Annotated in this window: 51 protein-coding genes, 2 pseudogenes and 1 riboswitch (2 of these 54 cut by a window edge); of the genes and pseudogenes, 30 read left to right on the top strand and 23 right to left on the bottom strand. The window is 72.2% G+C overall.

Annotation, left to right across the window (positions count from 1 at the left end; translation table 11 throughout):
* The 14 genes from ACFYQA_RS07065 to ACFYQA_RS07000 form a co-directional block, all read left to right on the top strand.
* A protein-coding gene (locus ACFYQA_RS07065; RefSeq protein ID WP_388912668.1) for a TIGR03086 family metal-binding protein crosses the window boundary here: on the top strand, window positions 1–102 show its final stretch. The gene continues 498 nt to the left of window position 1, outside the view; the window shows 102 of its 600 coding nt (coding positions 499–600); its start codon lies off the left edge, out of view; its stop codon occupies window positions 100–102.
* 261 nt (window positions 103–363) lie between these two features.
* Window positions 364–1104 carry a GntR family transcriptional regulator gene (locus ACFYQA_RS07060; protein ID WP_388912665.1) on the top strand — a complete coding sequence of 247 codons (741 nt, stop codon included), beginning with the start codon at window positions 364–366 and terminating at the stop codon, window positions 1102–1104.
* Complete coding sequence (locus ACFYQA_RS07055) at window positions 1101–2009, top strand: dihydrodipicolinate synthase family protein (RefSeq protein ID WP_388912662.1); 909 nt, start codon at window positions 1101–1103, stop codon at window positions 2007–2009. The genes ACFYQA_RS07060 and ACFYQA_RS07055 overlap by 4 nt, the downstream gene beginning before the upstream one ends.
* Entirely contained in the window at window positions 2006–3739 is a 1734-nt protein-coding gene (gene araD / locus ACFYQA_RS07050; RefSeq protein WP_388912659.1) for an L-arabinonate dehydratase, read from the top strand. Before ACFYQA_RS07055 ends, araD begins: the two co-directional genes overlap by 4 nt.
* 126 nt (window positions 3740–3865) lie before the next feature.
* Window positions 3866–4801: a carbohydrate ABC transporter permease gene (locus tag ACFYQA_RS07045; protein WP_386406564.1), complete on the top strand. Its 936-nt coding sequence runs from the start codon at window positions 3866–3868 to the stop codon at window positions 4799–4801.
* Window positions 4798–5700 (top strand): carbohydrate ABC transporter permease, encoded by a 903-nt coding sequence (locus tag ACFYQA_RS07040; RefSeq protein WP_388912654.1) that lies wholly within the window; start codon window positions 4798–4800, stop codon window positions 5698–5700. The genes ACFYQA_RS07045 and ACFYQA_RS07040 overlap by 4 nt, the downstream gene beginning before the upstream one ends.
* Window positions 5697–7013 carry a Gfo/Idh/MocA family protein gene (locus ACFYQA_RS07035; protein WP_388912651.1) on the top strand — a complete coding sequence of 439 codons (1317 nt, stop codon included), beginning with the start codon at window positions 5697–5699 and terminating at the stop codon, window positions 7011–7013. The genes ACFYQA_RS07040 and ACFYQA_RS07035 overlap by 4 nt, the downstream gene beginning before the upstream one ends.
* Window positions 7010–7855 carry a PmoA family protein gene (locus ACFYQA_RS07030; protein WP_388912648.1) on the top strand — a complete coding sequence of 282 codons (846 nt, stop codon included), beginning with the start codon at window positions 7010–7012 and terminating at the stop codon, window positions 7853–7855. The genes ACFYQA_RS07035 and ACFYQA_RS07030 overlap by 4 nt, the downstream gene beginning before the upstream one ends.
* Window positions 7852–9417 (top strand): family 43 glycosylhydrolase, encoded by a 1566-nt coding sequence (locus ACFYQA_RS07025; protein ID WP_388912645.1) that lies wholly within the window; start codon window positions 7852–7854, stop codon window positions 9415–9417. Before ACFYQA_RS07030 ends, ACFYQA_RS07025 begins: the two co-directional genes overlap by 4 nt.
* 244 nt (window positions 9418–9661) lie before the next feature.
* Window positions 9662–11026 (top strand): ABC transporter substrate-binding protein, encoded by a 1365-nt coding sequence (locus ACFYQA_RS07020; RefSeq protein ID WP_388912642.1) that lies wholly within the window; start codon window positions 9662–9664, stop codon window positions 11024–11026.
* Between the two features lie 197 nt (window positions 11027–11223).
* Entirely contained in the window at window positions 11224–12030 is an 807-nt protein-coding gene (locus tag ACFYQA_RS07015; RefSeq protein WP_388912639.1) for a rhamnogalacturonan acetylesterase, read from the top strand.
* A gap of 143 nt (window positions 12031–12173) precedes the next feature.
* A complete protein-coding gene (locus tag ACFYQA_RS07010) occupies window positions 12174–13535 on the top strand; it encodes a polysaccharide lyase family 1 protein (protein ID WP_388912636.1) in 1362 nt (453 codons plus the stop codon).
* Window positions 13536–13706: 171 nt separating this feature from the next.
* Window positions 13707–14876, top strand: a complete 1170-nt coding sequence (locus ACFYQA_RS07005) for a pectinesterase family protein (protein ID WP_388912633.1) — start codon at window positions 13707–13709, stop codon at window positions 14874–14876.
* A complete protein-coding gene (locus ACFYQA_RS07000) occupies window positions 14873–15967 on the top strand; it encodes a dienelactone hydrolase family protein (protein WP_388912630.1) in 1095 nt (364 codons plus the stop codon). The genes ACFYQA_RS07005 and ACFYQA_RS07000 overlap by 4 nt, the downstream gene beginning before the upstream one ends.
* A gap of 55 nt (window positions 15968–16022) precedes the next feature.
* Here ACFYQA_RS07000 and ACFYQA_RS06995 read toward each other — a convergent pair.
* The 3 genes and pseudogenes from ACFYQA_RS06995 to ACFYQA_RS06985 all read right to left on the bottom strand — a co-directional run.
* A pseudogene (locus ACFYQA_RS06995) lies at window positions 16023–16178 on the bottom strand (TetR-like C-terminal domain-containing protein); the annotation flags it as partial.
* Window positions 16179–16272: 94 nt separating this feature from the next.
* Entirely contained in the window at window positions 16273–17055 is a 783-nt protein-coding gene (locus tag ACFYQA_RS06990) for a hypothetical protein (protein ID WP_388913014.1), read from the bottom strand.
* Window positions 17056–17057: 2 nt separating this feature from the next.
* Window positions 17058–17633 (bottom strand): SigE family RNA polymerase sigma factor, encoded by a 576-nt coding sequence (locus ACFYQA_RS06985; RefSeq protein ID WP_388912627.1) that lies wholly within the window; start codon window positions 17631–17633, stop codon window positions 17058–17060.
* Between the two features lie 292 nt (window positions 17634–17925).
* On the opposite strand from ACFYQA_RS06985, the gene ACFYQA_RS06980 reads away from it, so the two are divergent.
* Window positions 17926–19377, top strand: a complete 1452-nt coding sequence (locus ACFYQA_RS06980; RefSeq protein WP_388912623.1) for an NCS2 family permease — start codon at window positions 17926–17928, stop codon at window positions 19375–19377.
* A gap of 218 nt (window positions 19378–19595) precedes the next feature.
* On the opposite strand, the gene ACFYQA_RS06975 is transcribed toward ACFYQA_RS06980, so the two are convergent.
* The 5 genes from ACFYQA_RS06975 to ACFYQA_RS06955 form a co-directional block, all read right to left on the bottom strand.
* Window positions 19596–20258, bottom strand: coding sequence for a response regulator (locus tag ACFYQA_RS06975; RefSeq protein ID WP_388912620.1), 663 nt, complete (start codon window positions 20256–20258; stop codon window positions 19596–19598).
* Between the two features lie 73 nt (window positions 20259–20331).
* Window positions 20332–21603 carry a sensor histidine kinase gene (locus ACFYQA_RS06970; RefSeq protein WP_388912618.1) on the bottom strand — a complete coding sequence of 424 codons (1272 nt, stop codon included), beginning with the start codon at window positions 21601–21603 and terminating at the stop codon, window positions 20332–20334.
* Window positions 21600–22628 carry a hypothetical protein gene (locus ACFYQA_RS06965; RefSeq protein ID WP_388912615.1) on the bottom strand — a complete coding sequence of 343 codons (1029 nt, stop codon included), beginning with the start codon at window positions 22626–22628 and terminating at the stop codon, window positions 21600–21602. The genes ACFYQA_RS06970 and ACFYQA_RS06965 overlap by 4 nt, the downstream gene beginning before the upstream one ends.
* Window positions 22629–22711: 83 nt before the next feature.
* Window positions 22712–23194: a GNAT family N-acetyltransferase gene (locus ACFYQA_RS06960; protein ID WP_388912612.1), complete on the bottom strand. Its 483-nt coding sequence runs from the start codon at window positions 23192–23194 to the stop codon at window positions 22712–22714.
* 2 nt (window positions 23195–23196) lie between these two features.
* Window positions 23197–23970, bottom strand: a complete 774-nt coding sequence (locus ACFYQA_RS06955; protein WP_388912609.1) for an IclR family transcriptional regulator — start codon at window positions 23968–23970, stop codon at window positions 23197–23199.
* Window positions 23971–24120: 150 nt separating this feature from the next.
* Between ACFYQA_RS06955 and ACFYQA_RS06950 the strand changes: the two genes are divergently transcribed.
* The 4 genes from ACFYQA_RS06950 (at window position 24121) to ACFYQA_RS06935 (ending at window position 28533) form a co-directional block, all read left to right on the top strand.
* A complete protein-coding gene (locus ACFYQA_RS06950) occupies window positions 24121–25650 on the top strand; it encodes an aldehyde dehydrogenase (NADP(+)) (RefSeq protein WP_388912607.1) in 1530 nt (509 codons plus the stop codon).
* A gap of 100 nt (window positions 25651–25750) precedes the next feature.
* Window positions 25751–26359: a DUF1349 domain-containing protein gene (locus tag ACFYQA_RS06945; protein WP_386401004.1), complete on the top strand. Its 609-nt coding sequence runs from the start codon at window positions 25751–25753 to the stop codon at window positions 26357–26359.
* A 262-nt stretch (window positions 26360–26621) separates the two neighbouring features.
* A complete protein-coding gene (locus ACFYQA_RS06940) occupies window positions 26622–27332 on the top strand; it encodes a DsbA family oxidoreductase (protein WP_388913011.1) in 711 nt (236 codons plus the stop codon).
* 139 nt (window positions 27333–27471) lie between these two features.
* Window positions 27472–28533, top strand: coding sequence for an aminotransferase class V-fold PLP-dependent enzyme (locus ACFYQA_RS06935; protein WP_388912603.1), 1062 nt, complete (start codon window positions 27472–27474; stop codon window positions 28531–28533).
* Window positions 28534–28667: 134 nt separating this feature from the next.
* Here ACFYQA_RS06935 and thpD read toward each other — a convergent pair whose 3' ends face one another.
* From thpD to ACFYQA_RS06910, 5 genes are all read right to left on the bottom strand, one after another.
* On the bottom strand, window positions 28668–29582 hold the full coding sequence (thpD, locus tag ACFYQA_RS06930; protein ID WP_388912600.1) for an ectoine hydroxylase: 915 nt from the start codon (window positions 29580–29582) through the stop codon (window positions 28668–28670).
* A gap of 6 nt (window positions 29583–29588) precedes the next feature.
* Window positions 29589–29987: an ectoine synthase gene (locus ACFYQA_RS06925; protein ID WP_332426500.1), complete on the bottom strand. Its 399-nt coding sequence runs from the start codon at window positions 29985–29987 to the stop codon at window positions 29589–29591.
* Between the two features lie 156 nt (window positions 29988–30143).
* A complete protein-coding gene (gene ectB / locus ACFYQA_RS06920) occupies window positions 30144–31415 on the bottom strand; it encodes a diaminobutyrate--2-oxoglutarate transaminase (RefSeq protein WP_388912597.1) in 1272 nt (423 codons plus the stop codon).
* Window positions 31416–31503: 88 nt separating this feature from the next.
* Entirely contained in the window at window positions 31504–32010 is a 507-nt protein-coding gene (ectA, locus tag ACFYQA_RS06915; RefSeq protein WP_388912594.1) for a diaminobutyrate acetyltransferase, read from the bottom strand.
* 652 nt (window positions 32011–32662) lie between these two features.
* Window positions 32663–33766 (bottom strand): pyridoxal-phosphate-dependent aminotransferase family protein, encoded by a 1104-nt coding sequence (locus ACFYQA_RS06910; protein WP_388912591.1) that lies wholly within the window; start codon window positions 33764–33766, stop codon window positions 32663–32665.
* A gap of 325 nt (window positions 33767–34091) precedes the next feature.
* On the opposite strand from ACFYQA_RS06910, the gene ACFYQA_RS06905 reads away from it, so the two are divergent.
* The 5 genes from ACFYQA_RS06905 to ACFYQA_RS06885 all read left to right on the top strand — a co-directional run bounded on the left by ACFYQA_RS06905 (window position 34092) and on the right by ACFYQA_RS06885 (window position 39060).
* Window positions 34092–34946 (top strand): ABC transporter substrate-binding protein, encoded by an 855-nt coding sequence (locus ACFYQA_RS06905; RefSeq protein WP_388912588.1) that lies wholly within the window; start codon window positions 34092–34094, stop codon window positions 34944–34946.
* Between the two features lie 4 nt (window positions 34947–34950).
* The gene (locus ACFYQA_RS06900; protein WP_388912585.1) at window positions 34951–35784 is read left to right on the top strand and encodes an amino acid ABC transporter permease; all 834 of its coding nucleotides are present in this window, start codon (window positions 34951–34953) and stop codon (window positions 35782–35784) included.
* Between the two features lie 5 nt (window positions 35785–35789).
* Window positions 35790–36629, top strand: coding sequence for an amino acid ABC transporter ATP-binding protein (locus ACFYQA_RS06895; RefSeq protein ID WP_388913008.1), 840 nt, complete (start codon window positions 35790–35792; stop codon window positions 36627–36629).
* A 21-nt stretch (window positions 36630–36650) separates the two neighbouring features.
* Entirely contained in the window at window positions 36651–37742 is a 1092-nt protein-coding gene (locus ACFYQA_RS06890) for an amidohydrolase family protein (RefSeq protein WP_388912582.1), read from the top strand.
* A 307-nt stretch (window positions 37743–38049) separates the two neighbouring features.
* The gene (locus tag ACFYQA_RS06885; protein WP_388912579.1) at window positions 38050–39060 is read left to right on the top strand and encodes an SCO1860 family LAETG-anchored protein; all 1011 of its coding nucleotides are present in this window, start codon (window positions 38050–38052) and stop codon (window positions 39058–39060) included.
* 207 nt (window positions 39061–39267) lie between these two features.
* Here the strand turns inward: ACFYQA_RS06885 and cobC are convergent, their stop codons facing one another.
* The 9 genes and pseudogenes from cobC to ACFYQA_RS06840 all read right to left on the bottom strand — a co-directional run bounded on the left by cobC (window position 39268) and on the right by ACFYQA_RS06840 (window position 50033).
* Window positions 39268–40335, bottom strand: coding sequence for an Rv2231c family pyridoxal phosphate-dependent protein CobC (gene cobC / locus ACFYQA_RS06880; protein ID WP_388912576.1), 1068 nt, complete (start codon window positions 40333–40335; stop codon window positions 39268–39270).
* Between the two features lie 103 nt (window positions 40336–40438).
* Window positions 40439–41137 (bottom strand): annotated as a pseudogene (locus ACFYQA_RS06875) (cobalamin biosynthesis protein); the annotation flags it as partial.
* The gene (locus ACFYQA_RS06870; RefSeq protein WP_388912573.1) at window positions 41134–42543 is read right to left on the bottom strand and encodes a cobyrinate a,c-diamide synthase; all 1410 of its coding nucleotides are present in this window, start codon (window positions 42541–42543) and stop codon (window positions 41134–41136) included. The pseudogene ACFYQA_RS06875 and the gene ACFYQA_RS06870, both read right to left, overlap by 4 nt.
* The gene (gene cobO / locus ACFYQA_RS06865) at window positions 42537–43136 is read right to left on the bottom strand and encodes a cob(I)yrinic acid a,c-diamide adenosyltransferase (protein ID WP_386401030.1); all 600 of its coding nucleotides are present in this window, start codon (window positions 43134–43136) and stop codon (window positions 42537–42539) included. The genes ACFYQA_RS06870 and cobO overlap by 7 nt, the downstream gene beginning before the upstream one ends.
* Window positions 43136–45139 carry a putative cobaltochelatase gene (locus ACFYQA_RS06860; RefSeq protein WP_388912569.1) on the bottom strand — a complete coding sequence of 668 codons (2004 nt, stop codon included), beginning with the start codon at window positions 45137–45139 and terminating at the stop codon, window positions 43136–43138. The genes cobO and ACFYQA_RS06860 overlap by 1 nt, the downstream gene beginning before the upstream one ends.
* A 220-nt stretch (window positions 45140–45359) precedes the next feature.
* On the bottom strand, window positions 45360–46895 hold the full coding sequence (locus tag ACFYQA_RS06855) for a cobyric acid synthase (RefSeq protein WP_388913005.1): 1536 nt from the start codon (window positions 46893–46895) through the stop codon (window positions 45360–45362).
* A 32-nt stretch (window positions 46896–46927) separates the two neighbouring features.
* Window positions 46928–47914, bottom strand: coding sequence for a cobalamin biosynthesis protein (locus tag ACFYQA_RS06850; protein WP_388912566.1), 987 nt, complete (start codon window positions 47912–47914; stop codon window positions 46928–46930).
* Between the two features lie 124 nt (window positions 47915–48038).
* A riboswitch (cobalamin riboswitch) is annotated at window positions 48039–48170 on the bottom strand.
* 301 nt (window positions 48171–48471) lie between these two features.
* Window positions 48472–48693, bottom strand: a complete 222-nt coding sequence (locus tag ACFYQA_RS06845) for a hypothetical protein (protein WP_386401038.1) — start codon at window positions 48691–48693, stop codon at window positions 48472–48474.
* 80 nt (window positions 48694–48773) lie between these two features.
* Window positions 48774–50033: an anion permease gene (locus ACFYQA_RS06840; protein ID WP_388912562.1), complete on the bottom strand. Its 1260-nt coding sequence runs from the start codon at window positions 50031–50033 to the stop codon at window positions 48774–48776.
* A 208-nt stretch (window positions 50034–50241) separates the two neighbouring features.
* Between ACFYQA_RS06840 and ACFYQA_RS06835 the strand changes: the two genes are divergently transcribed.
* The 3 genes from ACFYQA_RS06835 (at window position 50242) to ACFYQA_RS06825 (ending at window position 54189) form a co-directional block, all read left to right on the top strand.
* Entirely contained in the window at window positions 50242–50991 is a 750-nt protein-coding gene (locus ACFYQA_RS06835) for a class II aldolase/adducin family protein (protein ID WP_388912559.1), read from the top strand.
* Window positions 50992–51269: 278 nt separating this feature from the next.
* Window positions 51270–52409, top strand: coding sequence for an alpha/beta hydrolase family protein (locus tag ACFYQA_RS06830; RefSeq protein WP_388912556.1), 1140 nt, complete (start codon window positions 51270–51272; stop codon window positions 52407–52409).
* A 322-nt stretch (window positions 52410–52731) separates the two neighbouring features.
* Window positions 52732–54189: a hypothetical protein gene (locus tag ACFYQA_RS06825; protein WP_388912554.1), complete on the top strand. Its 1458-nt coding sequence runs from the start codon at window positions 52732–52734 to the stop codon at window positions 54187–54189.
* A 210-nt stretch (window positions 54190–54399) separates the two neighbouring features.
* On the opposite strand, the gene ACFYQA_RS06820 is transcribed toward ACFYQA_RS06825, so the two are convergent.
* Window positions 54400–54813 carry a VOC family protein gene (locus tag ACFYQA_RS06820; RefSeq protein WP_388912551.1) on the bottom strand — a complete coding sequence of 138 codons (414 nt, stop codon included), beginning with the start codon at window positions 54811–54813 and terminating at the stop codon, window positions 54400–54402.
* A gap of 253 nt (window positions 54814–55066) precedes the next feature.
* Between ACFYQA_RS06820 and abc-f the strand changes: the two genes are divergently transcribed.
* The 3 genes from abc-f to ACFYQA_RS06805 all read left to right on the top strand — a co-directional run.
* Window positions 55067–56665 carry a ribosomal protection-like ABC-F family protein gene (gene abc-f, locus ACFYQA_RS06815; RefSeq protein ID WP_388912548.1) on the top strand — a complete coding sequence of 533 codons (1599 nt, stop codon included), beginning with the start codon at window positions 55067–55069 and terminating at the stop codon, window positions 56663–56665.
* A 372-nt stretch (window positions 56666–57037) separates the two neighbouring features.
* A complete protein-coding gene (locus ACFYQA_RS06810; RefSeq protein ID WP_018567695.1) occupies window positions 57038–57259 on the top strand; it encodes a helix-turn-helix domain-containing protein in 222 nt (73 codons plus the stop codon).
* Window positions 57260–57406: 147 nt separating this feature from the next.
* Window positions 57407–57671, top strand: the beginning of a protein-coding gene (locus ACFYQA_RS06805; RefSeq protein ID WP_388912545.1) for an enoyl-CoA hydratase/isomerase family protein. The gene runs 539 nt beyond the window's last position; 265 of the gene's 804 nt are visible here — the first part of the coding sequence; its start codon is at window positions 57407–57409; its stop codon lies beyond the right edge, outside the window.

The raw sequence follows: 57671 nt of genomic DNA, 5'->3' as shown, positions 1-57671 counted from the left end.
GGCATCTTCGGCCCCGTCGTACCGGTGCCGTCCGACGCCCCGCTGCTGGACCGGACGGTGGGGCTCAGCGGCCGCGATCCGGGGTGGACATCCAAGGTCTGACCTGGAGATCTTCCGAGCGGCCGGGCACCCGGGCAGGACGGGTGCCCGGCCGCCGCGCGTTCACGGGCCCCGCGCGAGCACGCCCGTCCGGCCGGGCGTCCCGCCGTCGACGCGGCGGCCGGCCGCCGCGGAGGCCGGGAACGGCAACCCGAACTTCCTTTGTCAGAAGCATTGACGAAACCCCGGGTCGCTCCTAGTTTCATCGCGTCATACTTCGTACGTCATATATGAGACGCGATACGCGAGATCCGAGAGGCGCGCATGACCTCTGTGCCCATCCCGATCCCCTCCCGCACGCAGTACGTGCTGGAAGAGATCAAACGCCGCATTCTCACCGGCCGGCTGACGCCGGGCCAGGCCCTGGTCGAGACCGACCTCGCCGCGCAGTTCGGGGTGTCCAAGACTCCGGTGCGGGAGGCGCTCAAGACCCTGGCCGGCACCGGTCTGGTCGTGATGAGCCAGTACAAGGGCGTCACGGTGCGCATGGTCGACGCGGACATGGCACGCGAGGTCTACGACGTGCGTCTGCTCCTCGAACCCGAGGCGCTGCGGCGCGCCGTCCGGCGCGGCGCATCCCTGGATGCCGCGCGGGACGCGCTGACGAGGGCCGACGAGGCCACCGACACCGCCGAACGCTCCCTGACCAACAGAGAGTTCCACCGCGCTCTGTACCTGCCGTGCGGCAACCCGCTGCTCGGCCGGATGCTCGACGAGGTCCGCGACCAGGCCGCGCTCGTCTCCGCCGTCGCCTGGGCCGCCGACCCCTCCTGGGAGCGGGAGGCGAGCGAGCACCGCGAGATCCTGCGCCTCGCCCTCGCCGGCGACGCGGAGGGCGCGGCGCGCGCCCTCCACGCGCACATCGCCTCCTTCGTACGGCGGGCCTTCCCCGGCGCGGAACTCGGCGTGGAGGAAGACTCCGAAGCCCAGGACATCACCGAAGCCCAGGAGATCACCGAAGCCCCGGCAACCCGGGCAGTCCAGAAAGAGGACGGTCAGGCATGACGACGACGTTCGAGACCCAGCGGGCGGCCCTGGCCGACGTGGTGGCCATCCCGGTGACCCCGTTCGCCGAGGACGGCTCCGTCGACCCGGCCGGATACCGGGCCCTGCTGCGCCGCCTCCTCGACGCCGGCATCACCACCCTGACCCCCAACGGCAACACCGGAGAGTTCTACGCCCTGACCCCCGAGGAGCGGCGCACGGTCACCGAGCTGACCCTCGAGGAGACCGGCGACGGCTCGTCCGTCCTGGTCGGGGTGGGACACGACGTGCCGACCGCCGTCGCCTCCGCACGGCACGCCCGTGACCTCGGCGCGCGGATGGTGATGGTGCACCAGCCCGTCCACCCCTACGTCTCCCAGAGCGGCTGGGTCGACTACCACCGTGCCATCGCCGAGGCCGTGCCCGACCTGGGCGTCGTCCCCTACATCCGCAACGCGCAGCTCACCGGCGCCCGCCTCGCCGAACTCGCCGACTCCTGCCCCAACGTCATCGGCGTGAAGTACGCCGTGCCGGACGCGGCGAAGTTCGCCGCCTTCGCGCGGGACGCCGGCCTCGAGCGGTTCGTGTGGGTCGCCGGGCTCGCCGAGCCGTACGCCCCCTCCTACTTCTCGGCGGGTGCCACCGGCTTCACCTCCGGCCTGGTCAATGTCGCCCCGTCGGTCTCCCTCGACATGATCGGGGCGCTCAGGTCGGGCGACTACACGACCGCCATGAAGGTCTGGGAGCAGATCCGCCGCTTCGAGGAACTGCGCGGCGCCAACGGCTCCGCCAACAACGTCACCGTCGTCAAGGAGGCTCTCGCCTCCCTCGGCCTGTGCCGCCGCGAGGTCCGCCCGCCGAGCAGGCTGCTGCCCGAGGAAGAGCGGGCCGAGGTCGCCGCGATAGCCGCGGGGTGGTCCGTGTGAACACGCCGAAGAAGCGGCCCGAGGAACTGCGCAGTCACCAGTGGTACGGCACGGACGGGCTGCGCTCCTTCAGCCACCGCGCCCGCACCCGCCAGCTCGGCTACCTGCCCGAGGAGCACCTGGGCAAGCCCGTCGTCGCGATCCTCAACACCTGGTCCGACATCAACCCCTGCCACGTCCATCTGCGCGACCGCGCGCAGGCCGTGAAGCGCGGGGTGTGGCAGGCGGGCGGCTTCCCGCTCGAATTCCCGGTCTCCACGCTCAGCGAGACCTTCCAGAAGCCGACCCCGATGCTCTACCGCAACCTCCTCGCCATGGAGACCGAGGAGCTCCTGCGGTCCTACCCGGTCGACGGGGCCGTGCTGATGGGCGGCTGCGACAAGTCCACGCCCGCCCTGCTCATGGGCGCCGCCAGCGTCGATCTGCCCACCGTCTTCGTCCCGGCCGGCCCCATGCTCCCCGGCCACTGGCGGGGGGAGACCCTCGGCTCCGGCACCGACATGTGGAAGTACTGGGACGACAAGCGGGCCGGTGTCATCGGCGACTGCGAGATGCAGGAACTGGAGAGCGGCCTGGCCCGTTCGCCCGGCCACTGCATGACCATGGGCACGGCGTCCACGCTGACCGCCGCCGCCGAGGCCCTCGGCGTCACCGTGCCGGGCGCCTCCAGCATCCCGGCCGTCGACTCCGGGCACGACCGGATGGCCGCCGCGGCCGGCCTGCGCATCGTCGAACTGGTCCACCGCGACCGGAAGCTGAGTGACATCCTCACCGCGGACGCCTTCGAGGACGCGGTGACGACGGTCCTGGGCCTGGGCGGCTCCACCAACGCCGTGATCCACCTGATCGCCATGGCCGGCCGCGCGGGCGTCGCCCTCACCCTCGACGACTTCGACCGCATCGCCCGCACCGTCCCGGTGCTCGCCAACGTACGGCCCGGCGGACAGACGTACCTGATGGAGGACTTCCACTTCGCGGGCGGGCTGCCCGGGTTCCTCTCCCGGATCGAGGACCTGCTCCACCTGGAGAGGCCCACCGTCTCCCACGACACCCTGCGCGAACAGCTCGCCGGCGCGCGGGTGCACCACGACGACGTCATCCGGCCCCGGGACAAGCCCGTCGCCGACGAGGGCGGGCTCGCCGTCCTGCGCGGCAACCTCTGCCCCGACGGCGCCGTCATCAAGCACATCGCCGCCGAACCGCACCTGCTCAGGCACACCGGCCCCGCGGTCGTCTTCGACGACTACCGGACCATGCAGCGCACCATCAACGACCCGGACCTGGGCATCACCGCCGACCACGTACTGGTGCTGCGCAACTCCGGCCCCAAGGGCGGGCCCGGCATGCCCGAGTACGGCATGCTGCCCCTCCCCGACCACCTGCTCAAGCAGGGGGTACGGGACATGGTGCGGATCTCCGACGCCCGGATGAGCGGCACGAGCTACGGCACCTGCGTGCTGCACATCGCCCCCGAGTCGTACGTCGGCGGACCGCTGGCCCTCGTACGCACCGGGGACCTGATCACCCTCGACGTCGAACGCCGGCTCCTCCGGCTCGAGGTCGACGACGAGGAACTGGAGCGGCGCAGGGCGCAGTGGACGCCACCGCCCGCCCGGTACGAGCGCGGATACGGCGCGCTCTACAACGAGCAGATCACCCAGGCCGACACCGGATGCGACTTCGAGTTCCTCGCCCGGCCGGGCACGGTGCAGGACCCCTACGCGGGCTGACCGCGAGCACTCCCGAGCGGTCCGGCCACCGGATTGCGCGGGATCCCCGCACACCTGAGAAGAAAGCGCTTCACCTCCGCATCGCCCCCGCACAGCACGACGTACACCGAGAAACGGAGAACAGTCATGGCCCAAGCCGCAGCCGTGGCGAAACCGCCCACGCCACCGAGGCGGCGCCGTGCCTCCGCCACGCCGCGCAGACTGCCCTACCTGCTGATCGCTCCGGCCGGTCTGCTCATGCTGGGCTTCATCGCCTACCCGGTCATCAGCGTCTTCTACTACAGCCTGCAGAACTACAACCCCACCAAGCCGTGGCGCAACGGCTACGCGGGCCTCGACAACTTCGTCCACCTCTTCACCGAGGACCCGCTGTTCTGGGACACCCTGGTCTTCAGCGCCAAGTGGGTCGTCGTCGAGGTCGGCCTCCAGCTGATGTTCGGGCTCGCGCTGGCGCTCATCGTCAACCAGACCTTCGTCGGCCGGAGCATCGGCCGCGCCCTGGTCTTCTCCCCGTGGGCCGTCTCCGGCGTGCTGACCTCGGCGATCTGGGTGCTCCTCTACAACTCCCAGACCGGCATCACCCGTTACCTCGCCGACATGGGTATCGGCGACTACGGCACCAGCTGGCTCTCGGACACCTCCACCGTCTTCTCGGCGGTGGTCGTCGCCGACCTCTGGCGCGGCGTCCCCTTCTTCGCCATCCTCATCCTCGCCGACCTCCAGTCCGTCTCCAAGGACCTGTACGAGGCCGCCGAGGTCGACGGGGCCAGCCGCTTCCAGCAGTTCAGGTTCATCACACTGCCCCACCTCAAGGACGCCATCATCCTGTCCACGCTGCTGCGCGCGGTGTGGGAGTTCAACAACGTCGACCTGCTCTACACCCTCACCGGCGGCGGACCGGCCGGCGTGACCACGACGCTTCCGCTCTACATCGCCAACACCAGCGTCGACGCCCACAACTTCGGCTACGCGTCGGCCCTCACCACGGTCGCGTTCGTGATTCTGCTCTTCTGCTCGATCGTCTACCTGCGGCTGAGCAAGTTCGGAGGCGAAAACAAGTGATCACCAAAGAGGCCTCCCCGGCCGCCCCCGCCCCCGCGCGCTCCGCCGCCGAGCCGCCGAGCCGCCCCGCGCGGAAGAAACACCGCGCCTGGGACGAGGTGCCCCGCTGGCACATCTACCTCCCGCTGGGCATCTACCTCCTGTTCACCCTCATCCCCTTCTACTGGATCCTGCTCTTCGCCCTGCGCCCGGCCGGCTCGACCTCGCTGGTGCCCTGGCCGATGACGACCGTCCACTTCGAGAAGGTGTGGACGGACCGGGCCTTCGGCACCTTCTTCCAGAACAGCGTGCTCGTCGGTGTCGCCACCCTGATCACGACGACGCTGGTGGCCCTGGCCGGCGGCTACGCGCTCGCCCGGTTCGATTTCCGCATCAAGCGGGTCTTCATGCTCGCCCTGCTCTGCTCCCAGTTCGTGCCCGGCGCACTGCTCCTGGTCCCGCTGTTCGAGATCTTCGCCGGACTGCAGATGATCAACTCGCTCGGCAGCGTCATCATCGCCGAGACGGTCTTCCAGCTGCCGCTGTCGATGATCCTGATCAGCAACTTCATCAAGAACGTGCCGTACACCCTGGAGGAGGCCGCCTGGGTCGACGGGTGCAGCAGGATGCGGGCGTTCCGGGTGGTCGTCCTGCCGCTGCTGCGGCCCGGACTGATCGCCGTCGGCTCCTTCGCCTTCGTCCACTCCTGGAACCACTTCCTGTTCGCCCTGATGTTCCTCAACAACCAGGAGAAGCAGACCATCCCGGTCGGTCTGAACACCCTGATGAGCGCGGACAGCGTCGACCTCGGCGCCCTCGCCGCGGGCGGCATCATCGCGGCCGTGCCCGTCGTGATCGTGTTCGCCTTCATCCAGAAGTGGCTGATCACCGGCTTCAGCGCGGGGGCGGTGAAGGGATGACCGCGTCCGAGGCCGCACCCGGGGCCGCACCTCGGGTCGCCCCCGAGGCCGCGTCCGGCGCCACGCCCCGGCCCGAGCCGCTGCCCGTGGTGCTCGCCGGCGCCCGCGGCCACGGCCGCTGGCACCTCGCGAACATTCGCAGGCTCCAGGAGGACGGGCTCGTCCGGCTGGCCGGCATCTGTGAACTCACCCCGCTCACCGAGGACGAGTACGGAGGCGAACCGCCCGAGCAGTCCGCCGACTTCGGCGCCCTGCTGGAGTCCACCGGAGCCCGGATCGCGGTCGTCTGCACCCCGATCCACACGCACACCGGCCTCGCCCTCGCCGCCGCCGAACGGGGCGTGCACCTCCTGCTGGAGAAGCCGCCGGCACCGTCCTACGCCGAGTTCCGCCGGATGGCCGACGGGGTCGCCGCGGCCGGGATCTCCTGTCAGATGGGTTTCCAGTCGCTGGGCTCGCACGCGGTGCCCGCCATCCGCGCACTGGTCGCCGACGGTGCCATCGGCCGGCCGACCGGGATCGGCGGCGCCGGGGCCTGGGTGCGCCCGGAGGACTACTTCCGGCGGGCGCCCTGGGCGGGCCGGCGCCGGCTGAACGGCGTCGACGTGATCGACGGAGCATTGACCAACCCGCTCGCCCACGCCGTCGCCACCGCCCTGGCGCTGGCTGGCAGCACCCGCGCCGAGGACGTCACCGGCATCGAGACCGAACTGCTGCGCGCCAACGACATCGAGTCCGACGACACGTCCTGCGTCCGCGTCACCACCGCACAGGGCCGGCCGGTCACCGTCGCCGCGACCCTGTGCGCCGAGCGGGCCGACGATCCGTACGTCCTCGTGCACGGCACCAGCGGCCGGATCACCTTCTGGTACAAGCAGGACCGCGTCCTGGTCCAGCGCGCGGGCCACGGCCCCGAGGAGCTCCACTTCGGCCGGACCGACCTGCTGGAGAACCTCGTCGACCACCTCGTCACCGGCGCCCCCCTGCTGGTCACCCCGGACGCGACCGGCGCCTTCATGAAGGTCGTCGAGGCGATCCGGCGGGCCCCCGACCCCGCCCCCCTGCCCGCCGGCGCCTGGCACCGCGTCCCCGGCGAGAACCGCCGCGTCGTCCCCGGCGTCGACGGACTCGTCGCGGCCGCCGCCGACACCCTGTCCCTCTACTCCGAACTCGGCGCCTCCTGGGCCCTGCCCGCACGGCAGGGCGTACCCGAGTCCGTGCGGCAGTCCAAAGAACCGTTCGCACCGCAGTCCGCACCGCACTCCGCCCAGCAGTCCGCACCGCACCCACCGAAAGAGGTGAGCACCCGATGACCCATGACGACTTCGCGGTCCTGCGCGTTGCGGGCCGGCCGGTCGGCCGGTACGTCACCCGGCCCGAGCTGCCCCACAGGCTCTCCCCGCGCCCGTATCTGCACCCCGTCACCACCCTGGCCGGCACGGCGGTCACCGAACTGTCGCCCGTGGACCACACCCACCACCTCGGCGTCGGTGTCGCCGTTCCCGACGTCGAGGGGCACAACTTCTGGGGCGGACGCACCTACGTCCGCGACCGGGGCTCCACCGAGCTGGACAACCACGGCTCCCAGCGGCACACCGGCTTCCAGCTCCGGGACCCCGACGGCTTCGTGGAGGAGCTGCGCTGGGTCGCCGCCCCCGGCGAACTGCTGCGGGAGCGCCGTACCGTCGCCGCCACCGGACTCACCGAGACCGCCTGGGCGCTCGACTTCACCTTCTCCCTCACCAACGTCACCAAGGCCCCGCTCTCCGTCGGCAGCCCGGCCACCAACGGCCGTGCCGGCGCCGCCTACGGCGGCTTCTTCTGGCGGGCCCGCAAGGAGGAGGCGGAGCCGGACGTCTTCACCGCCTCCGCCGAGGGAGAGGAAGCGGTGCACGGCCGCCCGGCCGACTGGCTGGCCCTGGCCGGCGCCGACTGGACGCTGGTGTTCGCCGGGGCCACGGAGACGACCCGCCGCGACCCCTGGTTCGTGCGCACCGCCGAGTACCCCGGCGTCGGCTCCTCCCTCGCCCACGACGCCCGGCTGCCGCTCCCGCCCGGGGAGACGGTGGTCCGCCGCGTCGTCACCGTCGTCGCCGACGGCCGCCTCGGCCGGGACGACGCCGCCGCCCTGGTCCGCAAGGCGGTGAGCCCGTGAGCGCCCCGCCGACGGACCTCACCTACCGCAACCCGGTGCTCGACGCCGACTGGTCCGACCCGGACGTGATCCGCGTCGGCGACGACTTCTACCTGACCGCCTCCAGCTTCGGCCGCGTTCCCGGACTGCCGCTGCTGCACTCCCGCGACCTGGTCAACTGGACCCTCGTCGGCCACGCGCTGCAACGCCTGGAACCCGAGAGTGAGTTCGGGGTGCCCCGGCACGACTGCGGGGTCTGGGCGCCGTCCCTGCGCCACCACGACGACCGTTTCTGGATCTTCTGGGGCGACCCCGACCAGGGCATCTTCCAGGTCAACGCCCCCGAGATCCGGGGCCCTTGGACCCGCCCCCACCTGGTGAAAGCAGGCAAGGGTCTGATCGATCCGTGCCCGCTGTGGGACGAGGAGACCGGGGAGGCGTACCTCGTGCACGCCTGGGCGCGGTCCCGCTCCGGCGTCAAGAACCGCCTCACCGGCCACCGCATGCACCCCCACGGCACCGAACTCCTCGACGAGGGCAAGGTGATCGTCGACGCCGACCGCATCCCCGGCTGGTTCACCCTGGAGGGGCCCAAGCTCTACCGGCACGACGGCTGGTTCTGGATCCTGGCGCCCGCCGGGGGAGTGGAGACCGGCTGGCAGGGCGCCTTCCGGTCGCGCGACTTCTTCGGCCCGTACGAGGAGAAGGTCGTCCTGGAACAGCGGGACACCGACGTCAACGGGCCCCACCAGGGTGGCTGGGTGCGCACCCCGTCCGGTGAGGACTGGTTCCTGCACTTCCAGCAGCGCGGGGCTTACGGCAGGGTCGTGCACCTCCAGCCGATGAGCTGGGCCCGTACGGGGGCCGCCTCCCGTACGGGAGGGGACCGGAGCGGGAGCGGTGGAGGCTGGCCGGTGATCGGGGACGACGGCGCCCCCGTCGCCGAGCACCGCCGCCCGGACCTGCCCGCCCAGCCGGCCGCCGCGCCCGCCACCGACGACGACTTCCCCGGAGGCCGCCACGGCCGTCAGTGGCAGTGGACGGCCAACCCCCGGGACGGCTGGGCCACCCAGCACTCCGCGGACGGCCTGCGGCTGAGCTGCGTCCGCACCGCCGACGCGCACGACCTGCGCAGACTGCCGAACATCCTCACCCAGCGGCTGCCCGGCACCCCCTGCACCGTCGAGGTGGAACTGCGGCTCGACAGTCCGGAGCCCGGAGCGCGGGCGGGCCTCGCCGTCCTCGGGGACGCCTATGCCTGGATCGGACTCCAGCGCGGCACCGACGGCACGGCCCACCTCGTGCACCGGTTCGCCGAGACGGTCGCCGAGAGCGAACGCGACGCCGGCCACCCCCGGCTCGTCCCCGAGGGCAGGGTCAGGCTGCGGATCGAGGCCGGTGCCGGGGCCCGCTGCCGCTTCTCCTACGACACCGGGGACGGCTTCCGTCCCTCCGGGCAGACCTTCGCCGCCACGCCGTGGCGCTGGGTCGGCGCCCTGCTCGGCCTGGCCGCCCTCGCCCCGACGGGCCAGGGGCACGCCGGGACCGCGACCTTCACGCAGTTCAGGATCAGTCCCGCCTGACCCCCCCGTACGCCTGTTGGGAGCCGCAATGACGCACCTCCTGGACAAGCTCTTGCCGATGCCGACCTCGATACCGGACACGACATCGATCCCGGCCTCGGCGCCCGCGCCGGCACCGCCCCCACGTGACTGAGCCCCGCCGGACGACCGCGAACGCCCCCCACACCTGCACGTCCCGCATTTCCCGTAAGTCCCGCACGTCCCGTCGGAACCAGAAGAACCAGAAGCAGAAGAGAGCCGACCAATGAAGATCAGCAATCGCAGAAGCAGCAGCACCGGCAGGCGCCGGACTCCGGTCGCCGTCGCCCTGGGCGCCGTGCTCGCGCTGACCGTCACCGCCTGCGGCGACGACGGCAGCGGCGCGGGCGGTGACAAGGGTGCCGAGGGCAGCGGCACGGGCAAGGTCACCTTCTGGGACAACAACGGCGGTGTCCGCACCGACATCTGGAAGGAGGTCATCGCCGACTTCGAGAAGGCCAACCCGGACATCGAGGTCGAGTACGTCGGGATCGCCTCCACCGAGTACCAGTCCAAGGTCGACACCGCCATCCAGGGCGGCGGCCTGCCGGACGTCGGAGGCATCGGCGCGGCGATGGTCGCGGGCTTCGCCGCCCAGAAGGCGCTCGCCCCGCTGGACGACCGGCTGGGCGAGTCGTCCCTCGACGGCAAGCTGAACAAGGACATGGTCGAGTCGCTGCGCGCCGCCGGCGGCGGTGACGACAAGCTGTACTCGATCCCGACCTCCGCGAACAACGGCGTCCTCTACTACCGCACCGACCTGTTCGAGAAGGCGGGCCTCGAGGAGCCGACCACCTGGGACGGCTTCTTCAAGGCAGCGGACAAGCTCAGCAACAAGGGCAAGAACGAGTTCGGCTACACCATCCGCGGTGGCGCCGGCTCCATCGCCCAGGCCCTGGACGCGATGTACGGGCAGTCCGGCATCACCACGTTCTGGGACTCCACCGGTGAGAAGACCACGGTCAACGACCCGAAGAACGTCAAGGCCCTGGAGAAGTACGCGGGCCTGTTCAAGAAGGTCACTCCCGCCGCCGACCTGAACAACGACTTCACCAAGATGGTCGCGCAGTGGGACTCGGGCACCATCGGCATGCTCAACCACAACCTCGGCTCGTACCAGGACCATGTGAAGGCGCTCGGCGCCGACAAGTTCCGGGGCATCCCGCAGCCGACCGGACCCGACGGGGCCCGGGTCCAGGTCTCCAACCCGGTCGACGGACTCGGCGTCTTCCAGAGCTCCAAGAACAAGGACGCCGCCTGGAAGTTCATCGAGTACGCCACCTCGCCCGAGGCCAACTCGAAGTTCAACGAGTCCGCCGGACAGGTGCCGGCCAACCTCGACGCCGCCAAGGACGACTGGATCCAGAAGGCGGAGCCGACGAAGCTGGCCGCGGACGCGCTGAGCGACGGGTCGACGACGATCGTCCAACTGCCGTACTACCTGCCCGACTGGAACACCGTCTCCAAGGCCGACAACGAGCCCAACTTCCAGAAGGTGCTGCTCGGGGACATGAGCGCCAAGGACTTCCTCGACACCCTGGCCGAGCAGCTGAACGAGGCCCAGGCCGAGTGGCAGGAGCAGATGGCCTGAGCGGTAGCCGGTAACCGGTGGCACCGCGTCGGCAGGTGTCACCGCGGTGCCCGGTAACACCGCGGGGGCGGCCCCCTTCCTCCGGGGCACGGGCCGCCCCCGCGACCGGCCGCGCCCGCCCGGCCGCGGCCCGCACACAGGTACAGTCCCGCGCCCCCACGGCGCTCCTCCGGACCCTTGCTGAAAGGCACAGGCTTGTGTCGCTCACTCGCAGACAGGTATCCGCCGCCGGTCTCGGCCTTCCCCTCGCCCTCACCGTGACCGGCACAGCCCAGGCCGCCTCCGGGCGCCCCCGCCCGCGCACCCTCTACATCGCCGGGGACTCCACCGCGGCCCAGAAATACGCCGACGCCGCCCCCGAGACCGGGTGGGGCACGGCGCTCCCCTTCCTGCTCCGCCCCGGCCTTGAGGTCGCCAATCACGCGGTGAACGGCCGGAGTTCGAAGAGCTTCGTCGACGAGGGGCAGCTGGACACGATTCTCGCCGCTGTCCGGCCCGGCGACCTCCTGCTGATCCAGTTCGCGCACAACGACGAGAAGGCCACCGACCCGACCCGCTACACCGAGCCCCGGACGACGTACCAGGAGTATCTGCGGCTGTACGTCGACGGGGCCAGGGCCCGTGGGGCGCGGCCGGTGCTGGCCACCGCCGTGGAGCGCCGGAGGTTCGACGCGGGGGGTACCGCCGTACCGAGCCACGGCGACTATCCGGCGGCGATGCGGGCGCTGGCGCAGCAGGAGCGGGTCGCGCTGCTCGACACCCAGGCCCTGTCGCTGGCGCTGTGGCAGGAGCTCGGGGCCGAGGAGACGAAGAAGTACTTCAACTGGACGGCGACCGAGCAGGACAACACGCACTTCAACCCGCCCGGCGCCATCGCCGTGGCGCGGCTGGTAGCCCGGGAGCTGCTGCGCACCCGGGTGCTCGCGCCGCGGGACGTGCGCCGGCTGAACGACGTGATCCCCGAGTCCTGGATCACCTGGCCGGCCGCCGGCGCCACCGCCTGACCCGCCCGGCACGCCCGACCCACCCGACACGCCTGACCCACCCGACACGCCCGGCGCGCACCGCTCGCACCGCGTGAGGCGCGTGAGGCGCGCGGCCGGCAGTCCGCGACACCGACGGAACGAGACACAGGGAGACCCGCACCATGACCCGCACCCCGAACAGACAGGCATGGCATGCGCATGCCATGCTGAAGGCCGCCGCGCTGGCCGGCTGCACCGCCCTCGTACTGGCCCTGACCGGCACCGGCGCCCAGGCGCACGGCGACCACTTCGGAGAGCACCCCGGTAAGCACCGCGACCCCGCCCGGCAGACACTCGGCGCGAACGACGGCTGGGCCTCCCACGGCCCCGGCACCACCGGAGGCGCCGGCGCCGCGCCCGAGCACGTCCACACCGTCAGCGACTGGGCCGGGTTCAAGGCGGCCCTGGCGGACGGCGGCACCGCGCCGAAGATCATCAAGGTGCGGGGGACCATCGACGCGGTCTCCGCCGGCTGCGACTCGCTCGCCGCCCCCGGCTACGACTTCGACGCCTACCTGGAGAAGTACGCACCCGAGACCTGGGGCCTGGAGCAGGACCTGAGCGACGAGCCCGACGACAGCCCCGAGGGCCTGCGCAGGGTCTCCGCGGCCCACCAGAACACCGCCATCAAGGCGAACGTCCCCGCCAACACCACGATCATCGGCATCGGGAAGAACGCCGGGTTCAAGGGCGCCAGCCTGCAGATCAAGGACGTCGACAACGTCGTCGTCCGCAACCTCACCCTCGAGAGCCCCCTCGACTGCTTCCCGCAGTGGGACCCGACCGACGGCGACAAGGGCAACTGGAACTCCGAGTACGACACCGCCGTCGTGTACAACGCCACCCACGTCTGGCTGGACCACAACACCTTCACCGACGGCGAGCACCCCGACAGCGCGGCCCCCACCCACTTCGGGATGCTGTACCAGCAGCACGACGGCGAGCTGGACATCGTCCGCGGCGCCAACTACGTCACCGCGTCCTGGAACGTCTTCACCGAGCACGACAAGACGATCCTGATCGGCAACAGCGACAGTGAGTCCACGGCCGTCGGCGACCGGGGCAAGCTGAAGGCGACCTTCCACCACAACCTGTTCTCGGAACTGGTCGAGCGCGCGCCGCGCGTCCGCTTCGGGCAGGTCGACGTCTACAACAACCACTTCGTGGCCGACGCGGGCTACGGCTACAGCTTCGGCATCGGCAAGGAGTCCCAGCTCGTCGCCGAGCACAACGCTTTCACCCTGCCGAAGAGCGTCAGTCCGGCCAAGATCCTCAAGCGGTGGAACGACTTCCCGCTCACCGCCGGGAACAACCTCGTCAACGGCAAGCGGGTCGACCTGATCGCCGTGCACAACGCGGAGATCCCCGAGGCGACCCTCCGGTCCGGCGCCGGCTGGACACCCACCCTGCGCGCCGACGTCGACCGGGCGCAGGCGGTCCCGGCGCTGGTCAAGCGCGGTGCGGGGGCGGGCCGCCTCCGCTGACCTCCGCCCCGCCCCCCTGACGCCGGGGCGGGCGCGTACCACCCCCACTGTGGCGCGCGCCCGCCCCGGTCCCCCCGCCCGCCCCGGTCCACCTCGCCGGCTTCGTCCGTCGCCCCGGCCCGCCCCGTCCGTCGCCCCGCCTGCCCGGCCCCGTACCGAAGGAGCACCCGCATGCCCCCGCCCCCCGGCCGCCCGCTGCCGTTCTCCTCGCGCACGTCCCCGACCGTCTCCCGACGGGGTCTTCTGCTCGCGGGCGCCTCGGCCGCCACCGCGACCGCCCTCGCCCCGGCCGCCGCCCCCGCCCAGGCCGCCCACGGCACGCGCCGCCCGTTCGGCCGGTACGGCTCGCCGGCCGACCGCCTGACCCCGAAGACCCTGTACGTCCACCCCGGCGGCGCGGGCGACTTCACCACCGTCCAGGCGGCCGTGACCGCCGCGACCGGCACCGGACGCGTCCTCGTCCTGGCCCCCGGCACCTACCGGGAGACGGTCCTTGTCGACGCCGACCGCACCGGCATGACCTGGATCGGCGCCTCGCGCGACGCCCGGGACACAGTGATCGTCCACGACAACGCGGCGGGCACCCCGAAGCCGGACGGCTCCGGCACCTACGGCACCTCCGGCTCCGCCACCACCACCGTGCGCCCCGACGGCTTCACCGCCCGCCGGATCACCTTCGCCAACGACTGGCTGCGCACCGACCTCCCCGGCACCAGCGGCACCCAGGCCGTCGCCCTCAAGGTGCAGGGCGACCGCAGCGCCTTCACCCACTGCCGGTTCCTCGGCCACCAGGACACCCTGTACGCCGACTCCCTGTCCCTGGACACGTTCGCCCGCCAGTACTTCGCCCACTGCTACGCCGAGGGCGACGTCGACTTCGTCTTCGGCCGGGCGACCGCCGTCTTCGAACACTGCCACTTCCGCACCCTGATCCGCCCGGACCTGACCGGCGCCCCGTACGGCTTCGTCTTCGCGCCCTCCACCGCCGGCGCCAACCCGCGCGGCTACCTCGTCACCAGGAGCACCATCAGCAGCGAGGCGCCCGACGGCCACTACAAGCTGGCCCGTCCCTGGGTGCCCAGCTCCGACCCCACCGCCCGCCCGATGCTCACCGTCCGCGACACCCGCCTCGGCCCCGGCATCGACGCCGTCGCGCCCTACACCACCATGGCAGCCGGCCATCCCTGGCAGGACCAGCGCTTCGCCGAGTACCGCAACAGCGGTCCCGGTGCCGTGGTCACCGTCCCGGAGAACCGTCCCCAGCTCACCCGGGCCCGGGCCGCCGTCCACACTCCCGAGACCCACCTCGGCGACTGGCACCCCCGGTCGGCCGCAAGGTGACCTCTCCCCCCACCCCCGTCCCCGGCCCGCCCGGACTCCACGACGTGCTCAAGGACGACCTGACGTTCCCGCTCGCCTGGGGCACCTCACCCGTCCGGGACTTCGACGCGTGGCGGCGGGCGGCCCGCGGAAAGGTCGAGGAACTGCTCGTCGTCGACGACCAGGACGGCACGCCGTACGCGCCCGAGTTCACCGCGGGCCCCGCCGTCCCCGACGACTCCGAGGGGAGCGGCTTCACCCGCGAGTCGGTGACCCTCTCGCTCACCCGGTACGGCAGGACCCGCGGCGTGCTGCTCACCCCGTACGGCACCGGGCCCTTCCCGGCCGTGCTGCTCCTGCACGACCACGGCTCCCGCTTCGACATCGGCAAGGAGAAGTGCGTCCGGCCCTGGTACGACGACACCCGGCTCGCCTCCGCCGAGGAGTGGGCCGCGCGGTACTTCGGCGGACGCTTCGTCGGCGACGAACTCGCCCGGCGCGGCCACGTCGTGCTCTGCCTGGACGCCCTCGGATGGGGGGAGCGGGGGCCGTTGGCCTACGAGCGGCAGCAGGAACTGGCGAGCAACCTCTTCCATCTCGGCTCCTCGCTCGCCGGACTCCACGCCCGCGAGGACCAGCGCGCCGCCGCCTTCCTGGCCGGCCTCGAGCGGGTGGCCGCCGGCCGGGTGGCCGCCCTGGGCTTCTCCATGGGCGGCTACCGGGCCTGGCAGGCGGCCGCGCTCAGCGACCACATCGCGGCCGCGGCGAGCGTGTGCTGGATGACCGGCCTGAAGGAGATGATGGTGCCCGGCAACAACACGCTGCGCGGGCAGTCGGCGTTCCACATGCTCCATCCCGGCCTCACCCGGCACCTGGACATCCCCGACGTGGCGAGCATCGCCGCACCCCGGCCGATGCTGTTCTTCCACGGCGGGCTCGACCCGCTGTTCCCCGCCGACGGTGTGCGGACCGCCCACGGCAAGCTGCGCACCGTGTGGCACTCACAGGGCGCCGGGCACCGGCTGCGGCTGAAGACGTGGCCGGACCGCGGCCACGTCTTCGACGGCGAGATGCAGGACGAGGTCCACGCCTGGCTCGCCGCCGTCCTGTGACGGCGGCCGGCCGGGCGGTGCACGAGCCGGCACCGATCCTGGCGGCGAACCCGACTTACGGTGCCTCCGTGACCGAGTGGTCGCTGACGAAGGCGCGGAAGGTGTCGACGGGGTCGTCGTCCAGTGCCGGCAGGTTGCCGCCGAGCTGCAGGGTGGCGAAGCCGTGGGCCAGTGACCAGGCGGCGAGCCGGGCCCGTCGGGCGTCGGGGCCCGCCGGGCGGCGGGAGCCGTGAGTTCAGGAAAAGCCGCCCACCGGTGGGGGCCGGGTCGGCAGGCCGTCACCCAGCCGGACAGGCCTGTTCCGGTTACGAATCCGAACCCCCGCCGCCGTCCGCGTCGTCGGCGTCCCCGGCCGTGAATCCGCCGTCCACGGAGAGTTGTTCGGCTCCCGCCACCGCCGTCGCCGTGTAGGTGTCCTTCCGCGCGTCACGGCCGCCGCGCGCATGGTCGTACTGGCCGGCGAACACCCACTCGCCCGGCGGGACCGTGCGGCCCTTCCTCAGTGTCCAGGTGTAGACGAGAAACCCGCCCCGCTCGCCCACCGTGAGGCCGAAATCCCCCTCGGGCAGCGACCGCCAGGCGCCCGTCGACGAGACCCCGCCGGTCTGTGCGACGCGCAGCCGCACGGTCAGCGCGGTCAGCCGTTCGCCGGTGCGCAGGGTGACATCGCTCTGCGCCCAGAACTCGTTGCTGTGCGGGTTCACCACGCCGTCCGCCCTCAGCGGGCCGTTCCCGGAGCCGACGGGCGGCCGCACCGCGTCGGGCGCGTCCGGTGCCGGCGTCGAGGGCAGTGCGGAGACCGTCGTCGGGGAGACCGCCACCTGGCGCTGCGGGGGAGTCCGGGCATCCTTCACCGCGGATGCCGCCGTGTAACCGGCCGCCGCGAGCACCCCGGCCACCGCGGCCGTCGAGCCCACCACCCGGACCCAGCCCGGCTCCCGGGGGCGCGCCGCCCGGCGGACCGGCCGGTCCGGCCCGGCCATGCCGCGTTCCACCCGGGCCAGCATGCGCTCCCGGTCGGGCCGGTGCGCCCCGGCCGCCTCCCGCAGCCGGACGCGTACCTCCTCGGGCACATCGTCCCGCCGCATCGTCACCGGTCCCCTCCCAGGACAGCCCCGCCCAGTGCGGCATGCGCCGCGTGCACCCGTCGCGGCACCTCGGGCGTCGACGTGCCCAGCAGCCGCTGCAGTTCGGCCATCCCCTTCGAGGTCTGGCTCTTCACGGTACCCACCGAGACACCCAGGGCCAGCGCGGTGTCCTTCTCCGACAGGTCGAAGGCGTGCCGCAGCACCACACACGCCCGCTTGCGGAACGGCAGCCGGCGCAACGCCTCCCGCACATCCACCACCCCCGCGACGTCCGGATTCTCGGCCCGCTCCTCGCGCTGCGACCAGAACAGGGCGATCCGGCGCCGCTCGCGCACCGCGCTGCGTATACGGGTGCGGGCCAGATTGGCGACCACGCCCCGCGCGTACGCCGCCGGATGGTCGGCGGCGCGCACCCGGTCCCAGCGGTGCCACAGCGCCAGCAGGGCGTCCGCCGCCAGGTCGTCGGCGGTGTCCGCCTCGCCCGTCAGCAGGACGGCCAGCCGCGACAGTTCGGCGTAGTGACGCTCGAAGAAGGCATGGAACTCCGCGGCGGCGCTGCCGTCCACGACGGTGCCCACGGACAACCACCTCCTCCCTCCGTGGCGGATCCCCGGACGCCCGACGGGCGTCAACTCGGGTGCTTAAAAGCTTCGTTCACTGTCCGATGCCGTGCGGATCGTGCGGATCACGCGGACCGTACGGAGGATCGAACGCCGTATGACCGGTCGGCATGCGATTCCGTAACAAGGAGAACACCTGAACGCGTTGTGGCGCGGGCACAATCCAGCCAGCATCCGCACACGGATCACTCAGGCGTCGACGAGCACCAATGATCACCAGTAACCACTCGGGTATTGAGGAGAGTTCGCCATGTCCGACTCGCAACAGGTGGCCGACAAGCCGGACTCCCGGCCCCCCGCGGGGAACAGCGTCGACCGGTTCTTCAGGATATCGGCGCGCGGTTCCACCGTCGGCCGGGAGATACGCGGCGGTTTCGCCACGTTCTTCACCATGGCCTACATCCTCGTCCTCAACCCGCTGATCCTCGGCAGCGCGAAGGACAGGTTCGGCGAACAGCTCGACCCCGTCCAGCTCACCACCGCCACCGCCCTGGTGGCCGCCGTCATGACGATCATCATGGGCGTCGGCGGAAACCTTCCTCTCGCGCTCGCCGCCGGACTCGGGCTCAACGCCGTCGTCGCCTTCCAGATCGCCCCGCTGATGGGCTGGGACGACGCGATGGGCCTGATCGTCCTGGAAGGGCTGCTCATCTGCGTGCTGGTGGTGACCGGCCTGCGCGAGGCCGTCATGCACGCCATTCCGCAGGCGCTGAAGCAGGCGATCGGCGTCGGCATCGGCCTGTTCGTCGCCTTCATCGGCTTCGTCGACGCCGGGTTCGTCACCCGTGTCCCGGACGCCGCGAACACCACCGTGCCGGTCCAGTTGGGCGGCACCGGCACCCTCGCGGGCTGGCCGATGCTCGTCTTCTGCGCGGGCGTCCTGCTGACCGTCGCGCTGCTCGCCCGCAAGGTGCGCGGCGCCATTCTCATCAGCATCATTGTCATGACCCTGGTGGCCATGGTCATCAACGCCCTCGCGGACGTGCCCACCTGGGGCCTGACCACGCCCGCGTGGCCCGACTCGGTGGTCTCCGCCCCCGACTTCGGCCTCATCGGCGACTTCAGCCTGTTCGGCGCCTTCGGGCAGGTCGGCGTCATCACCATCGTCCTGCTGGTGTTCACCCTGGTGCTGTCCGACTTCTTCGACACCATGGGCACGGTCGTCGGCGTCAGCGCCGAGGCCGGGCTGCTGGACGAGCAGGGCAAGGTGCCGAACCTCGGCCGGGTGCTGCTCATCGACGGTGCCGCGGCCGTCGCCGGCGGCGCGGCGTCCTCCTCCTCGGCGACCTCGTACGTCGAGTCGGCGGCCGGCGTCGGCGAGGGCGCCCGTACCGGGTTCGCCAACCTGGTCACCGGCGGACTGTTCGCCCTGGCGCTGTTCCTCACCCCGGTGCTGACCATCGTCCCGCTCCAGGCGGCGGCGCCCGCCCTGGTCGCCGTCGGCTTCCTGATGATGACCCAGGTCAGGCACATCCCGTGGGACCGGTACGACATCGCCGTCCCGGCCTTCCTCACCATCGCCGTGATGCCGTTCACCTACTCGATCACCAACGGCATCGGTGCCGGCTTCGTCGCCTACGTGCTGATCCAGGCGGTGCTGGGCAGGGCGAAGGAGATCCACTGGCTGCTGTGGGGGACCTCGGCGCTGTTCCTGGTGTACTTCGCGATCGATCCGATCGAGCAGGTCCTGGGCGTGGGGTAGCGGGATGACAGGGCGTCCGGTCCGGCAGCACGGCCGGGCCCGGCGCCGACGGAAGGTGACGGGCCGCCCCGGGGGGATGGGACGGCCCGTCACCTGTACAGACGGCTGTCCGGCCGGAAAGGTTCAGCGCCTTGACGAATTGATCGCCCGAAACCGTATGCCGGGCAACTGGGCCTTCCGCAACCGCCGTTCAGGATCAGCTGTTCAGGATCGGCCATTCAGGATCCGCGCAGGAAGCCCGACTCGTACGCCGCGATGACGGCCTGGGTGCGGTCCCGGGTGCCGGTCTTCGCCAGGACCTGTGCCACATGGGTCTTCACCGTGGCGGGGCCGACCTCCAACTGCCCGGCGATCTCCGCGTTGGTCAGCCCGGCCGCCATGTGCCGCAGCACCTCGCGCTCCCGTCCGGTCAGCCTGGCCACCCACGGCGGCGGCGTACGGGACGCACGCGCGTGCCCGGCGGCGAGCGCGCGCACCGCCTCCGGGAACAGCAGGCTGTCGCTGCGCGCCACCAGCCGGACCGCACCCACCAGCGCCTCGGCCTCCGCCCGCTTGAGCAGGAACCCGGCGGCCCCGACGCGCAGCGCGTCGTACACGTAGGAGTCGTTCTCGAAGGTGGTGACGACGACCACCCGGGGCGGGTCGTCGAGGCCGGCGAGGATCTGCTCGGTGGCGCGGATGCCGTCGATCTCCGGCATCCGTACGTCCATGAGGACGACGTCGGGCCGGTGCTGTCGCACCACCGAGACCGCCTGCGCGCCGGTGGCCGCCTCGCCCACCACCTCCAGATCCGGCTCGGCGGAGAGAATGGCCCGCAGGGCGGTGCGCACCATGCACTCGTCGTCGGCGAGAACGACACGGATCGGGGCGGGGCGGGTCATGGGGTGTCCTTGAGCCGGGTCGGGGGTCCGGGAGGACCGGGCGCGGTGCGGCACGCGTGGGACGGTCCGCGGGTCATGCCGTCGCCCGCAGCGGGAGTTCCACATGCAGCCGCCACGTGCCGTTCTCCGGGCCGGCGTCGGCGGAGCCGCCCAGCAGGCGGGTCCGGTCCCGGATACCGCGCAGCCCGTGGCCGCCGCCGGGGCGGGTGGCGGCGACCGGGCGGACGGCGGCCACGGAGGTGTCGAGCGGGTTCTCGACGGTGATCGTCAGACGGTCGTCGCGCACCTCGACGCACAGTGTCACGACGACCCCCTCACCGGCGTGCCTGAGGACGTTGCCCAGCCCTTCCTGCACGATGCGGTAGGCCTCCCGGGAGACCATCACCGGCAGCCTGTGGAGCGGTGTCCCGATCGTGGCCGTCACCTTCAGCCCGCTCGCCCGGGTACCGCGCAGCAGTTCGTCGAGCCCGGTGGCGAGGGTGGGCGCGGGCAGGGTGCCCTGGGCCTCGCCGTCGCGCAGCACACCCAGCACGGCGTCGAGTTCGCCCACCGTGCGGCGCGTGGTGTCCTCGATGGCGGCCAGGGCGTCACGGACGAACTCCGGGTCGGTGTCCAGGACCCGGCGTGCCGCGCTCGCCTGGAGCGTGACCGCGCTCAGTGCGTGTCCCACCGAGTCGTGCAGCTCACGGGCCAGCCGGTTGCGGACGGCGAGGCCGGCGGCGCGTGCCTCGGCGGCGGCGAGCCGGTCCTCGGGCGTGGGGCCGAGCAGCGTCGGCGCCCAGCGGGCCAGCAGCGCGCCGCAGCCGGCCACGCAGCCGGCCAGCGCCAGGAGCGATGCCACGCCGGCGACCGGCGAGAGCGCCGACGCCCAGGTGCGGTCCAGGACTTCCGGCAGGCCGAGCGGGGAGTCGCGCAGCCCCGCGAAGAGCGGCAGCACGATCAGGGCGACGGCGAACGGCGGCACTGCCAGCGACATCCCGGCGATGACCCCGCCCAGTCCCAGATGCACCGTGTACCAGACCGCCGTACGGCCCTTCGCGGCGCGGGTGCGGGCGGGCCCGTCGGCGAGCCGGTCGGCGTCCACCCCGCACAACCAACGCACGGCGGCGGTCTCCAGCGGCCGGGTCAGCGGAAACAGGGAGGTGACGGCGGCGAGCGGCAGGCCGACGGCGAACGAGGCGAGCTGGAGGGCGGGAGACGAGAAGACGTCGGTGGTGCTGGTCAGGGGACTGATGACGACCGAGCCGACGAGGACGTACGGCATCGCGAGCGCGCCGCCCAGGACCAGGTGGACCCAGCGCAGGCGCGCCCGCCGGCCGAACAGCAGGTGAAGGATGCCGTTCACGCCGCCCGCCGCCGTGCCGCCCCGGTCGACCGCTCCGCGAAGTGATGGGCGCCGACGGCGGCCACCAGGATGCCGACGATCATCTGGCCGGAGTAGGTGAGATGCATCAGCGCGGTCGGCTGGTCGGCGACGTCGTCCACGGCCCCGATGGAGGCCAGTGACATCCAGCCGCCCCAGCAGGCCACGGCGGCGGAGCCCACCCAGGCCAGACCCAGCGGCACCGCCACGGGCAGTACGCGGCCCCACCGGAAGGCGAGCAGCAGACCGCCGGCGACGGCCGCGGCGAGGAACCCGATGTAGAGGAACTCCAGGACGTAGAAGTCGCTGCCGCGCTCCGCCGTCAGGCTTTCGCTGAGCCCGGCCGTGCCGCCGCCCACCCACGACAGACGGGCGGCCAGCGGGAACAGGGCAAGCAGGGCGGCCGCCCCGGAGAGGGCCCGCTGCGCGGCTCCGACGCTCCCGGCGGGCAGTTCCCCCACCCGGCCGTGCCACAGGTGTCCCCAGCGGCCACGGGCGTAGAGGACGAACAGGGCTCCGAGGGCGAGCCCCTGCAGGATGAACCCGGTGTAGATGACGGCGAACACCCACTCGTCCAGGAAAGGCTCGCCGCTCCTCCCTGTGCCGCTGCCGCCACCCGCCAGCCGGGCCAGGAGTTGCAACGGGAACCCGGCCATGATCGGGGCGAGCAGCCCGGTGGCGGCCCACACGGGGAACGCCAGCAGCCAGGCCGGGGTCCGCAGACCCCAGGGCCGGGTCAGGACCAGGGCCAGCACGATCACCGCGCTGTCCATCAGCAAAGACAGGCCGTTGACCACGGCCGTCTGCACCCGGTCGTCCAGCAACACGCTGCCGTCCGGGATACCGACCCGACTCCCCGCGATCCAGGCGCTCTTGAGCCCGATGTACGGCACACAGGAGACGATCGCGAGCGCCCGCAGCAGTCGGCGGGGACGGCCGGTGGCGGCCGGGAAGGCGTCGGGAACGGTGGCGGCGGCGGTGGCTGAGGAGGTGCGTGTGCGTGGCATGTCCTCAGACTCCCGCGGCGCCCCGCGCGGCCACGTCCCGCGTGGTGACGATCCGCCTCCGCCGTGCGGGGGAGGGGCGGGGATCAGCCGGCCGACCTGAGGACGAGTTCGTCGGTCTCGGCGCCCCGCGCCGGCGCGTACCCCGTCTCCCGCGCGAGGACCCGGAAGCCGCACTTCTCCAGGACCCGCAGCGACCCCGCGTTGTCCGCGGCCACGCGCGCGTGCAGCGGACGCTCGGTCACCTCGGCCAGCAGGGCGCGCAGGGCGGCGGTGGCGATGCCCCTGCCCCAGTACGCGCGGTCGACCCAGTACGTCACCTCGCGCTCGCCCACCGTCCCGTACACCGCCGCGTGGCCCACCACGTCGCCGTCGCACAGCACCGTGCGCGCGACGACGTCCGGCGCGGTGCGGATCCGCGCCCAGTGGGCCTCGAAGGCATCCCGGTCGGCCGGGTCCTCGGCGGTGAAGGCCGCCATGCGCAGGGACTCCGGATCGTTCGACTGGCGGTAGAAGACCGGCAGGTCGCTGTCGTGCACCGCGCGCAGCGCGATCTCCGGGCCGGTCACGATCAGAGCCTCCGGGTGGCCAGCGTCAGCCGGTCGCGCGCGTCGAACAGGGCGTCCTTGACCATCTGCTCGTGTGCGGGGGTGAGCCGGGCGACCGGCACCGAGCAGCTGATCGCGTCCCGCGCGGGGGTGCGGTACGGGATCGCCACCCCGAAGCAGCGCAGCCCCAGCGTGTTCTCCTCGCGGTCCACCGCGAAGCCCTGCTCCCGCACCTGGTGCAGCTCCCCGATGAGCTTCTCCCGGTCGGTGATCGTGTGCTCGGTGAGGGCGGGCAGCGTCTGAGGGAGCATCTTGCGCACCTGCTCGTCCGTGTACGTGCTCAGCAGCGCCTTGCCGAGCGACGTCGAGTGCGCGGGCAGCCGGCGGCCGACCCGGGTGAACGGGCGCAGATAGTGCTGCGACTGCCGGGTGGCCAGGTACACCACGTTGGTGCCGTCGAGCCGGGCGAGGTGGATCGTCTCCGTGGTGTCGTCCGACAGCCGGTCCAGCGTGGGCCGGGCCGCCGCCACGACCTCGTCCCCGTCGATGTACGACGTGCCCACGAGCAGCGCCCGCACGCCGATGCCGTACCGCGTGCCCGTCGCGTCCGTCTCCACCCAGCCGAGGTCGACGAGGGTGCGCAGCAGCATGTAGAGACTCGACTTGGGGTAGCCGACGGCCTCCTGGACCGCCGCCAGGGAATGCATGCCGGGGCGCCCGGCGAAGTACTCGAGCAGTTCAACGGTCCGCACCGCGGACTTGACCTGCGCGCCGCCGCCCGTCTCGCCAGCCGACATGCCCTTGACCCTTCGTTCGACGAGGAGCTGAAGTTATAGTCTCCAACAGCATATTCATCATCAGAGACAACGTTCAGTATATCGAACACTCTTGGTGGATGACGTACATACTGCGGCATTGCAAGCGGCAGTCAAGCGGAGGGACTCGCGGTGGCAGCAGCACCAGTCTGGAGTGTCGACCCCCGAACCGGGAAGCAGCGGGAACAGGTCGCGGTGGAGGCCACGGCCCAGGAGGTGGACGCCGCAGTCCGGGCCGCTCACGAGGCGCGGGGCGCACTGGCCGACCGCACCGTCCGCTCGGCCTTCCTGCGCTCGGCCGCCGGCGAACTCGAGGCCGCCAAGAGCACGCTCGTCGAGGCCGCCGATGCCGAGACCGCGCTCGGACCGGTCCGTCTCACCGGCGAACTCGCCCGCACCTGCTACCAGTTGCGGGCCTTCGCCGATCTCGTCGACGAGGGCGCCTTCCTCGACGTCGTCATCAACCACCCCGACGACACCGCGACCCCGCCCGTCCCGGACCTGCGCCGCCACAAGGTCCCGCTGGGTGTCGTCGCCGTCTACTCGGCCTCCAACTTCCCCTTCGCCTTCTCCGTCCCCGGCGGCGACACCGCGAGCGCCCTCGCGGCCGGCTGCCCCGTGGTCGTCAAGGCCCACCCCGACCATCCCGGCCTGTCCGAGCTGGTCGCCAAGGTGCTGCGCCGAGCGGCAGCCCGGCACGACATCCCCGAGGGCGTGCTCGGCCTGGTGCACGGCTTCGAGGCCGGCGTCGAGCTGGTCCGGCACCCGCTGGTCACGGCGGCGGGCTTCACCGGATCGGTACGCGGCGGCCGGGCCCTCTTCGACGCGGCGGCCGCCCGCCCGGTCCCGATCCCGTTCCACGGCGAGCTGGGCTCCCTGAACCCGGTCCTCGTCACGGAGGCCGCCGCCGCCGAGCGCGCCGAGGCGATCGGCGCCGGGCTCGCCGGTTCGATGACGCTCGGCGTCGGCCAGTTCTGCGTGAAGCCGGGTCTCGTCCTCGCCCCGGCGGGCGCGGCCGGCGACCGCCTGGTCAAGTCCCTGACCGATGCCGTCAGCGACACCGACGCCGGTGTCCTGCTCGACCACCGCATGCGCGACAACTTCGTCGCCGGCGTCGCCGAGCGGGCCCGACTGCCCGACGTGGAGTCCCCGGTGACACCGGGCGCGGGCGGCGAGCACACCGTCAGCGCCGGCTTCCTCACCGTCCCGGCGAGCAGACTCGCCGCGGAAGGCGAACACGACCTCCTCCTGGAGGAGTGCTTCGGCCCGGTCACCGTCGTGGTCCGCTACGAGGACGACGCGGAGGTCCGCTCCGTCCTCTCCCGCCTCCCCGGCAACCTCACCGCCACCGTCCACCTCTCCGAGGAGGAGGGCGCGGGACAGGGCCGGGGCGCGGAGATCCTCGACGAGCTGACCCCGCTCGCCGGCCGGGTGCTCGTCAACGCCTGGCCGACCGGTGTCGCGGTCGCCCCCGCTCAGCACCACGGCGGCCCCTATCCGGCGACGACCTCCACCTCCACCTCGGTCGGCGGCACAGCCATCGAGCGCTGGCTGCGCCCCGTCGCCTACCAGAACAGCCCGGAGGCCCTCCTGCCGCAGGAACTGCGGGACGACAACCCGCTCGGGCTGCCCCGTCGGTTCAACGGCCGCCTGGAGCGCTGACCGCGCACGGCGGAGCAGGATCACCGCGTGCACAGGGGCCCGTCCGGCACGATCCGCCGGGCGGGCCCCGCACGGGCGGGGGACCTGCGAGACTCCTTGCATGGACGTCGAGCTTCCCCAACTGCCTTTTCCCCTGCGCACCTACGGTCCCGACGGGCACTGGTCCCACGAGGACGGCGTCCTCACCGGCTGGGCCGGACCGCGCCAGGACCGCTTCGTACCGCCCACCGGGGAGGCCCTGGACTCCGCCACCGACGCACCCCGCCTCCTGGGCGCCCCCGAGGGCGACTTCCAGCTGATCGCCCGGGTCACCGTCGGCTTCTCCGCCGCCTTCGACGCCGGAGTGCTCTACGTCCACACCGGCGAACGGAACTGGGCCAAGCTGTGCCTGGAGTACTCCCCGGACGTGCCCACCGTGTGCACGGTCGTCACCCGGGGCCACTCCGACGACGCCAACTCCTTCACCGTGGAAGGCAGTTCCGTATGGCTGCGGGTCAGCCGCACCGGCCGTGCCTTCGCCTTCCACGCCTCCCTCGACGGTGAGCACTGGACCTTCGTCCGCCTCTTCACCCTCGACGCGGAGAAGGAGACGGGAGCCGCCCTCGTCGGCTTCATGACCCAGTCCCCGATGGGCGAGGGCTGCGTGGTCACCTACGACCACATCGAGTTCCGGCCGAACTGGCCGCAGGACCTGCGCGACGGCGGCTGACACGCCGGGAAGCGCCGCCCCGCCCAGGAATGTCCCGCACGGATCGGAGCGCATCGGACCGGGCGCCCCCGAGGTGATCGGGACCCCCCTCGCGGCCGACGTCGCCGGGTCGGACCCCCGGCCCGGCACCTCTGCCCGCCCCCGACGGCCACCACCTGTACCTGCGCTTCACGGTGCCCGGGGAATGAACCGCACCGGTTGAAGGTTCACGCAGTCGGCGGAGGGAGTCTCCGTGCCGCACGACTGGGAGAGTGCCTCAACGATGCGTGTCGAGATCTGGTCGGACATCGCCTGCCCCTGGTGCTACGTGGGCAAGGCCCGCTTCGAGAAGGCGCTCGGCGAGTTCCCGCACCGGGACGACGTCGAGGTGGTGCACCGCTCCTTCGAGCTGGACCCGGGCCGGGCCAAGGACGACATCCAGCCCGTGCTCTCGATGCTCACCAAGAAGTACGGCATGAGCCAGGCGCAGGCCGAGGCCGGCGAGGACAACCTGGGCGCCCAGGCCGCCGCCGAGGGGCTGCCGTACCGCACCCGGGGCCGCGACCACGGCGGCACCTTCGACATGCACCGCCTGTTGCACTTCGCCCGCGAGAAGGGCCGCCAGGTGGAGCTGCTCGACCTGCTCTACAAAGCGAACTTCGCCGAGGAGCGGTCCGTCTTCGGCGACGACGAACGCCTCCTCGAGCTCGCCACCGCTGCCGGCCTCGACACCGACGCCGCCCGCGCGGTCCTCGCAGACCAGGACGCGTACGCCGCCGAGGTGCGTGAGGATCAGCGGGAGGCCGCGGAACTCGGCGCGCGGGGCGTGCCCTTCTTCGTCCTCGACCGCACGTACGGCGTCTCCGGCGCCCAGCCCGCCGAGGTGTTCACCCGGGCGCTGACCCAGGCCTGGGACGCGCGTCCGCAGTTGAAGATCGTCGAGGGCGAAGCGGAGGCCTGCGGCCCCGACGGCTGCGCGGTGCCGCAGACCTGAACCGGCCGAGCCGAAACCGCCGAGCCGAACCCACCGTGCCACGTCTTCGCGGGTCAGGGCGTATCCATAAGGGTTCCTTGGCGGTTTCACGCAGAACAAGCCGATGGACGGGGAGATGCCGGGGCCGCAGAGTGGTCCCATGAAGAGCTCAGAGACCTTCGAGCATCTCGTCCGTGCCGAGTTCATTCCGAAGAACACCTTCCTGAACACCGCCGCCAACGCCCTCCTGCCCACCCGTACGGTGACCGCTCTCGAGAACGCCGTGCGGCTGAGGGCGGAGGGCGGTCCGCTGGATCCGCTGTACGGCGACGTCGAGGCGAGCCGGGCCGCGTACGCCCGGCTGGCCGGTGTCCCCGTCCAGCGCGTGGCGGTCGGGGCCACCGTCACCCTGTACACCGCGCTGATCGCGGCCTCACTGCGACCGGGCGCCGAGGTGCTCACCGTCGAGAACGACTTCGCCTCGGTGATCAACCCGTTCCACGTCCGCGGCGACCTCAAGGTACGGGCCGTGCCGCTGGAGCGGCTCGCCGAGTCCGTCGGCCCGGACACCGCCCTCGTCGCCGTCAGCGCCGTACAGTCCGCCGACGGCCGGATCGCCGATCTGCCCGCGCTGCGCGAGGCGGCCCGGGAGCACGGCGCCCGCACCTACGTCGACCTCTCCCAGGCGATCGGCTGGCTGCCGGTCGACGCCGACGGCTTCGACTACTCCGTCGCCATCGTCTACAAGTGGCTGCTGGGCCCGCACGGTGGAGCCTTCCTGGCCGTACCGGAGGACTTCGGCGACCTGGTCCCCGTACAGGCGGCCTGGGCCGCGGCGGAGGAACCCTGGGCCAGCTGCTACGGACCGGTCGCCGAACTCGCCCACTCCGCCCGCCGGTTCGACGCGAGCCCCGCCCTCTTCACCTACGCGGGGCTGCGGGCCTCCCTCGAACTCGTCGAGGAGATCGGGGTGGACGCCGTGCACGCCCACGATGTCTCCCTCGCCGACCGCTTCCGCGCGGGGCTCGTCGGGCGGGGCCACGAGCCCGTGCCCTCGCCCGGTTCGGCCATCGTGTCCGTGCCGGGACTGGGCCGTCTCCAGCCGGAGTTGGGCAAGGCGGGCTTCGCCCTGTCCGACCGGGCCGGCCATCTGCGGGCTTCCTTCCACCTCTACAACACCCCGGCGGACGTGGACCGGTTGCTGGAGGCGCTGCCCGGCTGAGCCCGGCGCCGGCGTCGGCGTCCGCTTCCACGGACACGGCAGCGGGCCGGTGCCCCCCGTCCCATACGAGGAGGCCCGGCCCGCAGTCATGGCCCCGCCGGCGTGTTCACGCCGACGCGTTCAGGCCGACGTGCTCACTTCACCGGAGTGAAGTCCCGGGCCCCGATGTAGTCGGGCCGCCGGATCGGCGCCGCGAACGGCTCCACGGCCGTGTTGTCGACGCTGTTGAACACGATGAACACGTTGCTGCGCGGGAACGGCGTGATGTTGTCCCCGGAGCCGTGCATGCAGTTGCAGTCGAACCAGGTCGCCGAGCCGGCCTTGCCGGTGAACAGCTTGATGCCGTACTCGGACGCCAGCGAGGTCAGCCCCTCGTCGGTGGGGATGCCCGCGTTCTGCATCTGCAGCGACTTCTTGTAGTTGTCCTTCGGCGTGGCCCCCGCACACCCGAGGAACGTCTTGTGCGACCCCGGCATGATCATGAGCCCGCCGTTGGTGTCGAAGTTCTCGGTGAGAGCGATCGACACCGACACCGCCCGCATCCGCGGCAGACCGTCCTCGGCATGCCAGGTCTCGAAGTCCGAGTGCCAGTAGAAGCCACTGGCCCCGAAGCCCGGCTTGACGTTGATCCGTGACTGGTGGACGTACACGTCGGAGCCGAGGATCTGCCGGGCCCGGCCGACGACGCGTTCGTCGCGCACGAGCCGCGCGAACACCTCGCTGACCCGGTGGACCTCGAAGACCGACCGGATCTCCTTGGACTGCGGCTCGACGACCGACCGGTCGTCGGCCCGGATCGCCGGGTCGGAGACCAGCCGGTTCAGCTCGTCCCGGTAGACGGCGACCTCGTCGTCGGTGATCAGCTGATCGACGGCGAGGAAGCCGTCACGCTCGAACGATCCGAGGTCGGCAGGAGCGATCGGGCCGGGGGCGTCGGGGGCGCCCCAGACGACCGGGTCCTGCCGGGGGGTGAGCGCCTCGGTGTTGCCTCGGGTGGGATAGAGGTCGGGGACGTGAGCCTGGGTGCTGGTGGTAGCGGTGGTGGTCATGGAACCTCACACCTCCTCGGTGAGCAGCGGGTATACGCCGTTCTCGTCGTGGTCCTCCCGTCCGGTCACGGGTGGGTTGAAGACGCAGAGGCAGCGGAAGTCCTTCTTCACCCGCAGCGTGTGCTTCTCGTGCCCGTCGAGGAGGTACATCGTCCCGGGCGTGATCGTGTGCGTCAGCCCGGAGTCGTGGTCGGTGAGTTCTGCCTCTCCTTCCACGCAGACGACGGCCTCGATGTGGTTCGCGTACCACATCGTCGTCTCCGTACCGGTGTACAGGATGGTCTCGTGCAGGGAGAAGCCGACGTTCTCCTTGGCGAGGACGATGCGCTTGCTCTCCCAGGTACCGGACGCGGACTTCACGTGCCGGTCGGTACCTTCGATCTCCTTGAAGGAACGGACAATCACGGTGCTGCGATGCCTCCTCGGTGGTGGTGCTGGTACTGCCTGCGGGCCGTCCGGGTCCCGGGCCTCGGACGGTTCAGCAGACGATTCAGGTGGTCACCCTGGTTCGGGTGGCCCGGACCGGCCGGAACATTCCGGCGGTCCGGACGGTCTGGACGGTCAGGCGGTCTCGCGGACGGCGCGGGCCAGCGTGGTCAGCCCCTCGTCCAGCTCCTCCGGGGTGATGGTCAGAGCCGGGAGCAGCTTGACGACCTCGCCCTCCGGGCCGGACGTCTCGATCAGCAGCCCGAGTTCGAAGGCGCGCGCGGCGATGCGTCCGGCCCGCGCCTTGTTGTGGAACTCCATGCCCCACACGAGCCCGCGACCGCGGTACTCCTTCACGGCGGCGGGGTTCTCCTCGGAGATGGCGGCCATCGCCTGCTCGACCTGCTCGCCGCGCGCACGGGTCTGCTTCTCCATCGCCGACCCGTCGGCCCAGTAGGCCTCCAGGGCGGCGGTCGCCGTGACGAAGGCCGGGTTGTTGCCGCGGAAGGTGCCGTTGTGCTCGCCCGGCTCCCAGATGTCCAGCTCGGGCTTGAACAGGGTCAGCGCCATCGGCAGCCCGTAGCCGCTGATCGACTTGGAGACGGTGACGATGTCGGGCGTGATGCCGGCCTCCTCGAAGGAGAAGAAGGCGCCGGTACGGCCGCAGCCCATCTGGATGTCGTCGACGATGAGCAGCATGTCCTGGCGTTCGCACAGCTCGGCCAGGGCGCGCAGCCACTCGGGCCGGGCGACGTTGATGCCGCCCTCGCCCTGCACCGTCTCGACGATCACCGCGGCGGGCTTGTTGAGGCCGGATCCCTGGTCCTCCAGGAGCCGCTCGAACCACAGGAAGTCCTCGACCGCGCCGTCGAAGTAGTTGTCGAACGGCATCGGCGTGCCGTGCACCAGCGGGATGCCCGCCCCGGCGCGTTTGAAGGCGTTGCCGGTCACGGCGAGCGAGCCCAGCGACATGCCGTGGAAGGCGTTGGTGAACGACACGATCGACTCGCGCCCCTTCACCTTCCGCGCCAGCTTCAGTGCCGATTCCACGGCGTTGGTGCCGGTCGGGCCCGGGAACATGACCTTGTACGGCAGGTCGCGCGGACGCAGGATCCAGTTCTGGAAGGACTCCAGGAACGCGCGCTTGGCCGTCGTCGACATGTCGAGCCCGTGCGTGACGCCGTCCCGCTCCAGGTAGTCGATCAGTGCCCGTTTCAGTACGGGGTTGTTGTGGCCGTAGTTGAGTGAGCCGGCTCCGGCGAAGAAGTCGAGGTACTCGTGGCCGTCCTCGTCGTACATGCGGCTGCCGTGCGCGCGGTCGAACACGGTGGGCCAGCCACGGCAGTAGCTGCGCACCTCGGACTCAAGGGTCTCGAAGACGCTCAGATCGGGCTGGGTGATGGTCACGACGAATCGCTCCTCAGTGGCGTGGGAAGTCAGAGGGAGTTCGGGGCCGGCGAAGTGACGCACGGGTCCGTGTGCGTGGGGCCGGTGGTCAGTGGGAGAGGGGACCGATGCGGTACAGCACCTCGGGGGCGTGCGGTCCGTCGGGGAACTGCTCCGCCTCGAAGAGCACCTCGCGCTCCAGCCGGGCCCCGTGGCGCTCGGCGAACGCGGTGAACAGGCGCTCGGATGCGGTGTTCCCCGGTGTGATGGTGGTCTCCACGGTGGTCACTCCGTGTTCCGCGACGGTTCGTGCGACCAGACCGTCGAGCAGAGCGGCGGCCAGGCCACGGCCGCGGTGCGTCTCGTCCACCGCGACCTGCCAGACAAGCAGGGTCTGCGGGCTGTCCGGCCGTACGTAGCCGGTGACGAAGCCGATCGGCTCCCCGCCGGCGTCACGTGCGACGGCGGATGTGGCGGCGAAGTCCCGGCACCACAGGAGATAGCTGTACGACGAGTTCAGGTCGAGGGTTTTCGAGTCCCTTGCTATCCGCCACAGTGCGGCTCCGTCCGCCAGGGCGGGGCGGTCGATTTGCGGGTCTGCTTGTGCGGCAGTCATGTGAATTGAACTTACCCAGGTAAATTCGAAATTGCATCGGCTGCCGGGGTTACCTGAGTGGCTTGTCTATGTTATCGCGCGAGCGTGAAGCCGCAAGCGGAAGCTCGGTTGAATGCCCCTGTTTGGGCGGGATTTAAGCCATGAATCAGGCGCCCTATGGAGCTGGTCACAAGTCCGTAACTCCCGCGATGGTGTCCGGGATGTGCCGGTTCGGGTCTGCGAAAAATCGATGCGTTTAAGGTCGAAGAAAGGGGGCAGAAGATGATGGGAAACTGTCTTGGAAGGTAATATTGAAATAAGCGGGAGAATGGCGGGGGAGAATACCCGTGAGCTGCTTCTGATAATCCCATGAATTTGCGCTCGGCCCCCGCGTTCCATTCTGTTACGTCGGAGTCACGCTGTGATGTCGTCCCGGATGCGCTCCGGAAAAGGACCGGCACCGACCGTTACGGCCGACGTGACACCCCGGCCGGGTGAGTGCCCGGCGCAGTCCGGCCCCGGCCCGTGTCCCGGCACATGTCCGGGGGCGGCCCGTCCACGGTCCGCCCCGATGCCGTCCGGTTCACATTCCGCTCACTCCTGGCTTTCCGGCGCCGCATCGTGCTCGGCGCCGGATCGTGCCCGGCGTCTGATCGTGCCGGGCGACGGGCGGCTACCGCCAGCCGTGGTCGGCCGCTCGCAGGGCCCCCCGCAGGTCCACCGACAGGCCCTGCTCCGCCAGCGCCGTGCCCAGGGCCGTCAGGCTCGCCCGGACCGCGCCCCGGGTCGCGTCGGGGCCGTAGTGGTTGACGCGGATCATCTCCTTCGCCAGCGCCCCGCCCCCCGCCGCCAGTGGCAGCGCCGGGTCCACGGCCAGGGCGCGGGCCACCAGCTCGGAGGCCACCGCGCCCGACGGGACCCGCAGGGTCGTGGCGACCGGGGCCGCCTGAGCCGCGTCGTGGACGTACGGCTCCAGGCCGCCGCCCAGCGCGAGCGCACCCGCCCGGGTCGCCGCCGCGGCCGCCGCGTGCCGTGCCGTCACCGTCTCCAGGCCCACTGCCTCGATGCGCTCCACACACGCCTGAAGCGCCAGCATCTCCAGCTGGGCCGGAGCGTGCGGCAGTGCCGTGCGGCCCCCGTCGATCCAGCGCTGCTTCCAGTCCAGCAGGGACAGGTACGAGCGGCGCGGCGCCCGCGGGTTCGCCGCCATCCGGGCCCACGCCCGCTCGCTCACCGACACCGCCGACACGCCGGCCGGTCCGCCCATGGCCTTCTGCGCCCCGATCACGCACAGGTCCACGCCCCACGCGTCCGGCAGTACCGGCTCCGCCCCGATCGACGCCACCGCGTCCAGATAGAACAGCGCCCCGTGCGCCCGCACAGCCTCGCCGATCTCCGCGACCGGGTTGGTGTTGCCGGTGGCCGCCTCCGCGTGCACCAGGGAGACGAAGTCGATCTCCGGGTGCGCGGCGAAGGCCTCGCGGATCTGCCCGGCCGTCACCGCCGTGTGGAACGGCACCGCCAGATCGATCACCGTGGCGCCGCAGTCCCGCAGCCAGTCGCCGAAGGTCTGCCCGTACGGGCCCGTGACGACGTTCAGCGCGGTCGTGCCGGGGCCGGCGGCCGCGCGGATCGCGCCTTCCAGCGGAAGCAGCGCCTCGCCCTGCATGATCACGACGTCCTGGGTGGTGAGCAGCAGCCGCGCCACGCGGTCCTCGATCGAGGCGAAGTGTGCGGCGCTCAGCGGGGCCAGACCGAGGAAGGGGTGGGTGCTCACGACGTTGCTCTCCAGATCACGGCTCTACGGCGCCACGGGGCATGGGTCACGGGGCATGGGACCACGGGACACGGGGCACGGGGCACGGGTTCGACGGAGTCGAGCGTATCCCCGGCCCCCGGTGGACCCGGTCCGGGGCCGGGGGAGCCCGGCCCCGCGTCCGGGATGCCCGGTCGGCCCCCAGGATGCCCGGTCGGGCCGCCGGGAAGTCCGGTCCCACGCCCGGTTCTTAGGTCGGACAGCGCCACGGCCATCGGTTTGGTTTGAGGAACCCAAACTTCTCCTTATAATCAGAACCTCATTCGTTCCCTACCAGGAGGCCTCAGTGAAGACGCTCCTCGGCCGCAGGACCCGCGTCCTGGCCGCCACCACCGCGACGGCCGGGCTGGTCCTCCTGACCGCCTGCACCTCCACCGACGACGGGGACGGCGGCGCCTCCAAGACCGCGGCCGGCGGCGTCAAGCTCGCCAAGGCGGGGCAGCTCACCACGTGCACCCACCTCCCGTACCCGCCCTTCCAGTCGGAGATCGACGGCAAGGTGCAGGGCTTCGACGTGGCCCTGATCGACCTGGTCGCCGACGACCTGGGCGTGAAGCAGGAGATCCTCGACACGCCGTTCGAGAACTTCAAGACCGGTGCCTTCCTCAACTCCGACGAGTGCGACCTGGCCGCGGCCGGTATGACCATCACCGAGGAGCGGAAGAAGAACGTCGACTTCTCGGACCCGTACTTCAACGCCACCCAGGCCGTCCTTGTCGACAAGAAGGCCGGCGTCACCTCGCTCGCCGACGTGAAGTCGAAGAACGTCAAGCTCGGCGCCCAGGCGCAGACCACCGGCGAGGACTACGTCAAGAAGGAGGGCTTCGACCCGGTCTCCTTCGAGTCCTCCGACGCCGTCCTCAACGGCCTGCGCGCCGGCCAGGTCAAGGCCGTCGTCATCGACTTCCCGGTGGTCCAGGGCTGGCTCAAGGACAAGGCCACCGCCGACGCGTTCGAGGTCGTCGACAGCCTCGACACCGGCGAGCAGTACGGCTTCACCGTGAAGAAGGGCAACACCGCGCTTCAGAAGGCCATCAACAAGGCGCTCTCGGACGCCAAGGCCGACGGCACGTACAAGAAGCTGTACGAGCAGTGGATCGGCCCGTACGACGAGTCCGCCGCCGAACCGTCTGCCACCTGATCCCATGGCCGACACGAAGGTGCCTCCGGAGCTGAGGAAGAAGGGCCTGACCCGGAGCCAGAAGCGCCGTCTGTCGCGTGGCGCCCAGTACGTCGTCTTCGTCGCCGCCGTGGCCGCCTTCGCGGCCTCGGCCGACTGGGGCAGGCTGAAGAACCAGTTCGCCCAGCTCGACATCGCCGAGCGGATGTTCCCGGACATCATCACGCTGGCGCTGAAGAACACCGTGATCTACACGCTGACCGGCTTCGCCGTCGGGCTCGGCCTCGGACTGCTCCTCGCGCTGATGCGGCTGTCGTCGGTCGGCCCGTACCGCTGGCTGGCGGGCATCTACATCGAGATCTTCCGGGGCCTGCCCGCCCTGCTGATCTTCATCTTCATCGGTGTGGCCGTGCCGCTCGCCTTCCCCGGCACCGAGATCATCGGCGGCACCTACGGCAAGGTCGCCCTCGCGCTCGGCCTGGTGGCCGCCGCCTACATGGCAGAGACGATCCGCGCGGGCATCCAGGCGGTGCCCAAGGGACAGATGGAAGCGGCCCGTTCGCTGGGCTTCTCGCCCGCGCGGGCCATGGTCTCGATCATCATCCCGCAGGCATTCCGGGTCATCCTGCCGCCGCTCACCAACGAACTCGTCCTGCTCTTCAAGGACTCCTCGCTGGTGCTGTTCCTCGGCGTCACCCTGCAGGAGCGCGAACTGTCCAAGTACGGCCGGGACCTGGCCAGCCAGACCGCCAACTCCACCCCGATCCTGGTCGCCGGCCTGTGCTACCTGCTGATCACCATTCCGCTCGGCTTCGTCGTACGCCGTATGGAGGCCAAGGCCCAGGAGGCCGTCAAATGAGCCGACTGGACAAACAGCCGGACAAGCAGCCCGGCGAGCAGCCGGAGAGCCGGCCCGGGAACCCGGAGATCCGGGTCAGCGGACTGCACAAGTCGTTCGGCAGCAACGAGGTGCTGCGCGGCATCGACCTGGAGATCCGCCGGGGCGAGGTCGTCTGCGTGATCGGGCCGTCCGGCTCGGGCAAGTCGACCCTGCTCCGGTGCGTGAACCTGCTCGAGGAGCCCACCAAGGGCCAGGTGTACGTCGGCGGTACGGAACTCACCGACCCGGACGTCGACATCGACGCCGCCCGCCGCCGGATCGGCATGGTCTTCCAGCAGTTCAACCTGTTCCCGCACCTCACCGTCACGGAGAACCTCACCCTGCCGCAGCGCCGGGTACTGAAGCGGGGCAAGGCGGAGGCCGCCCGGACCGCCGCCGCGAACCTGGAGCGGGTCGGCCTCGCGGAGAAGGCGGGCGCCTACCCGTCCTCCCTCTCCGGCGGCCAGCAGCAGCGCGTCGCCATCGCCCGCGCACTGGCCATGGGCCCCGAGGTGATGCTGTTCGACGAGCCGACCTCGGCACTCGACCCCGAACTGGTCGGCGACGTGCTGGCGGTGATGCGGATGCTGGCCGACGAGGGCATGACGATGATGGTCGTCACCCACGAGATGACCTTCGCCCGCGAGGTCGCCGACCGGGTCGTCTTCATGGACGGCGGGGTGATCGTCGAGGACGGCGCTCCCGAGCAGGTCATCGGCGCCCCGCGGCACGAACGCACCCGGCACTTCCTCTCCCGGCTCCTCGACCCCGCTATGGCGGAGGTGGAGGAGGAGGCCTCCGACCGGACCGGCAAGTCCCCGTAACGGCTCACTAGAGTGCCGTGCATGAGCGAACGCGCGGTGTTGCACGTGAAGGGGCGGATCCTCGTGGGGCCCGACGAGGTCCGCGACGAGCTGTGGGTCGTCGACGGCCGGATCTCCTACGACCGCCCCGCCGGCGCCCGCGACGTGAGGACCGTCGAGGGCTGGGTGCTGCCCGGACTGGTCGACGCCCACTGCCATGTGGGCCTCGACCGGCACGGAGCGGTCCCCGACGACGTCGCCGAGAAGCAGGCGCTCACCGACCGCGACGCAGGCGCCCTGCTGCTGCGGGACGCCGGCTCGCCGTCCGACACCCGCTGGACCGACGACCGCGACGACCTCCCGAAGATCGTCCGGGCCGGCCGGCACATCGCCCGCACCCGCCGTTACATCCGCGGCTACGCCTGGGAGGTCGAACCCGACGACCTCGTCGCGTACGTCGCCCAGGAGGCCCGGCGCGGCGACGGCTGGGTGAAGCTCGTCGGCGACTGGATCGACCGTGACCTCGGCGACCTGTCGGCCTGCTGGCCGCGCGGCGCCGTCGAGGCGGCGATCGCCGAGGCGCACCGGCTGGGCGCCCGCGTCACCGCGCACTGCTTCGCCGAGGACTCCCTGCGGGACCTGGTCGAGGCCGGCATCGACTGCGTCGAGCACGCGACGGGCCTGACCGACGACACCATCCCGCTGTTCGCCGAACGCGGCGTGGCGATCGTCCCGACCCTCGTCAACATCGCCACCTTCCCGGACCTCGCCGACGGCGGCGAGTCCAGGTTCCCGCACTGGTCGGCCCATATGCGCCGGCTCCACGAGCGCCGCTACGACACCGTGCGTTCCGCCTACGACGCCGGCATCCCCGTCTTCGTCGGTACGGACGCCGGAGGCACCCTCCCGCACGGCCTCGCGGCGGCCGAGGTCGCCGAGCTCGTCACCGCCGGCATCCCTCCCGTCGACGCCCTCGCGGCCGGCACCTGGGCGGCCCGTACCTGGCTCGGACGCCCCGGCCTGGACGAGGGTGCCCCGGCCGACCTCGTCGTCTACGCCTCCGACCCGCGCGCCGACGTACGGGTGCTGGCGGACCCGCGCCGGGTGGTACTGAACGGGCGCGTGGTCGCGTAAGGCCGACACGGCCCGGAGGGCACGGCCCGGGCGCCAAGGCCCGGACGCCAAGGCACGGAGGGCACGGCCCGGGCGAAACGGCTCGGACGGCACGGTTCGGAGGACACGGTTCGATGGCCGAAACCCGCCCACCGGGTGGCACTCGGACGGCGGAGGGGAACGGCCGTACCCCTGGAACACCCCGGGAATCGAATGCATCGGCGGACTCGCCACGAAGGAGTGAAGTGTTGTCGGATTGCTGACGGCCCCCTCCGGGTGCGGTCATTCTTTCCGGGTCCCACCCACGTCTCATGGGGGTCCCACCACTTTGAACAGCACCAACTTCCTGATGCCCGCACGCCGTTGGGCCGTCGTCGCCACGGCCACCTTCCTTGCCGCAGGTCCCGCGGCGCTGGCCGGAGCGGGCACGGCGCAGGCCACCGGGGAAGAGGGCGGCGCGAGCGCGGTCGTCCTGCGCACCGGGCTCGACGTCGCTCTGCTCGACAAGACCGTGAACGTCCCGCTCACGGTCTCCCTCAACGAGGTCCACGCGCCGCAGAGCGCGCGCAGGACCGCTCTCACCGCGGACTTGGAGGGCGTCGACAAGGGCAAGCCCTTCAGCGTGCTGCGCGCGGAGGTGGCCGACGCGAAGGCGACGGTCGAGGGGGACAGGGCCGAGGCCTCCACCACCCTCGCCAAGGCCCGGATCCATCTGCCCGGACTTCCCCTGCTGTCGCTCGTCGAGCTCGAGACGGTCACCTCCAAGGCCGTCTGCGAGACCGGCCGCACCCCGCTCGCCTCGGCCACCCTGCCCAGCACGGTGACGGTGCTCGGCAAGCGCACCGAGCTGACCGCCTCCGGCCCCACCGAGGTCAAGGTGCCGGGCGTCGGTGAGGTCCGCCTGGACCTGTCGAAGACGGAGACCACCTCCCGCACGGCCGCCGCCACCGCGCTGCGGCTCAAGGTGTCCGTCAACCCGCTGAAGCTGAACGTCGCCGAGGTCAACGGCACCGTCACCCTCGCCGAGGCCACCTGCGAGGCCCCGGGCGCCGACGCGGCCCCCGCACCCGCCGCTCCCGGGGCGCAGCAGGAGCCGGAACGGCAACAGGAGCCGGAGCAGGAGGAGCGGGCCGACGCGGTCGTGCCCCCGGCGGACAGTGACACCGGCACCGACGTCAAGCCCCAGGGCGCGCGGGCCGAGCAGGCGGCACCGGCCCAGGCCGGCCTGGCCGAGACGGGCGGCGACGCGACGACTCCGTACGTCGCGGGCGGCGCCCTCGCCCTCCTCGCGGCGGGCGGCGCGGCGGTCCTGCTGTCCCGAAGGGGCCGCCGCACCTGACACCGGCGCGTCGTGGCCGCCGCACCTGACACCGGCGGCCATGAGGGCATCGGCGACCCGGGGCCGGCGCTCCCACCGCCGGGCCCGGCGTCACCGGTGGTCCGGTTCTCGCCGCGCCGCGCATCCGGACCGTCCCGAGGACCGGTGTTCTCGTGTCGACCTGCCGGCGGCAGGGCCGGCCCGGCCCGTTGCCGTGTGCGGCTCGGCTCAGTCTGCGTCCAGGGCCCGGCCCAGCGCCTCCAGGAACGCGTCCGTCGTCCCACGGTCGCGTACCGCGACGCGCAGCCAGCGCTGGTCGAGGCCGGGGAAGGTGTCCCCGCGCCGTACCGCGAAACCGAGTGTGCGCAGGCGCTCCCGTACGGCCGCCGCGTGCGGGAGCCGGAGGAGGACGAAGGGACCCTCGGCGCCTTCCACGGCCCGTACCCCGCGGCCGGCGAACTCCGCGAGGCCGGTGAGGAGACGGGAGCGGTCCGCGGCGACGCGGCGGGCCGCCCCGTCCGCCTCCGCCAGGGCCCTGGGCCCCACGCACGCTTCCGCCGCCGCCAGCGCGGGCGTGGACACCGGCCACAGGGGCTGCGCCCGCGTCAGCAGCTCGATCGTCTCCGGCCCGGCCAGGACGTACCCGATGCGCAACCCCGCCAGGCCCCACGTCTTGGTGAGACTGCGCAGGACCACCAGCCCCGGCACGTCCGTCCGTCCGGCCAGTGCCTCCCGCTCGCCCGGCACCGCGTCCAGGAACGCCTCGTCCACGACCAGGGTCCGGCCCGGCCGGGCGAGCCGGGCGATGTCGGCGGCCGGGTGCAGTACGGACGTCGGGTTCGTCGGGTTGCCGATCACCACCAGGTCCGCGGCCTCGGGAACCGCGCCGGGGTCCAGCCGGAAACCGTCCGCCTCCCGCAGCAGCACCCGGTCGACCGTGTGCCCCGCGTCCCGCAGCGCCGCCTCCGGCTCGGTGAACTGCGGATGCACCACCACCGGCCGGCGCACCTTCAGTGCCCGCGCCAGCAGCACGAACGCCTCCGCCGCCCCCGCCGTCAGCAGCACCCGCTCCACCGGCAGCCCGTGCCGCGCCGCCACCGCGGCCCGCGCCGCCCGCCCGTCCGGGTAGGCGGCGAGGCCGGCCACCGACCCGGCGATGTGCTCGCGCAGCCACGCCGGGGGAGTGCCCGAGCGGACGTTCACGGCCAGGTCGACCAGCGCGGAGCCGTCGTCCCGGACCTCGGCGTCCCCGTGGTGTCGCAGGTCGTGCATGCTGTCCTCCGGTTCAGCTCGCATGGGAGTGCGGGTGCGGGTGCGGGTGCGTGTGTTTGGGTTTGGGCTGGTCGGGTCCGTCGTCGTCCGGCCGCGAGGCGTTCGGTACGCCACTCACCGGCGTCGCCGGCCGCCGTACGACGGCGCAGGTCGCCCTCGCGGGCTGCCCGTCCGCGCGCTCCGACCTGCGCTTGGGCACGAGGAGTTCGCCCCCGCCCACCAGCGCGGCGGCCTCCGCGACCGACGGGGTGCCGACGGCGGCCAGCGCCGCGTCGGACGGGTGGGGCACCTCGACCCGCGCCAGCTCCCCGGCGCCGTGGACCACCAAGGGCACACCCAGCCGCCGGGCCGCCTCCACGATGCCGGGCTCCTCGGCCTTCGCGTCCCCGGTGGCCAGATGGGCGAGTGACGCGGCAGACAGCCCGGCGTCGCGCAGGGCCGCCCCGATCAGGGCGAGCAACTCGTCGACCGGAACACCCTTCGAGGCGCCGACCCCGACGACGAGGGACGGCGGCCTGAGGACGGCCTCCCCCGCGCGCGGCTCGACCAGGCGGTCCGTGAGGCGGATCGTGTACGCCTCCTCGCCGACGACCGGAACCGGAACCGGCAGCAGCGGCAGCGGCCGGGCCACGTCGGCACACAGCGCCACCGCCTCGCCGCCCGGCAGGGCGCGCGACACGGCGGCCACGTCGCCCTCCACCGGCAGGCCCAGCATCCGTGGACCGGCGCCCGGACCCACGGCACAGGCCGCCGAGGTCACCACCGGCACGGCGGCCGGCACCTCGGTGGCTCCCCGCGCGCGGCCACGCGTCCCGCCGCCGCTCATGAGGTCCGGCACCGCTCCACGAACCGGCGGGCCACACCGGGCTCGCCCGCCCAGTGCGTGTGCAGATAGCTGGCGTGCACACCGCGCCGCACGAAGCCTTCGACGCGCGGTGCCGGTGCCCGCACACCCCACGCGGGCGCGTCCCCCGCGCCGGGCTCGACGACGGTGCGGTGGAACTCGTGACCCCGCATCCGCGTCCCGGCCCCGGCCAGCACACTGTCCGACACGGCCACCGCGTCCCGGTAACCGAGGGTGAGCCGCTCGGTCATCCGCGCGGTGGCGTCCAGCACCCCGCACATGGGCAGACCGTCCAGTTCTTGGCACAGATACAGCAGTCCCGCACACTCGGCGGCCACCGGCGCGCCGCTCAGAGCCAGTTCGGCGACGGCCTTCCGCAGCGGCTCGTTGGCCGACAGCTCGGTCGCGTACATCTCGGGAAACCCACCCCCGACGACCACCCCCCGGGTCCCCTCGGGCAACTCCTCGTCCCGCAGGGGGTCGAAGACGACGACCTCGGCCCCGGCAGCGGCAAGCAGCTCGGCATGCTCCGCGTAGGAGAACGAGAACGCGGCCCCACCGGCGACGGCGACCACCGCCGGCCCGTCCGCGAGCGCAGCCCCCGGGGCCGGGACGGGAAGGGGCGGCGGGGGAGAGGAAACAAGAGCCGCCGCCGCGTCCCACTCCGCACACGACACGTCCCCGGCCCTGTGAGCCAGCGCGACCAACGCCTCCAGGTCACACCCGGCGGCCACCTGCGCGGCCATCGCCGCAACCGCCTCCACCGCGCTGTCCCGCCGCTCGGCGACCGGTACCAGCCCCAGATGCCGCGACGGTGTGCCGACCCGCGGAGCCCGCCGCACCACACCGAGCACCGGCACCCCCGACGACTCCAACGCCTCCCGCAGCAACGCCTCGTGACGGTCCGACGCGACCTTGTTGAGGATCACGCCCTCGATCCGCACCTCCGGGTCCCACGTCACGAACCCGTGCACCAGCGCCGCCACCGACCGGGACTGCGACGACGCGTCCACGACCAGCACCACCGGCGCCCGCAGCAGCTTCGCCACCTGGGCCGTGGACGCCAGCTCCTCCTGCCCCGCGGCCCCGTCGTACAGCCCCATCACGCCTTCGACGACCGCGATGTCGCATCCGCGCGCGCCGTGCAGGAACAGCGGACCGATCAGATCGGGCCCGCACAGGTACGCGTCCAGGTTGCGTCCCACGCGCCCGGTGGCCAGCGAGTGGTATCCGGGGTCGATGTAGTCGGGCCCGACCTTGTGCGGGGACACGGCGAGTCCCCGCGCGGCGAGCGCGGCCATCAGCCCCGTGGCGACGGTGGTCTTGCCACTGCCCGACGAGGGCGCGGCGACGACCAGCCGGGGCACGGACGACGAGGACGTCACCACTCGATGCCCCTCTGCCCCTTCTGCCCGGCGTCCATGGGGTGCTTGACCTTGGACATGTCGGTCACCAGGTCGGCGAAGTCCACCAGCTTCTCCGGCACGTTCCGCCCCGTGATCACAACGTGCTGGGTCCCGGGCCGGTCGCGCAGCACGGACACGACCTCGTCGGTGTCGACCCACCCCCAGTGCATCGGGTAGGCGAACTCGTCCAGCACGTACAGCTTGTACGTCTCGGCGGCCAGGTCGCGCTTGACCTGCTCCCAGCCCTCGCGGGCCTTCTCCTCGTTGTCCATCTGCGCGTCCCGCTGGACCCAGGACCAGCCCTCGCCCATCTTGTGCCATCTGACGCTGCCGCCCTCGCCGGAGGCGTCGAGCACCCGCAGCGCGTTCTCCTCGCCGACCTTCCACTTCGCCGACTTGACGAACTGGAACACCCCGATCGGCCACCCCTGGTTCCAGGCCCGCAGCGCCAGCCCGAACGCTGCGGTCGACTTGCCCTTGCCGACGCCCGTGTGCACGACGACCAGCGGCCGGTTGCGCCGCTGGCGCGTCGTCAGACCGTCCTGCGGTACGACACTCGGCTGTCCCTTCGGCATTACGCCGCCCTCCTTGTTCCGGCACCCTGCACATCCCTGACCAGCCCGGCGATCGAGTCCGCCCGCAACTCGTCCAGCGTCACCGCCGTACCCCCCAGCTCACCCGCGAGCTGCCCCGCCAGACCCAGGCGCACCGGCCCCGCCTCGCAGTCCACGACCACGGAGGCGGTGCCCTCGGCGGCGAACAGCCGCGCCGCCCGCCCCGCGAGGGCGACCGGCTCGGGGCCGCCGGTGGCCCGTCCGTCGGTCACCACGACCACCAGCGCCCGCCGCGAGGGGTCGCGCAACCGCTCCACACGCAGCACGTCGTGCGCCTTGAGCAGCCCTGCCGAGAGCGGCGTACGCCCGCCGGTCGGCAGCGACTCCAGCCGGGCCGCCGCCGCGTCCACGGACGAGGTCGGTGGCAGCGCCACCTCGGCGGCCGTTCCGCGGAAGGTCACCAGCCCCACCTTGTCCCGCCGCTGGTAGGCGTCGAGCAGCAGCGACAGCACGGCACCCTTCACGGCGCTCATCCGCTGCCGCGCGGCCATCGACCCGGAGGCATCGACCACGAACAGTACGAGATTGGATTCGTGGCCCTCCCGCACCGCCTGCCTGAGATCGTCCCGCCGGACCACCAGTCCCGGGCCGCTGCGCCCCCGCACCCGCTGATGCGGCGCCGCGGCCTGTACGGTCGCGGCGAGGTGCAGCTTGGTCAGCGCCCCCTGCGGGCGCCGGGCCGCGGTGGTCCGCCCGCGCTCGGTCCGCGCCCGCGACCGCCGCCCGGCGGCACCCTCACCGATGCCCGGCACACTCAGCGTCTTCGTCCGGAAGGGCTCTGCGGCCCGTACGGCGGACCGCTCCCCGGCACCGGGCCCCGCTTGCGGTTCCCCGCCCTCGCCGTCCTCGGGCCGCGCGGAGGTGTCGTCCCCCTGAGGGCCGTCCTCGGGTGCCGGCTGCCCGCCCGGACCACCGTCCGGCCCCGGGTCGGGATCGTCGTCGCCCTCGTCCTGTTCGCCGAACTCCTCCAGCGTTTCGTCGAGTTTGTCTTCGTCGAGCCCCGGCGCGTCGAACGGGTTGCGCCGCCGCCGGTGAGGGAGGGCCAGCAGCGCGGCCTGCCGTACGTCCTCGGCCAGTACGTCCGTCCGCCCGGCCCAGGCCGCCAGCGCGGTCGCGGTGCGCGCCATCACGATGTCGGCACGCATGCCGTCCACCTCGAAGGAGGCACAGGTCGCCGCGATCTGCCGCAGCGCCCCATCACCCAGTCGCACCGATGACAGCAGCTCCCGCGCCGCCATGATCCGCTGCCGTACGGCAGCCTCCTCCCCGGCCCAGCGCGCGGCGAACTCCTCCGGGGCATCGTCGTAGGCCAGCCTGCGCCGCACGACCTCCACCCGCTGGTCCGGCTCCCGCGAGGCCTTGACCTCCACGGTCAGTCCGAACCGGTCCAGCAACTGGGGTCGCAGCTCGCCCTCTTCGGGATTCATGGTCCCGACGAGCAGGAAGCGCGCCGCGTGCCGTACGGAGACACCCTCGCGCTCGACGTACGAGGCGCCCATGGCGGCGGCGTCCAGCAGCAGGTCGACGAGATGGTCGTTCAGGAGATTGACCTCGTCGACGTACAGGATCCCCCGGTGGGCGCCTGCGAGCAGGCCCGGTTCGAAGGCCTTCACCCCCTCCGCGAGCGCCCGCTCGATATCGAGGGCACCCACCAGCCGGTCCTCGGAGGCACCGACCGGAAGCTCGACGAGTGCCGTGGGGCGCCGCGCCCCGGGGCGGGACTCATGCGGTCCGTCAGGGCACGACGGGTCCGGGACCGCGGGGTCGCAGGAGAACCGGCAGCCGGGTACGACCTCGGTCTCCGGCATCAGCGCGGCCAGCGCCCTGACGGCAGTCGACTTCGCGGTCCCCTTCTCCCCCCGCACGAGAACGCCACCCACCTGTGGTGACACCGCGTTCAGCAGTAGGGCCAACCGCAGGTCGTCCTGGCCGACGACGGCGGTGAAGGGATAGGGCGTACTCACGCGGTGATCACTCCTTCGGATGGTGTCCGACTGTTCGGCCCGGTCATGGGCCGCGGGACCGCCGGGATCGAAATCTGCTCTCCGCCGGCACGGGGGCGGGCCTCCCGGCCGTCCACGACCCCGGCCGCCTGGCCGCCGTGCTCTCGTGGGCCGGCGTTCCCCGCCGCCACCACGATCCGCCGGCGCCCCGCCGAGCCGGCGGCCGACCACGACACGGCGCTCATGCGGGCGCTCCCGGCGGAACGAACGGCAGCCCCGGTGGGGCGCCGGACTCGATGAGCCGCCACAGCGCGTCCGTGTCCGCGTGCTGTTCGATCAGATCGCCGAGCCGGTCGAGCTGTTCCTCGCGCAGCGCGGCGAACGAGGTGTCGGGGGCCGGTACGAAACGGCGTCCCGCGGCGGCGGCCACCTCGCGCAGGAAGGCCCGGCGGAAGCCGTCCGACTCCAGCGAACCGTGCCAGTGCGTGCCCCAGGTCTGCCCGGCCCGACAGCCGTCCAGGCTGCGTCCACCGTCATCGGAGATGAACGCCGCCCCTCCCCGTACGTCGGCGACCCCGTGATGGATCTCGTAGCCCTCGACGGGCTCCCCGAGGGCCTTTCCAACGGGCCGCTCGAGCGTCTTCTCCCGTGCGAACCGCACCCGTACGGGCAGGATCCCGAGCCCGTCGACCCGGCCGGCACGGCTCTCCACGTCGTCCTCGATGCGCTCGCCGAGGATCTGGAAGCCCCCGCAGATCCCGAGCACGGGCCGCCCCTCGGCCGCCCGCCGCTTCAGCGCGTCCGCGAGCCCGCGCTCCCGCAGCCACTGAAGCGCCCGTACGGTGCCGCGCGTGCCCGGCACCACCACGAGGTCGGCGTCGGCCAGTTCCTCGGGCCGGTCCACGAAACGGACCACGACACCCGGTTCCGCGGCCAGCGCGTCCACGTCCGTGAAGTTGGACATCAGCGGCACTGCGCACACGGCGACCCGCAGCACGTCCTCGCCGAGCGGCGCGGCGACCGCGGACTCCCGTACGGCACCCCGCAGGGACACCGCCAGCCCGTCCTCCTCGTCGATGCCGAGCCCGTGCCGGAAGGGCAGTACGCCGTACGTGTGCCGTCCGGTCAGACCGTGCAGCATGTCCAGTCCCGGCTCCAGCAGCGACACATCGCCCCGGAACTTGTTCACCAGGAAACCGGCGACCAGCTCCTGGTCCTCGCGCGACAGCAGCGCGACCGTGCCGAAGAAGGAGGCGAAGACCCCGCCGCGGTCGATGTCGCCGACGACGAGGACGGGGAGCGAGGCGTTCCGGGCGATCCCCATGTTGACGATGTCGGTGCGCCGCAGATTGATCTCGGCCGGACTGCCGGCCCCTTCGCAGATCACCGCGTCGTACGTGGCCCGCAGCTGCGCGAGGGAGTCCAGCACCGTGCCCAGGAGCTGTTGTTGCCGCCCGCCGTGGTAGCCGCGCGCGCTCAGCTCACCGACCGGCCTGCCCAGCAGCACGACCTGGCTGCTCCGCTCCCCGCCCGGCTTGAGCAGTACCGGATTCATCAGCGCGGTCGGCTCGATGCGGCAGGCCTGGGCCTGCATGGCCTGCGCCCGCCCGATCTCGGCGCCCTCCCGCGTGACGAACGAGTTCAGCGACATGTTCTGCGCCTTGAACGGCGCGACCTTGACGCCCTGCCGCGCCAGCCACCGGCAGATCCCGGCGGTCACCACACTCTTGCCGGCGTCCGACGTCGTGCCGGCCACCAGCAGCCCGCCGCCCGTCATACGGTCCGGCATACCGCCCGTCGTACGGTCCGTCATGACGTGCACCCCTTCCCGCGCCCCTTGGGGACGGCCCGCGCAACGGCTCGTACGCCGATGCGCGCGGCGACGCCGACGCCGAGTGCCAGCCGGCCGACGCGCTCCGAGAGCCGTACCGCGCGGTCGATGTCCGCCACGGTCACGGCCCGGCCGCCGCCGTTGAGGACGGGCCGGTGCTCGACCCGCCCGGCGTAGGACAGCGATCCGCCGAGCCGCACACCGAGCGCGCCCGCGAAGGACGCCTCCACGGGCCCGGCGTTGGGACTCGGATGCTTCGCGGCATCCGCGCGCCACGCCAGGACGGCACCCCGCGGATCCGGCCCGGCGACCGCGGCGAGTACGGCGGTCAGCCGCGCCCCGGGCCACCCGGCGACGTCGTCGAGGCGCGCGGAGGCCCAGCCGTACCGCAGATGGCGGGGGGACTTGTGGCCGACCATGGCGTCCAGGGTGTTGACGGCCCGGAACCCGAGCAGCCCCGGCACACCGGCGACGGCACCCCACACCAGGGCGCCCACCACGGCGTCGGAGGTGTTCTCGGCGACGGACTCCACGACCGCGCGGGCGATCCCTTCGGCGTCCAGCGCATGCGGGTCCCGCCCGCACAGGTGCGGCAGCCGCGCCCGCGCCGCCTCGATTCCTTCGGCGGTCCCGGATTCCAGGGCGCGCCCGATGGCGCGGGCCTCCCGGGCCAGCGACGTCCCTCCGACGACGGCCCAGGTGGCCGCGCCGGTCAGGGCGACGGAGGCGGCGGGGGAGGACCGTACGAGGCGGGCGGCCAGGCTGCCCAGAGCGACGGCTCCGCCCACGCAGACGGCGGTGTGCAGCACGCCCCGGCCCCGGTCGTCCTGCCACAGAACCCGTTCCACGGCAGCCGCGGCCCGCCCGAAAGCGGCGACCGGATGCCCTCGGCGGGGATCGCCGAGAAGCAGGTCACCGAGGAGGCCGGCAGCGGCGCCGTACGCGAACTCGCGATCGGCACCCATGGGTTCAGCCGGTGAGGGATCCGGTGGGAGTGGCCGCCCCGAACCGGGGCGGAGCATCGCTGGTCGACCTCAACAGGCAGCCGGGCATGGCGGTATGTCCTCACTCAGGGTGTCCACGCCCTGGTTCGACGAGACCGGCGGTGGGAGTTCCTGGCTCCCGGGGTCGTTCACCCCGGTGACAGTGGCGGGACCGCGCCGGATTCGCACCGGCTTCCTCTCCTGCCGCCGTAATGGCTCCGGCAGTTCACCACGGTCCGGAAGAACCGTCAACTTGCCTTTGACCTGCGAGGCTGAAGTGTGCTGAGACCCACAGAGAGGTTCCGGAGGGTGATCGGAGAGTGAACCGCGGGCAAGGGGTTCCGCGGTGGGACGGGCGGCGCGGAAACGGCCCGGCGGCGGGCGGTCCGGGACCGGCGGGCGGGTGGTCCGGGAACACGAAACGGGCGGTACGGAGGCAACGTGCCCCGCACCGCCCGCCGGGCGGGCGGACGACATGACCCGGACCGGGACGCCGGCCCGGATCCTGCCCCGGAATCAGGCAGCCGTCAGGCCATGAATCAGGCCATGATCATGTAGATCCCGTACGCCACCGCCGCCACGCAGGCCGCGAAGCAGGCGTAGGCGCCGGTGACCGCCAGGGCCGCGGACTCGCCCTGGGCGGCGGCCCGTTCACGGCGGGACAGGCCGGTGATGCCCAGGGTGAACAGGGCCACCAGGGCCACGGTGACCACGAGGCTGACGCCGAAGACGGAACCGAGGGCCGCCCAGTCGATCTTCATGGTGCTCTTCTCCTACGTGTCTTCCTACGTGTCTTCCTGCGTGTCTTCCTGCGGGGTCTGCTGCGTGTCTTCCCGCGGGGTCAGACCGCGGTCCTGGCCGGAGGGACCGCCGGATCGACGGGAGCCGGGATGGTGGCCGAGAGGTCCTCGGCCACGGGGCCCGCCGGAGGGGTGGCCACGGCGGCCATGGCCGCGGTCACGACGCCGCTCTGCTCCTTGTCGGTGTCTTCGGGGCCGGCGGTGTCGTTGACGTTGGTGTGGTCGACGACCTCGCGCCGGGAGATCTTCCAGATCGCCGCGCTGGAGGCGATCAGGAAGACCGCGACGAGAGCGGTGCCCCAGCTGCCGAAGCCGCAGACCCACTCGGCGACCGCCGCGGCCAGGGCCGCCGCCGGCAGCGTCAGGCCCCAGGCGACGAACATCCGGGTGGCCGTCGACCAGCGGACCACGCCGCCCTTGCGGCCCAGGCCCGCACCCATCACGGAACCGGAGACGGAGTGCGTGGTGGACAGGGAGAAACCGAGGTGGGAGGAGGCCAGGATGACCGTCGCGGCGCTGGTCTGGGCGACGAAGCCCTGCTGCGGCTGGAGGTCGGTCAGGCCCTTGCCCATGGTGCGGATGATGCGCCAGCCGCCGAGGTAGGTGCCGAGCGCGATGGCGATGCCCGCGGAGACGATGACCCACATCGGCGGGTCGGAGTCCGGGGCGAGGGTGCCGCCGGCGACCAGGGCCAGGGTGATGATGCCCATCGTCTTCTGGGCGTCGTTGGTGCCGTGGGCGAGGGAGACCAGACCGGCGGAGGCGATCTGTCCGGCCCGGTACCCCTTCTCGGAGGCCTTGCTGCCGGCCGACCTGCGGCCCATGCGGTAGGTCAGCCGGGTCGCGAACATCGCGGCCAGGCCGGCGACCAGCGGCGCGGCGATCGCGGGGATCAGCACCTTGGTGACCAGGACGTCGCCGTGCACCGCGCCGAAGCCCGCCGAGGCGACGGTGGCGCCGATCAGGCCGCCCATCAGGGCGTGCGAGGAACTGGACGGCAGACCGACCAGCCAGGTCAGGAGGTTCCAGAGGATCGCGCCGACCAGTGCGGCGAAGATGACCTCGGGACGGATGCCGGCCTCGTCGACGAGGCCCTTGGAGATCGTGTTGGCGACCTCCACGGAGAGGAAGGCGCCCACCAGGTTGAGGACGGCGGACATCGCCACCGCAACCTTGGGCTTGAGAGCACCGGTCGAAATGGTCGTAGCCATCGCGTTCGCGGTGTCGTGGAAACCGTTCGTGAAATCAAACGCAAGTGCGGTTACCACCACAATCGCGAGGATCAGCGAGAAGCTTTCCATTTACCCAGGCAATCGTTCGAAGTCATTGGCGCGTTGAACGTAGGTAACGTGGGTGAACGGAAGATGAACTGGAACGGGCGTCGGGGTGACTGTAGGGGAAGGTGACCGTCTCTCGGCGGTCCGAGGGCGGTCGCGGGCGGGTGTGAGCGGGTGCGGGAGCCGACGGGACGCCGTTGAAGAGATTTCGGTCACCCGGCAGGATCGCGGCATGACGGAGCGACAGAGGGACCGGCGGAGCGCGGAGGGCGGAGCGCGCGCCGGGGACCGCCCGCAGCGAGTGAGGGAACGGCAGGAGCGGCAGGACAGGGCCGTGAGCGACGAGGAGACGTGTGCCTGGGCCGCCCTCGTCGGGGCGGCCCGCCGGACCGTCTCGGACGGGCTCGTCGTCGGGACCTCCGGCAACGTCTCGGTGCGGGTCGGGGAGACCGTGCTGGTCACACCGTCGGGAGTGCCCTACGACCGGCTGACGCCGGACGACGTCACCGGCGTCGACCTCACCGGCCGACAGGTCCTCGGCACCCTGGCCCCGACCAGCGAGCTGCCCATGCATCTCGCGGTGTACCGCACGACCGGCGCCCGCGCGGTGGTGCACACGCACGCCGTGCACGCGACGGCCGTCTCCACGCTCGTCGACGAACTCCCGCTGATCCACTACATGGCCGCCGCGCTCGGCGGACCCGTCCGGGTGGCTCCCTACGCGACGTACGGCACTCAAAAGTTGGCCGAGAACATGCTGCGCGCCCTCGAGGACCGCACCGGCTGCCTCCTCCAGAACCACGGCACCGTCACCCACGGCACGACCCTCGACCAGGCCTACGACCGCACCGCCCAACTGGAGTGGATGTGCAGGCTCTGGCTGACCGCCTCGTCCGTCCCCGGCCACTCCCCGAACCTCCTGTCGGTCGGCCACCTGACGGAGGTCACCGACCGCCTGCGAAGCTACGGACAGCGCGGCTGACCTGCCCGGCCGGTGGGCGGGGCGGAGCCCTCAGCCCTGAACCGACGGAGGTCACGGACCGTCCACGGGTCCCGGACGAGCGGCGCGGCGGGCCTGCCCGGCGCCGGAGGCGGGGGAGGGGCGGTGGCCTCTTCCGGAGCGGCCGGGTGACGCGGGGCGACGCCCTGGCGACCCGGTGTACCGGTGCCTCGGTGACCCGCGCCCCGGTGTCCCGGTGGTTCGGGCCCCTGACCGTCGCTGGGGTGGCCGGTCGGCCGGTCGGCCTGGACACTGGGTGGGTGCGTACTGCCAGAGCGACGGCCGCTGCCGTCACCGCCGTGATAGGGGCTTCCGTCGCCGCGGTGGCGGTCGGCCGGGTCGCCAGCGACGCCGCCCTCAAGGCGCCACCGGGCAGGCCCCTGCCCACCGAGCCCCGGCTCACCGTGCACGGCACCGCCGCCGGTCAGATCACCCTCACCCGGCACCTCGCCACGCTGCGGCCCGGCCGCTACGGCCTCGCCGGTGACGGCACCCACGCGGTCGTCGGACCCGTCCTGGACGGCGTCCCGGACTCCGCCGACACCGTCGTACGCCGCCTGGAACGCGTCGTACGGGGCACCCTGGACCCCGGCGACCGGGTTTGGCTCACCCCGAACCTCTACGTCGGCGACCCGGGGACCGCCCTGGGCCTGGACCACACCGACGTCGACGTCCCCGGCGAACTCGGCCCTCTCCCCGCCTGGTTCGTCCCGGATGTCCGGGACACCTGGGTGCTCGCGGTGCACGGCCTCGGCACCACCCGGGAACAGGCCATGAACCTCATGGAATTCCTGCACCGCCACCACTTCCCGGTGCTCGCCCTCACCTACCGGGGCGACCGGGGCGCACCGCGCTCGCCCGACGGCCTCAACCACCTGGGCGAGACCGAGTGGCGCGACCTCGACGCGGCGATCCGGTACGCGGTGGACGCCGGTGCCCGGCAGGTCGTCCTGCTCGGCTGGTCCATCGGCGCGACCATGGCGTTGCGCGCCGCCGCCCGTTCCACACTGCGCGACCACGTCGCCGGGCTGGTCCTCGACTCTCCGGTGCTCAGCTGGGAATCGACGCTGCGCGCCCTCGCCGCGGCCCGCCGCACCCCCGGAGCGCTGCTGCCGCTGGCTGTCCGCGCCGCCCAGGGCCGCACCGGCCGCCACGGCGACCACCACGGAGGCCATCGTCCCGGCACCCCGGGGCCGGAGCGCGTCGGCATTCCCACCCTGATCATCCACGGCCCCGGCGACACCGTGGCCCCCTGGCAGCTCTCGCACCGGCTGGCCGCCGCCCAGCCCAACACGGTCATCCTGCACACGGTCGCGGACGCGCCGCACGGCGCCATGTGGAACGCCGACCCGCACACCTATGAAGAGGCGCTGCGCCGCTTCCTCACCCCTTTCATGTGATCGTCCGGCCCGTACCGTCCTGTCCGGCCCGTACCGTCCTGTCCGGCCCGTACCGTCCTGTCCGGCCCGTACCGTCCTGTCCGGCCCGTACCGTCCTGTCCGGCCCGGCGCGGCCCGTCCGGCCCGCGCCCGCCGGTCCCGCGGGCCGTCGCCGGGGATTCCGCTCCACGGCGTGTTCCCGGCGTGCTTCCGGCGTGTCCCCGCCCGCCCCGGCCCGTTTCCTTCCTCCGACTGCCCCCGCGCCCCTGTGCGTTGACCGTCCCCCTCGCCGCCTGTGGCATTCCGTTTGGGTTTTCGGACCGTCAACCGCGAGACTGCACCCGTGACGTCCCGTATCCCGCGCGACTCCAGGCTTCGACTTGTCCGCCCGCGACCCCTGGCCGCCGCCCCCAGGGCGATGAACCAGCAGCGGTCGCGCCGCCCTGCGCCACGCCCACCGGAAGGCACACCGGCTCCCGCGGAGCTGGCCCGAATGGCGCGCTCCGGTCTGGCCGGCGCGGCCCGCGTCGCCCGCTGGGCCGACGCAGCCCTGGGCCCCGGCCGGGGCAGCGCCACGGCCGCCGGCCGGGCCATCCTCTCCGACACGACCGTCGGATGGGCGGCCGACGACCTGGGCCTGACGCCGGCCCAGGTCCGCGCCGACTGGGACACGGCCCGGCTCGCCGGCCTGATCGAGGTGCACGGCGACACCGCCCGCCCCGGCTGGCGGCTGCGCGCCTGGGACCGTGACGACAGTGCCGTCCTGCGTGGCTGGGTCGCCCTGTTCGACGCCTGGTCGCTCGCCCACCCGGAACCCGAGGACCACGGGCCCGCCGCCGTGGGCGAGGTCGTCTCGGCCATGCCGCAGGTCCTCTCCTTCCTCCAGCTCTCGGCCGGCCCGGTCCCCGTCCCGCAGCTCCTCGACCTTCTGCAGCAGCGGGTCACCGAACTGCGTACGGAGCGCTACGAGGTCGACTACGGGCCCCGCTCCTCCGGCACCGCGCACCCCGAGCGTTCGCCCGAGCCCGAGTTCGGACCGGCCGTGCCCGCCCTCGCCCTCGCCGGGCCGGGGGCCGACGACGTTCCGCTCGCCCCGCTTCTCGACTGGGCCCTGTGCGCCCTCGCCGCCGTGGGCGCCCTCACCTACGGCGAGGGGCAGGCCACCCTCACCCCACTCGGCAGCTGGGCGGTCTGGGTCAAGCTGGAGCAGATCTGCGTCGCCGCCCAGAGCCCCGCCGGGAACATCGAGCAGGGCGCCGAGGACATGCTCCGCGGCTGCGCCCAGCTGCGCCCCAACGCGGCCCGCGCCGAGTACCGCGCCTGGCTCGCCGCCCGTCCGGTGGGCAGTGCCGTCACCGAACTGCTCGACGCCGCCCGCGGGGAGGACGCCCTCCTGCGCGGCCTCGCCTTCGAGGCGCTGCGGGTCGTCGGTGCCCCCGCCGAACCCGAGGTCCGTGCCGTGCACGACGAGCCGACGCTGCGGCCCTACGCCCTGCTGTGGCTGGCCGAGCACGAGGGCGCCGACCCCGAGGACGCCCACGAGGTCCTCACCCGGGCGGAGGCCACCTGGCTGTGGGTGGACACCGCCGCCGCGGTCGCCGACCACGGGGAGGCCCCGCTGCTGGTGCGGCATCTGGAGTCCGCGGTCCAGCCGACCGTTCCCGCGCTGCTGAACGAGGTGTGCGCCGTCGGACACCCGCGGACCGTCCAGGTTCTGGTCGCCCTCGCTGCCGCGCATCCCGACCCGGCCTTGGCCAAAGCCGTCCGCCGGGCCGCCTTCCAGGTGCACACCGGAGGCTGACACCGGCACCGCGCACGAACCGCCCGCGCTTCGCAGGGCCGGCCCGCCCCGGCGGACCGGCCCGAGCCGAATACCCCCGCAGGACCGCCCGCGCGACCCTGCGGGCCGTCGGCCCCGCCGTTTTCGGGCCCTCGGCGCGGCCCCCTTCCGGACGCAGCCCTCCCCGCTCCTCGTTCACGCCCGGCTCCCCGTTCACGCTCCGCTCTCCGTTCAGGCCCCGGTCTCGGGCGCGTACGTGCCGAAGCTCCAGACGTTGCCCTCGATGTCGCGGGCCATGTAGTCCCGCGAGCCGTAGTCCTGGTCCGTCGGGGGCATCAGGATCTCCGCGCCCTGCTCCACCGCCCGCCGGTGATGCGCGTCGACGTCGTCCACGGCGATGTGGACACCGACCGGGCCCGAACCCTCCATCGCCTTGTCGAACGCGCTGCCGGTGCCCTTGGAACCCAGCATCACCGCGCCGTTGCCCTGCACCAGCTCGGCGTGGGCCACTCCGCCGCCCCCGTCCTCGTACACCGACAGCTCGGTGAACCCGAAGGCCTCGGTGAGCTGCCGGATCGCCGCCTTCGCATCCGCGTACAGCAAGGTCGGAAAGATGCTCGGACGCCCGCCGCCCGTGCCTGCCATGGTCATCACTCCTCGTGTCCCACAACCGGACAATCGCCGGAAGATCGCCAGAAATTCGACCTGTCGCTCAGTCTGGCATCCACCACCGACAACGCGGCCCGGTCCGACCGGGCGCCCGGCACCGCACATCCGCATGCCGGGAAAGAGGTTGCGCGGCCCCGTTAGAATGGCTTCCATGGCCATTCTCCTCGCGCATTAGACGGCGGGAACGCCCTCAGCCACCCACCGCCACCCAACGCCCTGGAGCCTGTCCGTGATCTCCGCCTCCGGCATCGAGCTGCGCGCCGGTGCCCGTGTTCTCCTCGAGAGCGCCACCTTCCGTATCGCCAAGGGCGACCGCATCGGCCTGGTCGGCCGCAACGGTGCCGGCAAGACCACCCTCACCAAGGTCCTCGCCGGCCTGGGCGTCCCCGACGCCGGCGCCGTCACCCGCTCCGGCGAGGTCGGCTACCTCCCCCAGGACCCCCGCACCGGCGACCTCGACGTGCTCGCCCGCGACCGCGTCCTGTCCGCCCGCGGCCTGGACACCCTGATCCGCAAGATGCGCGAGAACGAGCAGCGCATCGCGAACGGCCAGGGCACCACCCGCGAGAAGGCGCTGCGGCAGTACGAGCGCCAGGAGACCGAGTTCCTCACCAAGGGCGGGTACGCGGCCGAGGCCGAGGCCGCCACCATCGCCGCCGCGCTGAACCTGCCCGACCGGGTGCTCGGCCAGCCGCTGCACACGCTCTCCGGTGGTCAGCGCCGCCGTATCGAGCTGGCCCGCATTCTCTTCTCCGACGCGGACACCCTCCTGCTCGACGAGCCGACCAACCACCTCGACGCCGACTCGATCGTCTGGCTGCGCGACTACCTCAAGACCTACCGCGGCGGCTTCATCGTCATCTCCCACGACGTCGACCTGGTCGAGACGGTCGTCAACAAGGTGTTCTATCTGGACGCCAACCGCTCCACGATCGACATCTACAACATGGGCTGGAAGCTCTACCAGCAGCAGCGCGAGGCCGACGAGAAGCGCCGCAAGCGCGAGCGGCAGAACGCCGAGAAGAAGGCCGCCACCCTCAACGCCCAGGCCGACAAGATGCGCGCCAAGGCCACCAAGACCGTCGCCGCGCAGAACATGGCCCGCCGCGCGGAGCGCCTGCTGTCCGGCCTCGAAGGCGTCCGCCAGGCCGACAAGGTCGCCAAGCTGCGCTTCCCCGACCCGTCCCCCTGCGGCAGGACCCCGCTGACCGCCGAGGGCCTGTCGAAGTCGTACGGCTCGCTCGAGATCTTCACCGACGTCGACCTGGCCATCGACAAGGGCTCCCGCGTCGTCATCCTCGGTCTCAACGGCGCGGGCAAGACCACCCTGCTGCGCCTCCTGGGCGGAGTGGAACAGCCCGACACCGGCATGGTCGTACCCGGCCACGGGCTCAAGATCGGGTACTACGCCCAGGAGCACGAGACCCTCGACCGGGACCGCACGGTGCTGGAGAACATGCGCTCCGCCGCGCCCGACATGGACCTCGTCGAGGTCCGCAAGGTGCTCGGTTCGTTCCTGTTCTCCGGTGACGACGTCGACAAGCCCGCCGGTGTCCTCTCCGGCGGGGAGAAGACCCGCCTCGCGCTCGCGACCCTCGTGGTCTCCTCGGCGAACGTGCTCCTCCTCGACGAGCCCACCAACAACCTCGACCCGGCCAGCCGCGAGGAGATCCTCGGCGCGCTGCGCACCTACAAGGGCGCCGTGGTTCTGGTCACGCACGACGAGGGCGCCGTCGAGGCGCTCCAGCCGGAGCGGATCATCCTGCTGCCGGACGGCATCGAGGACCTGTGGGGCGCCGACTACGCGGACCTCGTCGCCCTCGCCTGAGCGACCCCCGGGCCGACCGGCCGCAGACCACGGCCGGTCACCGGCGTGATCCACCGTGTATGGATCATTCGGCCCATCGGTGATCCATCATTCGTGTGAGATCTCCTCGTACCCAGGTGTGTCCTGCACCGATTTCGCGGCCGAGCCCCCAGTTGTCCGGGGCTCGGCCGCCACACCTTTCTGACCTGGTATTTCGCGGCGGAACGCGTCCGGTGGTGCGCCCGACACTCCGTGGAATCTCTTGTTCCGTATGTGGGGATGCACTCCTGTCGTCACAACCTTGTCGCACGGACCTTGCCGAATGGGTGGCCATCGGGCCCAAGAGGGGTGATCATGAGGGGACCAGAGCGCACTTCCCATGAGGAGGCACGGGTGGCCGAGACTCTGAAGAAGGGCAGCCGGGTAACCGGCGCCGCGCGCGACAAGCTCGCGGCAGACCTGAAGAAAAAGTACGACGCCGGTGCGAGCATCCGGGCATTGGCCGAGGAGACCGGCCGCTCGTATGGCTTTGTGCACCGCATGCTCAGCGAATCGGGCGTCACGCTCCGAGGGCGTGGCGGGGCGACCCGGGGCAAGAAGGCCGCTTCGGCCTGACCCCTGGGCGCCCACGATCCGAGGTGGCCACCCGGTCGGCCGACAGGCCGGGCGGGTGGTTACTGTGCAGTCACTTAGCTGTGCCGCAGGGCGGGCCCGGTCCCGCCGTACGGTACGGAGGACGACCGCACCCATCGGAGGCGCCCCATGGCTTCGCCCGCCCAGGACCTCGGTCCCGTACTCGACAAGGACGGCGTACGGCTCACCGTCGACGACGCGATCGCCACGGTGACGCTGACCAACCCGGCCAAGCGCAACGCGCAGAGCCCCGCTCTGTGGCGCGCGTTGACCGAGGCGGGCCGGCTGCTGCCGGGTTCCGTGCGGGTCGTGGTGCTCCGCGGTGAGGGCAAGTCCTTCTCCGCCGGTCTCGACCGGCAGATGCTCACCCCCGAGGGAATCGAGGGCGATCCGT

The organism is Streptomyces sp. NPDC005774, from assembly GCF_042871645.1.
Lineage (GTDB): Bacteria > Actinomycetota > Actinomycetes > Streptomycetales > Streptomycetaceae > Streptomyces > Streptomyces pratens.
The sequence above is the reverse complement of the archived record's forward strand: the minus strand, read 5'-3'. Positions and strand labels throughout refer to the sequence as shown.

Coding starts and splice junctions, on each gene's coding strand:
- ACFYQA_RS07060 (WP_388912665.1), top strand. CDS start 364: ATGACCTCTGTGCCCATCCCGATCCCCTCCCGCACGCAGTACGTGCTG.
- ACFYQA_RS07055 (WP_388912662.1), top strand. CDS start 1,101: ATGACGACGACGTTCGAGACCCAGCGGGCGGCCCTGGCCGACGTGGTG.
- ACFYQA_RS07045 (WP_386406564.1), top strand. CDS start 3,866: ATGGCCCAAGCCGCAGCCGTGGCGAAACCGCCCACGCCACCGAGGCGG.
- ACFYQA_RS07035 (WP_388912651.1), top strand. CDS start 5,697: ATGACCGCGTCCGAGGCCGCACCCGGGGCCGCACCTCGGGTCGCCCCC.
- ACFYQA_RS07030 (WP_388912648.1), top strand. CDS start 7,010: ATGACCCATGACGACTTCGCGGTCCTGCGCGTTGCGGGCCGGCCGGTC.
- ACFYQA_RS07020 (WP_388912642.1), top strand. CDS start 9,662: ATGAAGATCAGCAATCGCAGAAGCAGCAGCACCGGCAGGCGCCGGACT.
- ACFYQA_RS07010 (WP_388912636.1), top strand. CDS start 12,174: ATGACCCGCACCCCGAACAGACAGGCATGGCATGCGCATGCCATGCTG.
- ACFYQA_RS07005 (WP_388912633.1), top strand. CDS start 13,707: ATGCCCCCGCCCCCCGGCCGCCCGCTGCCGTTCTCCTCGCGCACGTCC.
- ACFYQA_RS06990 (WP_388913014.1), bottom strand. CDS start 17,055: ATGCGGCGGGACGATGTGCCCGAGGAGGTACGCGTCCGGCTGCGGGAG.
- ACFYQA_RS06980 (WP_388912623.1), top strand. CDS start 17,926: ATGTCCGACTCGCAACAGGTGGCCGACAAGCCGGACTCCCGGCCCCCC.
- ACFYQA_RS06975 (WP_388912620.1), bottom strand. CDS start 20,258: ATGACCCGCCCCGCCCCGATCCGTGTCGTTCTCGCCGACGACGAGTGC.
- ACFYQA_RS06965 (WP_388912615.1), bottom strand. CDS start 22,628: ATGCCACGCACACGCACCTCCTCAGCCACCGCCGCCGCCACCGTTCCC.
- ACFYQA_RS06955 (WP_388912609.1), bottom strand. CDS start 23,970: ATGTCGGCTGGCGAGACGGGCGGCGGCGCGCAGGTCAAGTCCGCGGTG.
- ACFYQA_RS06945 (WP_386401004.1), top strand. CDS start 25,751: ATGGACGTCGAGCTTCCCCAACTGCCTTTTCCCCTGCGCACCTACGGT.
- ACFYQA_RS06940 (WP_388913011.1), top strand. CDS start 26,622: ATGCGTGTCGAGATCTGGTCGGACATCGCCTGCCCCTGGTGCTACGTG.
- ACFYQA_RS06935 (WP_388912603.1), top strand. CDS start 27,472: ATGAAGAGCTCAGAGACCTTCGAGCATCTCGTCCGTGCCGAGTTCATT.
- thpD (WP_388912600.1), bottom strand. CDS start 29,582: ATGACCACCACCGCTACCACCAGCACCCAGGCTCACGTCCCCGACCTC.
- ectA (WP_388912594.1), bottom strand. CDS start 32,010: ATGACTGCCGCACAAGCAGACCCGCAAATCGACCGCCCCGCCCTGGCG.
- ACFYQA_RS06900 (WP_388912585.1), top strand. CDS start 34,951: ATGGCCGACACGAAGGTGCCTCCGGAGCTGAGGAAGAAGGGCCTGACC.
- ACFYQA_RS06890 (WP_388912582.1), top strand. CDS start 36,651: ATGAGCGAACGCGCGGTGTTGCACGTGAAGGGGCGGATCCTCGTGGGG.
- cobC (WP_388912576.1), bottom strand. CDS start 40,335: ATGCGAGCTGAACCGGAGGACAGCATGCACGACCTGCGACACCACGGG.
- cobO (WP_386401030.1), bottom strand. CDS start 43,136: ATGCCGAAGGGACAGCCGAGTGTCGTACCGCAGGACGGTCTGACGACG.
- ACFYQA_RS06855 (WP_388913005.1), bottom strand. CDS start 46,895: ATGACGGGCGGCGGGCTGCTGGTGGCCGGCACGACGTCGGACGCCGGC.
- ACFYQA_RS06850 (WP_388912566.1), bottom strand. CDS start 47,914: ATGGGTGCCGATCGCGAGTTCGCGTACGGCGCCGCTGCCGGCCTCCTC.
- ACFYQA_RS06845 (WP_386401038.1), bottom strand. CDS start 48,693: ATGAAGATCGACTGGGCGGCCCTCGGTTCCGTCTTCGGCGTCAGCCTC.
- ACFYQA_RS06840 (WP_388912562.1), bottom strand. CDS start 50,033: ATGGAAAGCTTCTCGCTGATCCTCGCGATTGTGGTGGTAACCGCACTT.
- ACFYQA_RS06835 (WP_388912559.1), top strand. CDS start 50,242: ATGACGGAGCGACAGAGGGACCGGCGGAGCGCGGAGGGCGGAGCGCGC.
- ACFYQA_RS06820 (WP_388912551.1), bottom strand. CDS start 54,813: ATGGCAGGCACGGGCGGCGGGCGTCCGAGCATCTTTCCGACCTTGCTG.